The sequence below is a fragment of the Treponema sp. OMZ 788 genome, assembly GCF_024181245.1.
Classification (GTDB): Bacteria; Spirochaetota; Spirochaetia; order Treponematales; family Treponemataceae; genus Treponema_B.
This window is the reverse complement of record NZ_CP051199.1, coordinates 57,672-115,342: the sequence shown is the minus strand read 5'-3', so window position 1 is coordinate 115,342 and position 57,671 is coordinate 57,672. Positions and strand designations below refer to the sequence as shown.

Genomic DNA, 57,671 nt, shown 5'->3' with positions numbered 1-57,671 from the left:
GCTCTCCATACTCCTGAAACTCCGGCTGTTTTTTTAATCCTAAACATGGTATTTATGGGTGTCGGCATTTCGGCAAACAATCTGATTCCGCATCAGCTGCTTCCTTTCTTGGCCGACATAGATAAGCTTATGAGCGGAGAAAACCGTGCCGGAACTTATTCGGCAGCGATGACTCTTACCCGAAAACTGTTTTTAGGCTTGGTTATAATGACCACAATCGGATTTGTTTTAAGCGGTATCGGTTATAAAAATCCGGTGCCCTCGGTTTTGACTCAAAAGCAATTTAAAGAAGCCGAAGCCTTGGCCTTAAAAAATAGTGAAAACTTTGAAAATATAAACAAGTATTATTCTTTGCTGGAAGACGGAAATTTCCATCTAAAATACATGAGCCGAAATACGGATGAGATTATTACTTCAGTTTATAAAAAAGCAAAAAAGAATAACGAAAAAAATCTTTCTTCATTCTTTGAAGGGCGGAAAAACTTTGATGCTATCCCTCAAGATATGTTTGAAAACTTTTTACTTTCTTCCTTTGATAAAAAAGACTTTGATTCGATTGATGAAAAGTTTTTGGTCAAGTCTTCTTATATAAAATCGGGAGCTGTTTATAAAAAAATAGAACCGCAAGATTTTTATACTAAGGCCGATTTATATGATTTAAAAGTTTTGTTGGATAAAATAAATTTTAAATATTCAGGTATAGGACAGGTTCAAAAGCCGCAGCAAAAGGATTCTACTTTAAAAGGCGTTAAGATTTCATTTATAATAATGCCTCTCTTTATGATTCTTTTCGGCATCTTCTTCGGTCTTAAATTTAATGTAAGTCCCGAAAACCATAAAATCATTCTTGCAGAATTAAACAGATTGGAAGACGGAGGTAAAAAAGAAGATGCTGACGAAAAAACCAAGCAGGTTTGCGAGCTTTTGATAGGTGAACCTTACGGCAGAATTTAATCAAGCTTTCCTTTAAGAATACTACTAAAAATCAGCTAAAAAGAAAACCTCCGATTCCTTTAAGGAACCGGAGGTTTTTTGTTTGCTTTTATAAAAGGTTAATTCTTATTTAACCGAAAAATAGAGGTACTAAGAATGAGGCAAGCAAGATTATAAAGGCTCCTCCCAAGCGGGAAGATATCTGTGCAAAGGGCATGAGCTCCATTCTCTTTGCAGCTGTAAGAACGGCAACGTCTCCCGTTCCTCCCATGTTTGCCATACAAAGACCTGCAGTAATGGCAGATTCAATCGGGTAGAAACCTACAAGTTTTCCTATAATTCCTGCACCGATGATTGCACCGAGTACTACCAAGAATACGAGGACTATATATGAGAGGCTGAATGCTCCGATGATGTCTCCTAGGTTTGTGTATGCAATACCAATACCGACCAAGAGCGCTGCGGTAAAGTTCTTTGCAACAAATTTGTACCATAGAGCACAAGCATTTTCAAATGTCTTGGGTAAGAGGTTTGCAGCCTTTACGACAGCAACGCTGATAATCATCCAAGCATAGGTATGGATATTTACGCCTACAAGTTTCAATAAGTTGGATACTATATTTCCCCAAGTAAAAAAGGCTGTTGCAATTACTATTGCAATCCCGAAATCTTGTAAAGAAAAATTCTTTTGCATTGCTTCATCGCTTGGAACTTCAAATGTTCCGCTTGCAAGAAGCTGTCCATTTCCTGTCCAAGAAGGTCTAATCTTACCTACTTTATCAAGCATACCGCCTGCAACTATTGCAAGAGCATTGCCTAAAGCAACTGCCGGTACAAGTTTAGAAAGGATTTGTTCTGCAGGTATCTTTAATGCTGAGGCAAAAACTTGGGCTATAGGAACAGCTCCTGCTCCCATACCTCCGCCCATAATCGGGATTCCGATATATGCAATAGCTTCGGTTGCCTTCATTCCAAAAAGAGGTGCTCCTAATGCAACAAAGATCAATGCAAGTCCAACAGAACCGATAATACACGGGAAGTAGCGGATTGCGGCCTTAATCAAAAGTTTTCTGTCCATTCCTAAGATTGAACCGGTAATAAGAGCTGCAATGTAAAAGTCTAAAAAGCCGCCTCCCTTCATAAATGTCGAAATATTTTTCAATATGCCTTCAGGCAATACATGATAATAAGCAAGGGCACTCGATGCAAATATAATTACGATCGGCCCGCCTCCGAAGAATGTTTTTACTATGGGAGCATTATCTCCGACAATGTTTAATACTTCACCAAGTACCATCATTAAGAGCAAAGCTCCTATCATTCCTCCCGGCAGTTTGTTCCACCATGTTGCAGCAATTACTATAGCTGCAATAATCCCGAACAGTATGAGAGGCATACCTAGGATCTCATACTTTTTCTTTTCGTTTACCATAACATAAACTCCTTATTTTTTCTCCTCTTCAGAGATAACTATATTTGTTAAATCTGTCAATTTTAATAATCGAATAACATTATTGCTATCTTGTATCAGAAGCCCCCTATCGCTTACGGTTATAGGTGTATAGGGCAGTACTTCTACAGCCGACTTAGCTTGAAGTTCAAGCTTGTCGTTATAGCGTCCTATGATGTATTTGCCGTTATTATCTATTACTGCGTAATAATCTGCTTCATTTTTTACTAAAACGCTTTCGGCTGCGATATTCTCCTGACTCTGTTTAACAATTTCAAGGGATTTTGAATCTATAAGAACAAGGGCAATTACTGCATTTCCCGATTTTGTTCCGGCTATTGCCATTAAATTGCTGCCTACAATATACAGACTTCGTCCTCTGATTGTATTGATTCCGGAAGTTCTAAGTTCTTCTTCGGTTTTTAAATCCAAAAGGACAAGCTCAGAAAGCATCTTTGATTCGTCTACAACTTTCAAACCATAGCCGGGGATGGATGAAGCAATCGCAGCATCTCCTTCAGCTTTTTTCTCGGCTTTCTTTTCTTCTATGATTTTTTGTGTATCGGAAGCGATGTCTTTTCTGTCCGTCTGAGCTTCTTCAGTCTTTTTTTCGGCCATCTTTTCTTCTTCTTTTACTTCTTTTTTGGCCTCATCTGCTTTTTTTTGTTTTTCTTCGGCAACTTCCTTAGCCTTCTTAGCTTCTTCGGTTTTCTTTTCGGTTTCTTTTTGAGCTTTTACAACCTCTTTTTGTTTTTCTTCGGCAGCTTTTTTTATCTTCAGGTTTTCCTGTTGCGGCCGCCTTTTCTTCAGCTTTTTTAGCCTCTTTTTGTTTTTGTTCCGTTACTTTCTTTTGCTTTTCTGCCTCTTTTTGTTTTGTATCGGCCTCTTTTTTTTGCTTATCGGCTTCTTTTTGCTGTTTTACGGCTTCTTTTTTTGCTGCCTCAGCACGCTTGGCAGCTTCTTCGCTTTCTCTTTCTTTTAGGTCAACCATTTCTTTGCGTTTTTCAAGGTCTTTGCCTTCATCTTCACGCATTTTTTCGACAACCTTTTTATCGGAAATTGAAGTGGTGTCTACGGTGCTTATTGTTCCTGAATATTTTTGATCGGTTAGAGGAATAACCATTTGTGTTTGTCCGGCCCATTCATCGTAGCGTAAAGAAATACCGGCTTTTTCTTTTGTTAAATTCTTTGTAACGACTTGCTTGTATTTTTGATTAAAAAAATCCATCTGACCGCGGTAAACGGCATTATATATTGTAACAAAGTGTGCAAGAGTTGCGGCATCCTTATCGGAATATCCGTAAGCGGCTTTTAAATACCCTGCAATTATCAGCCTTACATTATTAATATGATCAACACCGGCATTTTTCCCGATAATGAAAATATCTGCATTGAGCCCTTCTTTTACTTCAGGGTCGACACAGTGAATAACCAAATATCTATTCATATCTCCTGCACGTCCGTTTTTTACAGCTCCTGCAAGATTTGATCCTATTCCTCGAATTGTGTCAGCACTATCTACCACATCATGAGGTCCGGTGTAGTTAATAAATTCTATAGTCTTATTTTTTACAGAATCAATTTCAGGCTTGTCAACCTCAATTGCAAATCCCGAAACAACTACCATAATTAAAAAAAACGAAAAAACTAATAGTCTTCTCATAAGTAAATCCTCCGTTCTTCCTATTTTACTATATTTTTTATTTTTTGTCTTGCATAATTTTGAATAATATTGGAATAAGGACCTCTAATAATGTAAAAAATATTTGAAATTGAGGCAGATGCAGTTTCGTGAGATCCGAATCTCATCAAAGCTATAAGGCAGTCGCATACTGCCGCCATAAGATTTATGTCATTGAATTTTGCCTTTCCCATTATAAAACGGATACCGTCCATTGTGCGGCCGTCCGGGTCATAGGCAAGGTGCTCAAGACCTCTTAAAATACCCGTGAGAACATCAGGGTTGTCTATTTTATATATTGCGTCCAATAGAATATCCCGATACTCATAGGAGCCTAGCCTTCCTAAAAGTTCTGCAGCCGAAGACCTGTCAAACGAATTAAAGTCTTGCGAAAAGTATGAGGCCTTCCTCCTGTTTTCCAATATTGTTTTTAATTGAAAGGCATAGCGGGGTTCCTTTTCTCCTACGCTGCCGTTTTCAATTTCTTTTTTTATAACATCCAAAAGTTCTGCCGCAGTAGAATATTCCACAAAAAAAGGTAAATCTTCCTTGCCCTTATCGTCTTTTTGTATTATAGAATAAAAATTTTCGGGAGCATTGCGTTTTGTGCCCTTGCGTAAAAGCTTGGTTTCAACCCTGTAGGCATTTAAAATCTCGTTTGTTATTCCGGCCAAAAGCCCGTTTTCGGTTATAATGGGGAAAAAGAGAGTCTCGGGTATCTTTTTTTCCCATTTGATGCGCCCTGTGTCGGTAATCAGACAGCCGAATCCTGTTGCTGTAATATTGAATTCATTGCCGATAGCATAACAATTTACTCCGGAAGAAAAGTTGCCAGAAGTTTTTTCTTCCCATATAAGTTCATTGGTTTTTAGATCTTTAAAAATCAGCTTGCCGCTTTCAAACATGTAAAGGACTTTTCCGTTTTTATAAAAAACATTTTTGCATATTTCGGGCTCGATTGTTTGCCAAAGAGCTTCGGAGCCGCTTCCCGTTTTATAGTACGAAATGGAGCCGTCAGTACATGCGAGTATATATCCGTCAGGGGCCTCTCCTATAGCCGAAACCGTTTTTTTAAGTCTGTGCTGCTCTACAACCGCACCGAAGATGGAAATACGCAAAAAATCTCCCGACTTTAAAATCAAAACTATATCTTTTGAACCTGTTTCTGCAGGCTGAAATATGGGAGGTGAAATAAGAGGCCTTTCCCATTTTAATTTGCCGGAAGAAGTGAGGCAGATTATATTATCTTCTTGAATTATAAAAATGCGTCCGTCCCGTGCGGTGTGTATAGGGAAGATCGGTTTTTTCTTTAGGGCGTAGGTCCAAAGGGGCATACCTTGGGAAGAAAAGGTTTCGATATTTCCCTTTGTGTTCACCATAAAAACTATTCCGGCTTGAGAAACCGATAAAAATTTGCTAGGGAAACCTTCGGTGTTTCTCCGCCATAAAAAGGTTCCTTGTGAGGTAATGCAGTTTAAGGCCTTATCGTCTCCGGCCGTGTAAATGTTTCCGTTCCAAAAAACAGGAGCCGTTATATTTTTTCCTGCAAAGACCAAGGTCCAATGAGCATCAAGGCTTTGAGATTCAACTTTAAAAGCGAGAAAAGAAAAAACGGTTAAAAAAAAGAAAAAAAACAGCCTTTTCATAATTTTGCACACATTCCGCTAAAATATAAAAGGAAAAATCCTCTTGGGTTTTAAAGCTGCAAATTCTTCAGGAAATTCTTCCCTGTATCTTTTATTTATGATATAGGCCCTCGGAACAAGATTGGCACAGGTCCAAAATGCAAATAGAAGACCTACAAAGCTCCATGACAGGAGGGCAAAGCCGAACCATTCCAAAATTTCACCGAAATAGTTTGCACTGGAAACATACTTGTACATCCGTTTATGAGGAAAATAGTGTGCACTATCGCCCGGTTTGCGAAGTGAGCGGATATACTTGTCCGAATCTATGTTTATGGCCATTCCGATTAAAAAGATAAGAGCCCCGATTATAAAACGCGGATCATAGAGCCAAGAGATGGGATACATGGTTTTGGGTGAAAGGTAAAAAAGCCATGCTCCGATTAAAAACGCATTTATGGTATTAAAGGTAATTCCCATTAAAACGATAAGGAGGGGCATCTTGCTTTTTCCTTTTAACAAAAACGGAAATATAAAAACCCTTTGTGCATAGTGAAGCAGAAAAAAAAGGCCGATTATAATTCTGACAAGGTTTTCAGGTTTAGCCCACAGGGACATTAAAATAATCATAGTAATCAGTGTAGGAACTTCCATCATAAACCAAGCAATTTTATTGTTAAAGGAAAAGCCCCATTTTTTATTTATAGTTTTACCGTATCCGGCCGGAACAAAAAACAATACTACAAAACAAATTAAACCGACTCCGAATAGGACAAGCTGTGCAATGTTAAAGGTAAATATCAGTCTTTCCATAGATATTAAGTATAGATTATCCGTGTATCAAGGTCAAGAGATGAGCTGAGGAAAACAATTTTGGAATAAAATGTATACTCTTACAAAATATGCTAACCTATGTTATAATACACCTAGTGAGAGGAATCAGTTATGAGTACTTCAAACAGAAAATACAAGGATTCAGTCTTCGTCGACCTTTTCAGTGAAGATGAAAAGGCAAAAGAAAACTTTCTATCCCTTTACAATGCCTTGCATGGAACTAATCTAAAGCTTTCATGCCCTGTAGAAAACATAAGGCTTGATAATGTTATGTACATGAACATAATTAACGATGTTTCTTGTCTTGTCGACAATAAAATTATAGTACTTGCAGAACATCAATCTACCATAAACGAAAACATGCCTTTACGTTTTTTACAGTACATAGCAAGACTCTATGAAAAACTACAAGCACCGACAGACAGGTATTTAAGAAAGCTTTCAAAAATACCGACACCGGAATTCTATGTTTTTTACAACGGCAAAGAAGATTATCCTGAAACTTCAACGCTAAGATTATCGGATGCCTATATTACAAAGCCTGAACGTATACCCTTAGAACTTGAAGTAAAGGTATTTAACATCAATAAAAATAAGAGAGCTGAAGTGCTCAACCGTTGTAAACCGCTTGAAGAATACAGCTTATTTGTAGAAGAGGTAAGAAAGCAAACACAACTTGATCCTGAAAACGGCTTTACCAATGCGGTAAAGATATGTATAGAAAAAGGAATCTTAAAAGAATATTTAACTAGAAAATCAAGGGAGGTAATAAACATGTTAGTAGCCGAATATGATTATGATACTGATATAGCTGTACAGCGTGATGAAGCAAGCAGAATAGCCTTTGCAGAAGGGATTGAACAAGGAATTGAACAAGGAATTGAGCAGGGAATTGAACAAGGCATAGAACAAGGGATTCAACGCGGCTTTGAGGACGGTTCTTACCAAAAAGCTCTTGAAACTGCTAAAATGATGAAGCTAAAGAACTTTGATATAGTTGTGATTAAAGAAATATCAGGCTTGTCTGAACTTGAAATCAAAAACCTTTAGAAATCTTTGATATTAAACATGTTAGTAGCCGAATATGATTATGATACTGATATAGCTGTACAGCGTGATGAAGCAAGCAGAATAGCCTTTGCAGAAGGGATTGAACAAGGCTTTGAGGACGGTTCTTACCAAACCAAGCTTGAAACAGCTAAAAACTTAACTGAAATGGGTTTTGCCGTAGAAGCCATCGCAAAAGCCGCAGGTTTAAGTATTGAAGAAATAGAAAAACTGTAAAAAACTCTGTCTTGAATTAACCGCAGGGCACTCAAAGAGTGCCAAGGTCAAATTAAAAAAATAATAAAAAATCCCCCGCCGTATAAATCGGCGAGGGGATTTTAATTACCGCTTACTTTTTCTGTGCGGTTTCGATATAGCCGTTCATCGCCTGCCGTATAGCATAGCCAAGCACGGGATTTGCGGTACCGTTGCCGTATATAGTACCATTGGTCTTATCGGAAGAACTTGTACCGATACTCGGCTGTGCACCCGGACTTGTCACAATTTTACTATCCTTTATAACACCTCCGGAAGTTTTCCATATGCCGACGTTGATATTGTCCTGCTGGACACGGCTGGCAGTCGGTACAACCGAAACCTCCCACTTACCCGTAAAGTAACCGTTTGAATCGGTACCCTGGGCCGAGCCGGATACGCCCGTTGCCGTATCTACAAGATAGGCAAGTTTGGAGCGTCCTGCAGAAGCCGAGTAGTAGCCTATATAGGGAACGGGCTTACCGGCTGCACCGGCCGCCGTATATGCGACATCCAAGGTAATATGAGTTCCCGTTATACCGTAGGAGTCAACCGTAGACCGCTTAAATGCCGTATCAGAATAGCTTGAAAGATACGCGTACTTCAAATCAGCCGTATCCGAGTCAAAGGCTGCAATGTGTATACCGCCCGCCTTATCGACGGCAATCTTGCAGTATTCGCCCACATTCATCTTATCGAACACATCAATGGGCTTTTTCCAGTTTCCGCTGCCGTTGCCGCTTTGAGAAGCGTGGCTTCCGTTTTGCGGATCGGTTTTATAGGTATATTTGAGCATACGGCTTGTTTCGTCAAACCAAATCAACACCGCCGTATCGTTTGCTGCATCGGTACCTGACACAACACCGAGGGACAAATAGGTTCCCGTAGTGTTACCGGTATCACCGGTTTTATACTTTCCTGCAACAATACCGACTTTTGATTGATTATATGCCTGTATTGTTCGTGCACTCGCTGAATCGGCAAAATGCCCGAAATCAGTTTTACTTGTTATAGTATCGGCAAGGGTGCCGTATTTAAACCGTATTTGTTCATTTAAGCTGTCATAATAAGCAAGGTAAAGTCGAGTTTCGCTGCCGTTACGTTTTGCCGCCGCAAGAGAAGGATGCTGTATACGGGTTTTATCAAGAATATTGCCACCTGTTGTACCGCTCATATCATTTACTTGACCGAGAGCTTCCATTCTCAACCCATTGGAGCCGCTATAGTTGTTATCAGTTCCAAGCTCCGGAATTCCCCACCTACTTGTCAAATAGGTAAATTTACCTGCTTCTTGACTATTTGAGTTTATATCTCTTCCTGCAACCACACCATGCGAATTACCGGCTGTATCATATACAAAATCTACATAGCCAAAATCGTCATAGTTTTGATGCCATCTCGTATACGAATTGTTTGTTCCGTCGCTCATACTGAAATAATCCGGACCGTTGGCAAAGGCAAAGCCTATCATACCGTTTGAAGGATTGATACGCATAACCGGTTCCGTTATAACACCGCGGTGAGGCTTAGCTGCCTGGCTGTTAAGCTGCCACACATCCAAATACAGGTCATCAGTCAGTTTGTCGTTGCTTGCGGTTTTCTTTGCCTTGTTATAGGGCTTCGCATTATCGGTTAAATTGTTGATAGCGGAAACGGTATTTGAGCCCGATCCGGCTGTAAGTTCAAGAGCACCGCTTTTTGCACCGGCATCAAGAGTCAAAGACCACGGAGATCCTGTATCGGTCAAAGTTCCGGAGGAAACACCGCCCACCGTTACGGCAGCACCGCTCAGGTTAAAGCCCTGTATCTCTATTTTTTCCTTATCCTGTACCGGATAGCGGCCCGTAGCTGTGCGGGCATACAAGTCGGGATCGTTTGTCCCGCCGAGCTTTGAAAGAGCTGTTTTTATGCCGGTTACATAGGGCACCACATTTACGCTCATCGCCGGTTTATTAAAGGAAGGTTCATCGCCCGCATAGCCGACAGGATAGAGGTAGTAGTACTTAAACATATCCTCGGGAGCGGAACCGCCGCCTTGAGCTGTTGGTAGTTCGGGAAGCAGTGTACCTTTCCACTCAACAACCGAGCCATTTACCGCACTTATCGTTAAAAGGTAGGAAGCATCGGCATCTGCTGAACCGGTTTTGCCCACAATACGGATAAACTGTCCGGGCACAGCCGTATCACCATCTGCAAGGGTAAGCGATTGCCTTGTTCTTGCCTGAGCAGTTTTCGCTGTTCCAAAATTGGCAGGAACCGCATCTGCGGTACCGCTTGCAACACTATCGCCGTGATACGCCTTTATCGAAACCGCTTTGGTTCCGACCGTATCCGTAACCCACTCATAAGACCAGTCTACCCAGTGACCGTTTACATCAAGCCGCTTATCTTTAACGGTTAAACCGTCTGATGATGTCCATGTTCCAGTACCGAAATTTGCAGTTTTGCCGACACCGGCCACAGTGAGTGTAAGCTTAGTCAGCTTTGTGGGGTGATAAGATGTACCGCGAAGAACTACCGAACCGGAAACATCGGATTCACCGGCTCCGGTAGAAACCTTCTTAATCTCAATATGCCCCTTTGTTCTGTCATTGGATGCAAGGCTGTTATCGTTTTCAGCATTCCAATAGAAGGGAGCCATAAAGACCGAGGGCTTACGGGTATCATTGGTTTTTACGTTAAGCGTTACATTAAGAGTTAATTTACGTCCGGGATCACCTGCAGCACCGTCCGTAAGAACAATAACAAATTTTCGGTTATCGCCGTCAGATATTTGACCGGCATCAAAATCCGCCGGCACAAAGTCGATTGCACCCGCGGTAAGACTTCCGCTTTTGACGGCAGTATCGAGAGCCCAAGGATCAGCCGAAGTAGCTGCAACTTTATACAGAGTAAAGTTTCTTGTCGTACCCTGTCCGCCTTCCAATGCAAACTTGATTTGAGACTTAGCCGCATTTTTAAACGTAAAATCATTTGCTATATCAAGTGTTTGCGTATAATTCTTCACTTCGTCCAGATATGATGCCTCGCCATCCCGTATTACCGTTTCAATCAAGCCGGAGGTTGTATCGTTTGAATAAGAATCACTGCCGTTTAAGTCGGTACTAAAGCTTACGTTTGTAATCTTTAAAGGTTTATTGCGTACAAAGACATCGCAAGAGTACTCGCTGCCCACATTGCCCGCATCATCGGTAGGAGTAAGCTTTAATATATGCTTACCGTCGGCAAGACCGCTTGTTTTTACCGCCTGTGTAAAGCTTACAAAGTTTCCGCTTTCGGGCTCGATTTTAAGAGGCTTGGGCTGAGCGTTTTCACCGTTAGGTATAACCGCGGCCGTATTGCCGAACTTAATCGCTATGCTCTTTGTTTTGGAGCCCGTATCGTAGGCAAAGCCCTGCACCTGATACTCTGAGGCTGCCGAACTGTCAAATACAACGGGCTTTTGCTCAAGCAGGATACAAAGGGCGGAAGCCGCAAATACATCGGTTTGTGCTTGAGTAAAGGTTACCCTCGCATGGCTTCCGTCAACTGCAATGTCGCTTATTCCGACAGCCTTCGCGGAACCGTCTACGGACTCGGCAAACAGTACAAGATTGTCCTTATGGGCTTTTAGACGATTAACAGCGTCTGTTATCGTTTCCGTTCCTTGCAGATTAATCGAAACCCCGAACGCACCGCTTGCAGAAAAGACCGCCTTTTTAAATTTACCTACAGCCCTGCCGAACACCGCCGCAGGTTTACTGTTATCGTACTTAAGCAGTATCTTGGAGCTGACCGTTGCAAAGTTCTGGTCACGCTTATCGGTTGCCGTAATATCGAATTCGATATAGCCCGATTTTTGCTGATAGTGACTTGTTTTTATAGGAACGGTAAACGAATACCCCTTTCCTTCCGAAGCCGGTAAATCGGTAAAACTCAAACCGCTCGGCGTGGAAGGAACTAAACCGGGAATAGGAGTTGTACCGCTCGTATCCAGACTTTGCGTACCGGCAGGTAAGGACGGTGCACTTGCAGCATGAATATCGTCCTTAATTCCCTGATTATGCTTGACCTTACCGGTTATAACCGAACCATCTCCCTTAACCCATGTATCATTCGGAGCATAGGTATTACTGCCAAGTTTAATTTCCGAAAACTGCGGAACATTCGTACTCAGCACAAATTTGCGCGGAGTAGTCCAGTCCCCCTCAAGGTCATCGTTATTTACGCCCTTGAGCCGGAAATACACATCCTTTGTTTCCGCACCGGCGAGGATTGCTTCCCGTACCGCCTGTGTCAAAGTATGGTTCCAATAAGTGATACCGATATTGTTTGATGCGATCTCCTTGCCGGTACCGTAATCTATGGCGTTGAGTGTCCATGCATTTCCGAAACTGCTTTCAGCCGGCGAAAGACTTAACTGCAAGGTTATTTTCTTTACAACCTTTCCCGAAGCGGGGTTTGCAACAGCAGCCGAACCGCTTATTAAAACCTCGCCTCCGATGGATTCGTCGACTTTCGGAGTCGCAATGCTTATGCTGGGCGTTCCTCCGTTGGGGTCGAATTTAATGTTATACGTCATTTCGGTACTGAGGTTACCCGCCTTGTCCTTTGCACGTATGGTAACCGGCAAAGTATAGCTGCTTCCGCTCTGAGTAACACCGGGTACATCCTTGTACTTGGAAATATCGGGAATCTTTACCTTCCACGAAGAAGAGGTTCTGTCAAGAGCACTTAACTCCTGCCCTCCGTGATCGTGATGCTGCCCGTAGGCGGAATTTGCAATCTTATACTCTATCGTATCCGTTTGTACGCCGGACGGGATACCGTTATTGGGAGCCGTATCCGTAATAATACCGGAAATATTTACCTCGTTAAAATACACTCCATCCAAAGCAGGGGCTTGATGTTCAATAACGGGGGCGGTAAAGTCGATTATAACTGGTACCGAAACCTCGTTTTCATAGTTGGCATTGTCCGTTACTTTTATCTTGATAATCGGGTTTCCTTCGGAAAGAGAAACATTATTGATATCGTAAGCGGCATACCCTGCTTCATCCGCACCGGTATTGCGTACACCCGTTTTCGGTTGTTCAGACCCCATGGTTAAGGTTACGCTCTTTATGCCGGAAATATCCTTTGCCCATACCCTAAAAGATGCCTTTCGGCTGTTTGTATTGCCCAAAACGGCATTTGAACTAAGGTTTGCCGTGGGGCCGGTAAAGGTATTTGCAAGGGCAAACTTATAACCTTCGGATTTGAATGAGGGCTGACTCATATCCAGCGTAAAACTGATATTTTCGTCGTTTGCATCCGAATCTCCGTCAAGATCGCCAAGCACTTTGGGACGATTTAAAGCTGCGGTATCGCCCGTAGTAAAGACCGTTCCGGATTCATCTTCTATCTGAAAGTTTATGGAAACAGTGCCGTCGCCGACCGTATCCGCAAGCGTGTATGACCACAGTGCCCCGCCTGCCGAGGAGTTTACATTTTGATACTGACCTCCGTTGATACTTACCTTTATCGGCTTTCTCGGATTTCCGTCATCATCGGTTACGGTTCCGGTCAAAGTTTTTGAACCGGTAAGACTTGCGGAAGCGATGTTTGTAAAGCTCTTTACCCGGATAACGGGACGGTCTGCATCCTGATTTATTTTTAAGGTAAATGGCCGCTCCGTTTTGTTTCCGGCCTTATCTTCTACAATAGCCTTTAGCTTTAGGTCTCCTGCGTTGACATGATGCTGCGTTGTATCAAGCTTAAACGACCATGTATAGGCATCAGGAACCGTAAATTCGGTATTACCGGTTACACCGGTCAATGCAGTATTGCTTCCGTCATCTTTGACTATCTTGATACCCTTAACAGCCCTCGTATCGCTTACAGAGCCGCTTATCGTAACCGTTTTATTTATACCGGAAGCGGTATAAGGATTACCGCTATCCCAATGCGGGGAACTGAATGTTACCTTAGGATCATCCGTATCAAGGATAAACTTGGCATCAAAGATACTTACCTTAGGTTTAGCAGAGTCGTCTTTAACAATAATCTTAACCTTTTTTTCGCCGTTATTTGTATTCCAGCCTGTAAGTTCGGCTAAGCTGCTTAAATCGGCAGTCCATGTACCGCTTGCATTTGCGGCAGGCGGAGAACTCGGCGGTGTTACAGTAAGGGTTGTAGAATCAACCTTAACCTCAACGGAAGAGACGCTTCTTCCCTGCAATACGGTTTTTGCAGTTATCTCAAGCTTTACCTTAGCCTTGTTTGACTTACCTAATACAGCCGAGTTATCCGCCTTTAGATCATGATTATAAGAGCTGTCATCTTTAATCTTTACGAGTACAGCTTCTATAAGAGGGGCATCGGTTTTTACCGTATAGGGGCCGAAACTCCTATAAGAAGAGTTTCCGGCTTCATCATAAACCCAGATATGCAGGTAATTATCGGTCTCATTGCTGAAAGAAACATTTGCTTCCCACACATAATCATTGCCGCTTCCCGTAGGAGCTGTAAGCTTTGCCTGAACATCACTAGGAATTGAAGGAATTACAGCACCGCCTGCCTCGTAGGTTACCTTGGATATTTTTGAGGAAATTCCATTTAAAGGATTGTCCGAAGCTGTTCCCTTAAAGGTATAAGACCATTCGCTTAACTCAACAGGAGTAGAGATAGTAGGCTGTACGGAAGGAGAAGTTAAAACTGCAAAATTAGGAACAGTCTTATCCAATTTAAAGGTAAATAATTCTTCAGCCTTATTTCCGTATATATCTTCGGCAACAGCCTTAAGTTTAAACAATCCGGTAGTATATTCTGTTCCGTCCGTATTAAGCTTAAAACTCCAGTTATAGGCCTTATTGCCTGTAAATACAGTCTTAGTAGTCTCATCTCCCGTAGACTCGCTTACACCGGTAAGAGCGGTACCGTTCTCCTTAGTAATAGTCAGCTTTGCTATTTCCCTGTTATCGCTTGCCGTACCCTTAAACAAAACCGTTTTATTTATAACCGAATTGGCTTCGGGTATTATAAACATTGTCGAGGGAGGAGTCTTATCGAGATAAAATTTAGCCGTAAAAGAAGCTTCTTTTTGAGGCGTTGATTTATTTTTTACGATAATCTTAACGTCTTTCGGAGAAGCTTCATCGGTTAAACCGCTCAAAGCAGTACCTAAGCTAGCAGTCCAAACACCGCCTGCTTCACTTGCAGGAATTAAAGAGGCAGAATCTCCAACCTTAACCTGAACGGAGGCAATACCGCTTTTGCTTTGAGCCTTTATTTTAAGCGTTACATTATTTTTTGCCGTATCATTAAGTACAATCGATGTAAGTGCTTTTAAGTCATAATCGGCATAATCATAACCCGATGTACCTGTTGTAGAAGCCTTGATTTCCGTAATTTCGGGAACAAGAGTATCTATTTCATATGTACCGAATTTGGTATGTGTTTTATTTCCGGCTCCGTCATATACCCATACGTGTAAGGCATATTGAGTATTTGAAGATGCAAAGTATGCGTTTGCTTCCCATGTATAATCATTTCCCGAAGCGGGCTCTGTGAGCTCCGCAGACAAAGCTCCGTCAGGGGCGGGATCGGGATCGCCGGAGGGGCTTACCTTATATGTTACCTTTGATATACCGGAACCGCGGGCATTGCTTCCTATAGCCTGATCGGAGGCCGTACCTTTAAACACGAAGGATGATTCTCCGAACAGGGTACTGCCTGTAGCCGGAACGGAGGCGGGATCGGGAGCCGTCAAAACGGCGGCGTTCGGTACGATATTATCAACCGTCAAGGTAAATGTTTCGACCGTTTCATTTCCCGCCTTATCTTGCACGGCTGCTTTAAGCTTGAGATCGCCGTTTGAGTAGCCGCTTGTGTCCAGCATAAAGCTCCAGTTATATGCCTTTATTCCGCTGAATACGGTTGAGCTTTCTGCATCACCCGAAGAACCGCTTACACCGGTAAGAGGGGCACCTGCCGAGGTTCCGTCATCATGGGTAATAGTCAGCTTTGCTATTTCTCTATTGTCGCTTGAAGACCCCTTTATAGTTACCGTATTGTTTACAACGGCACCGTTTGCGGGACTTATAAGACCGACTGCCGGCTTTGTTTTGTCAAGGAGGAATTTACCCTTAAAAGACGACACTTTTTGAGGAACGGGATTATCCCGAACGATAATCTCTATATCCTGAGCGGTACCTTCATCCGTCCACGTATCAAAAGTATCGGCGGGGATGGTAAGGTTCCATGTACCGCTGGCCTTGGGTACAGGAATGCCTCCGTCTACAGAGGCGGGCATAGGAATGCCCGTGCCGATTCTTACCTTTACCGATTTTATCGTTCTGCCGTCAACCTGAGTTTTTGCCGTTATTTTAAGTTTTACATTTTTCTTATTTACATCGTTGAGCATAAGAGACATTTTTTCTTTTAAATCGTAATCAACAATGGTATCTGCAGTTACCTTAATTGCTTCTATCAGAGGAGCATCGGTTTTTACCGTATAAGGACCGAATTTTTTATACGATATATTACCTGCACCGTCATAGACCCACAGGTGGAGATAGTTATTCTCTGCATTGTTAAAGAAAACATTCGCTTCCCACGTATAATCATTTGAACTTCCCGAAGGAGGGGTCAATCTTGCTTCGGCATCGCTCGGATTGCTTTCTTCATTTGTATCTTCTCCTGCTTTCCATGTTACCTTGGAGATGCCGGAGCCCTTGGTTATGCTGCCTATTGCCAGATCGGAAACGGTTCCCGTAAACATTGTTGACCATTCGCTTAATTCAACAGGATTTGTCGGTGTAGGAGAGCCTGCAGGCCGGGTTAGCACAGGAAAATTCGGCTTTGTTTTATCAAAGATAAAATATAATTCCCGTGAAGCTTCTTTTCCGGTTGAAGCATTTACAGCCTTTATGGTTATCTTATATTCCTTTTCATCCATGGAATCGTTCATATTTATTGTTGCAGTGTATTTCGGTTCTACCCACGTAGGATCGTTCATCGTAGGAGGATTTGTAGTGTTGTCATCCAGCCAATAGTAAACTTTTCCGTTAGAGTTGTCCAAATTCATTATTTCGGCTTTAATATACACAGCGCCGTTTTGATATTTTTCAATAGGATCCGGATAAATAATAGGAGCCTGTGCCGAAAGCTCGAATTTAAGTATCGATGCATAGCCCGTTCGTTCCGTATCGGAAAGCATAGGATCAAAACCGTCATTACCTGCCGCATCTTTTCCGGTTATATCTATACGATATACTCCGGATCTAAAACCGTTCGGCAGTTGACGCTCTATTTTTATAATTTCACCGATTGTAATACCTTTTTGATGTTCCGTATTGGTGGGATCAAACTGAACATCAGCGGGACCATCTCCGTCTCCCGACGCATTAAAAAGCACAACCTTTGTTATCTCAGGATTTGTTGTATAATTATCGGCTTTTAATGAAGCAAGCTGTTCCTCCTCGGTATTTCCCTTTCCCTTGTATAATACGATTTTTATTTTTTTATCTTTGATACCCTGAAAGGTATTATTCGAAAGAAGAGATATTTTATCTTTATTCTGGTATAATTCAACAGTTAAATTGCTCCCCTGTGCATATACTACTTTAGGTATGCCGGAAACCGAACTTATGTCCGAAGAAACAACGCTGGAACCTATAATTTTAAAGCCGGGGGTTTTATTAGGATCCAAATTAAAGGTTGTGTATTTAACAGTATTGTTTTCTCCCGAAACAAAAATACGGTTGTTCTTTAAAGCATCCAAAGCCGTAGTATCCTGTGAAAGCTTATAGATCAGCTTTTCATGCTCCGAACCAGAAGCATTTCCCTTCTTCCCTGCAAAATAATCGTGTATAACCTTTGCAGTATATCCCTTTGACAATACATCTTTTTCGATATTGTTTTTGATATAATAAAATTCGGATCTGTTTCCCGGAAAATCTTCGGAAGCGGTTGAAGACCCGTCGTATACGCGGGCATCATCGCTTAAAATCAGTTTGCCCTTAACAGGATTCACAACCGGATTGCCCTGTACTGCCTGTAAAGCGGTATAATCGGAACCGGTTTCAGGATTTTCATGTTCTGCCATTACGATATTTACACTGCTTTCTTTATTTCCCTTTACAATCTTTTTAATGGAAGCATATTCATCCGGAAAACTGAATCCGATTTTTTCGAGGGAGTGAATATCGCCTGCTTCGCCTACAATGCGGAGCTTTGAACCGTATTGTTCAACAGCTTGCCCTACGGCAGGGTCGTAAATAGTAGAAGGTCTTGAAACAATAAACACGGGCGGTGTATTGTCTATCTTGTAGGTTTTATCTAAAAAGGCCGGTTTACCCTGTTTATCGGTAATGGTTATTTTTGCCTCGTATTCGCCGTCGGGGATGGGATAGTCCTTTATAAGCCTTCTAGAATCTTTATAAACATCGGTATCATTATTTATTTCAATTTCCCAGTTTACCCCTCCGCCCCCAGTCGGTATCAGTTTTCCAGAAAAAGATCTTGTTGTTGCATTGGTTTCTTTATTTGTAAACACAACCGAAACAGATGTTACTTCTTCATCATCAGAAGCTGTTCCTTTAATAATAAAAGATCCTCTTATAGGGTTTTCTCCTGTTGGAGGATAAGTAATCACCCCTTTAGGAGGCAGAATATCTACCTGACCGCCTAAAGACGGTTTACATGTCAATAATGTTATAACCGTAAATAAACTTAATAATAATAACCTTAAATATTTTTTATTTTTTTTCATTTTTTACCCCCTAACTCTAAAATATATCAAACCTCGTACCAAACAATACGCCAAGCATCACAGACTTTATACCTAAAGGTCTTCCGCTCTGAGTTTCCGTAAACAGCTGCTTAATTTAAAACAAACATATCCTGTTTTAGATACAGGTTCTCTTTCTATAGCAAAAAAGCCTGCATTAAAGGCTTCAATTATTTTTATTCGCCTTTGTCTATTCTGCAATTTACCTAATCCATACATATCATAAATTGCTCCTGTAATCTTACAATTTAACCGATAGATTATCGGCTAAAAAATACATAATCTTTAATATATCCAACTTAAAATGAAAAATTTATAGATATAAATATGTTTGCAATACAATATACACACAAAATGTCTATAATATCAAGAGATTTTAATATTTTTGGGAAAGATTCTATAAAAAAGATTCGAATAATTTACCGAAAAGGAGACCCCAGCCGTCAACCATAACAAAAAGAATCAATTTAAACGGCATAGAAATCTGTACAGGGGGAAGCATGATCATACCCATCGACATAAGTATACTGGCTACAATCATATCTATAATAATAAACGGAAGGTATAAAAATATTCCGATTTGAAAAGCTATTGTAAGCTCATGCAGGATAAAGGCAGCAATTAAAATATGAGTCGGCACATCTGCAAGTGTATTGGGTTTAGGCAGTTTAGACATGGCCATAAATGTGCGGATATGTGCGGGATTTTTTTGCATTTGCTTGTACATAAAATACCGCATCGGCTTTTCTGCCTCCCTATAAGCCTCTTCTATTCCGATTTGTCCCTGACTCATAGGCTTATAAGAATTATTGTAGATCTGGGTAAAGGTCGGCCACATAATAAACAGGGTTAAAAAGAAGGCAATGCCGTTTAAAACCTGAGTCGGCGGCACTTGCTGAAGCGATAAGGCCCTTTTCACAAAGTCTAAAACAATACTCAACCGCAAAAAGCTCGTCATCAATAACAAGATGCTGGGAGCTATCGAAATAAGGGTAATAAAAACTAAAAGCTGAACGGAAAAGGCAACATCCTGATTTGTCGAAGGCTCTCTTATCGAAAAGTCGATAAAAGGAATTCTTCCGGCCTGCCTGTTAGGATCGGCATCAGTTCTTCCGGGAATAGTTCCATCGGGAAAAGATGCTTGCGAGAATACTTGAACCGGAATAAAAAGAATCATACCGAAAAAGATTAGAATTAAAAGCTTTCTTTTCATTCTGTTTCCTCCGGTACACGAGCCTTAGCTGCATTACTAAGCCTTTCTCTTTGTGCTTCAAAGAAACTTGCATCAATGCCCTTGTTTTTAGCACCCTTAAAAACAGATGACAGCATAGAAGCAAAATCTTGTCTGGGAGCAGAGCTTCGTCTTTCTGCATCCAAATTCATGGTATCGACAAGGGTTTTATCTTCAACTTCCCCTATCATGTTTATACAAGAATCCGTAACACCTACAATGTAGGCTTTTTCTCCCAAGGTAACCACATGAATACTTTTGCCTTGAGCAAGAGTAATTGAGGCAACGCTTTTTAAATACGGACTATCGGAAGAAAAAGAAAGTGAGGACTTTTTTAAAAATTTCAGCACAACATATGCCAAAATACATACTATAACTAAGGAAACAAGAACCTGTAACAGGTTTGAAACAGGCGATTGAGCTCTTTCTGCAACATTCAAATCAAAGGCATTTTCATTTCCGGCAGGGGCAGTATTTCCCTCATTTCTTTCGACATTTTCCTTTGTACCTGCATCCAATAAAATTCCCGATTCAGAAGGTAATGAATTATCGTTTTTAGAAACTCCGTCAGTTTCTGCAAACAACGACACCGACAACAAAAAGAAAAGAATAAAAGACAGCTTTTTCCCCAAGCTCATTAAAGGCCCCCACCCGATTTTTAGTTTTATATATCCGCAATACGCTCAGCCGGAGATAAAATCTCGGTTATACGGACACCGAAACTTTCTTCTATAACTACAACCTCTCCCTTGGCTATAGGCTTGTGGTTTACAAGAACATCTACAGGTTCACCGGCAAGTTTATCAAGCTCAATAATATGCCCTTCACCCATTCCAAGGATTTCTTTAATCATGCGTTTTGTTCGTCCCAATTCTACGGTCATTTCCATGTAAACATCCATGATAAGACCGATATTACCCTGCTCCTCCTGACTTACAAAACCCTGAAGGGGCGGAAATTGAACAGGCTGAACACTGGCGCCCATTCCCATTTGAGGCATCATGCCCATATTATTCATAGCCTGCATACTTCCTCCTTGCTGAGGCGATCCTTGGGGCATACCGGAACCGAACATTTGCTGTGCAGGGCCGCCTGCTTGCATAGCCCCCATCTGCATTCCGCCCATCATTCCGTTTTGCATTGCACCCATATTTTGCATACCTCCCATTGCAGCCATACCCTGCATTCCGGCATCACCGCCGGCACCTTGCATTGAAGGATCAGGGCCTGCAATTGTAGAGGCGATTTTATCGACAACATCCTCAGGAAGAATCTCCCACAGTTGATATGAAGAATCATCCAGTTTCACATTATAAGTTATGCTTACAAAGTTACGCTGAGGTAATCTCATCATCGCCTTAGGAACATGCGAAGATTCTGCCGGAGCAGATGAAACACCGGCAAGTCCGGCACGCTCAAGGTAGCTAAGCTCAGTTCCTACATATTGAGCTATTGTTTCACTTATGACCGAAAGGGCCATGTCATCTATTTCTACGCTGTCTTCATGGTTTACCAAGCTGACTATTTTTTTTGCCAGCTCAGGGCTCATCATAAAGGCGTGATCACCGCTCATTGATCCTGAAAAATCTATGAGGGTTGCAACAGTCATTTCGGATACTTTTCGTAAAAATGTCTCTCGATCGGAAAGCTCGATAACCGGTTCAGAAATACTGACATTTTTACCTGTCATAGACTCTAAATTAGAAGATAGACCCGGTATATTTTCTTTTGTAAATTGAAGCATGGCAGTTTTTTTAAAACTTGCCAAATCATCGCTTGCACCTGCAGCAGGGGCCGGTGAAATTCCGCCTCCGCCTACTCCGGATAACAAAGCATCTATTTCGTCTTGAGAAATTGAACCATCACTCATACAACTCATCTCCTTCCGATGTTAATTCTTCGAATTCATCACCGCTAATATCTTCTATTTTTTCCAAAATCTGAACTGCCAGTTTTTTACCCTTTACACCGGGCTGGCAGGAGAATTTAGGCCTGCTTCCTACGGTAAGTTTAAAGGGATCTCCAACTCTGACATTCGGTAGGCGCACAACATCTCCTGCCCTCAAGTTAAGGACATCCCTGATTGAAACGTCCAAGGAACCGACTTCGGCTACCATGTCAACTTCAACGGTAGAAAGCTTATCCTTAATGGCCGCCGCATATTGGCCTGTCGAGGCCCTCCTAACCGAAGAAAACCAAAACTGTGTCGATAATTTTGATATAATCGGCTCAAGGGTTATATAAGGAAGACAAATATTCATCATTCCTTCTTCTTCGCCGACCTTAGTTTCCAATGTTACCAAAAGTACCATTTCGGAGGGGGTTACAATCTGAACAAACTGAGGGTTGGTGTCTATGTTTCCCAAACGCGGGCGTAAATCTACTACAGTAGTCCATGCTTCCCTCATATTTGCAAGGATGCGTACTATAACGCCTTCCATAACAGAGCTTTCGATTTCGGTAAGTTCTCTTTGAACCTTTGAACCCTGCCCCTTACCGCCGAATAAGCGGTCTATAATCGAAAAGGTAACAGAAGGGTCTATTTCCAAAAGAGCACTAGCCCTTAAAGGATCCATGTTGATAATCGCCAAGGTTGTCGGCGTAGGTATTGATCTTATAAATTCTTCATATGTAAGCTGTTCTACAGTTGCTACGTGAACATGAGCCATGCTTCGCAGCTGAGCGGAAAGAGAAGTGGTTGTAAGACGGGCAAATGTTTCATGCATCATCTGTACCGTCCTCATCTGCTCCTTAGAAAATTTGTCGGGACGCTTAAAGTCGTAAATTTTTATTTTACGGGTGTCATTGACGGCACGAAAATCTTCTGTATCCGTATCTCCTGAGCTTATTGCGGTGAGAAGCTGATCTATTTCATCCTGTGAAAGAACTTCTGTCATGGCTCTCCTTTCCTTTATTGTTCAACAATATCGTATTGCGTGAATCGAACATCCTTTATTTTATTTTTTGTAAGTACATTATCGTTTATTTCGTGTTTTATTTCAATCTTTATTTTTTCTTCCTGCTTTAATTCTGCCGTAGTTTTATTTTTAAAATAGGAACGTAAAAAGTCTATGATTTCGACCTTCCTTGCGGAAAGCTCCTGAGGTGTCGACTTATCGTTGTTCGTATATCCCAAGGCAACATCAACTATCAAGGTTGCAGGAATTCTATCTGCCGTGTGCACCTTCAAAACACCTATTGCCTGATACCACTGCAAAACATCCCTTGTTTCACGGTATTCCTCGGAAACCGGAGATATTGAATGAGATGCACCTCTTTTATCTCTTATGTTCATTGTAATAACTACAACGGTAACAATGAAGATTAAAGCAACCAATACAATAGCAACCCATTTTATCAACATGGTTATAAGACCGCCGCCTCGTTTTTTGGTATCTACAGATGAGCCCATATTTTCCTGAATATCATCGTCATCCATTAAGTCATTATCAGCCATAATTTTCTCCTTACTATTATAATCGGCACATTTTTATTTTTACTAAAAGTGTGCATCATCAAGAATAATTATATCAACCCTTCTATTGTAAGCCCTTCCTTCTGCCGTATCGTTAGAAAAAATAGGCCGTGTATCTGCATAACCCGCTACAGAAAATCTGGATTCTTGAGCTCCGAAATCCGTTAGACTGTGCAGAATATTTATCGCCCTTGCAGATGAAAGCTCCCAATTACTTTTCCATAAGGCCGGATCCGTTACTCCGGAATCGGTATGCCCTTCAACCCTGAACCTATGAGCCGCCAAATCAGGTGCGGATAAAAATTGAGCAAGGTTTAAAAGAGTGTCTCTGGATTCGGCAATATTAAGCTCTGCACTTCCAGGGTAAAAAAATACATCGGATGCCAAACTGATTACAACTCCCCTTTCATCGCTTGTAACAGCAATCTTATTTGTTTTTATTTCGGGAGAAAAAAGAGAAACAGCCTTTTTTAAGGCGGTTGAGAGCATTTTTCCTTTTTCCATTGAGGGCATGGAGCTTATGGTGTTTCCGAGGTCTGAAAGTCTGCCTGCAGAAACGGAAAAACCTCCGCCTGTAGGATCACCGCTTATTGACGCAGAAAGAGCCAAGAGCTGAGTTACATCAACCTCAGACGGCTCAAAAAGCATTACGAAAAAGCAAAGCATGAGAGTAACCATATCTGCATAAGTAGTAAGCCAACCGCTTCCCGCGGCTCCTGCCCCTTTTTTCTTTTTCCTAGCCATTTTAATCCTTTAAGACTTCAGCTTCTATCGATTTTCTATCGGCAGGTGTCAGGTATGTTACAAGCCTTTGAGCAAGAATTCTAGGGTTGTCTCCGGCCTGAATTCCAAGTACACCTTCTATAATCATTTCTTTTGATTTTACTTCCATATTGTTTTGGTAGGTAAGTTTTGTCGATATAGGAACAAAGAGCCAGTTTTGCAGCAACGAGCCGTACAAGGTCGTAACAAGAGCCGTTGCCATATTAGGTCCGAGAGCACTTTTATCGTCCAAGTTTAACAACATACCAATAAGACCTATAACCGTTCCCAACATACCGAAACCGGGAGCAAGAGTCGCCCAAGCGTTTACAAGCGATATCCATGTATTGTGCCTCTCCTCCATTTGGTTAAGTTCGTTTTCCATAAGAGAGCGGATAGCCTCGCCGTCTATACCGTCAACAACATTACGTAAGCCGGAACGCATAAAAGGATCTTCAAAGTCTTCAATTTCTTCTTCCAAAGCAAGCAAACCTGCTCGGCGGCTTTTTTCTGAAAGGGCTACGAAACGCTGAACAAGGGCTTTTTCTCCGTAATCGGTAACCTTAAAAACCCGGCCCATAACCTTAAAAATTCCTATAGTATATGAAAGAGGATATGTCAAAAACAAACACATATAAGAACCGCCAAGGGTAATAAAAAGTGAAGCCACATCCACAAGACCTCCGGCAGAACCGCCGAGGATGGCACCGAATGCAACAACTCCTATACCTCCGAATACTCCTATAAATGACGCTATATCCATATCTACCCCTTTTTACTTCTACTACAACTCATTTTTAAATACGCCGATTTTACGGCGGTACGCGACTATTTTATCCAAAATTTCTTCAGGAGTTTCCTTAATGACATAGTACTTTCCTGAAAGCATTTGCAGCGTAACATCGGGATTACACTCAATAGTTTCAATTTGATGAGGATTAATCCAATATTTTGTTCCGTTTAGCCGCGTTACCTGTACCATAAATAATACCCTACATTATACCATACTATCGTTTCAAGTTCAAGACTGTTTCAAGCATTGTATCTGAAGTTTGTATTGTTTTAGCACCTGCCTGAAAGCCTTTTTGAGTTACGATCATATCTACAAATTGGTCGGTTAGATCTACGTTACTCATTTCGAGGGTTCCGCCTATCAGATAACCCTTTCCGACAGTTCCGGATGTAGAAATATTGGCTATGCCTGAGTTATTGGATTGAACATAGGTGTTCTGCCCTGCTTTTTCAAGACCGCCCTGGTTGGCAAAGCCTGCCATGGCTATCTGTCCAAGTTCCTGTCTTACACCGTTTGAATAAACACCGGTTATAACACCGCTTTGATCGATTCTAAAGTTTTCAAGATAGCCCATTCCGTAACCATCCTGCTGGTAAGCCTTTGTAGTACTCTTATCGGAAAATTGTGTTATGGTGTTTTTTGATGTACCTATTTCGCCTAAGTTTACATCCAAGGTCTGTCTGGCCGGAGCTCCGCCTTCTTCAGGGTTTGCTCCCACAACATTGAATGAAACTTGAACGGAAACCTTACCTGCCGGACCGCTTACATTTCCGGCCGTATCTGTAACGGAAGCCAGATGTCCGTTATTGTCAAAACGGACTATAAAGCTGTTTTCAACACCGTCGGTTGTTCCCATTCCGGCCCTTGTTGCTGAAGCTTCTGCATTTGCAGGATCGACATTTACTGTTGCCCTCCATGCGTTGACCTCTCCCGGAACCCTTGCAAAATCAATTTGAAGTTCATGGGCTTCACCGAAGCTATCATAAACTTTAAATTCGGTAGACCATGTAGATTCTAAAATCTGTGCTCTGTTCGCATCTGCGGGCAATTCCGGCAATCTCTTATCAAGGTTACAAGAATAATCTACGCTTGTAGTGGCCTTTGCATCTATTTTTTGGCCGATCGGAATACTCAAATCTTCTGTTTGACCTGAAGTATTGATAAGTCTAAGACCTTCAACTTCTTGTGCCATCCAGCCCTGCACCCTCATTCCGTTTGCGGGGTTTACCAAGGTTCCGTCTCTATCAAGTCCGAATGCTCCGGCCCTTGTATAAAAAGTTTTTTCTCCATCTTTAAGAACAAAAAAGCCGTTTCCCTGAATTGCAAGATCTGTGTTAACGCCCGTTGTCTGCAAGGCTCCCTGAGTAAAGATTGTGTCGATACTTGCTACCATCATTCCCAAACCGACTTCTTTGGGGTTTACGCCTCCAAGTTCTTCGGTGGGACGGGATGCTCCGCTTAACTGCTGAGAAATTAAGTCTTGAAAGTTTACCCTTCCTCTTTTAAAACCTGTTGTATTTACATTGGCAACGTTATTTCCGATAACGTCCATCCTTGTTTGGTGATTTTGCATTCCGCTAACGCCGGAAAATAGTGATCTCATCATAATTATTACCTCCTAATTGTTTTCTGCATAAACTGTTTTAACGGCAGACCAGTTGTACCAGTTTCCGTTTACCATAACTTCCGGGTTTATACCGCGTGTTGCGGCTGAAATATAACCGGAAACTTTAGAAGAACCTAAATCAAGGTCAACTTTTTTGCCGATGGCGTTTACAGCCGAGGAGCCTGTCATAAGCTCGTTTAAGGCGGCAAAGTTTTTGTTCATGTTGGTCATCTGTTCAAGGGATGAAAATTGAGCCATTTGCCCGATAAATTGAGTGTCTTCCATCGGGGATGTCGGATCCTGATGGGTTAGCTGAGCAATTAATAGCTGAAGAAAATCGTCTTTTCCAAGCTGCTGTTTCGGAACCCTTGTTTCAGCAAAATTTTGTTTGTTTAATGTGTCAACCTGTAGGCCTAAAAGAGCTTTTTCCTCAGGACTCATCTCGGACTTAAAGTCTTTCATCATCTCCGCCTGCTCACGAGCCGCGGTTATCATACTGTTATTAACATTGTTTACCTGCATAAATACCTCTTTAAGCTAAAATATCTACAGTCGGACCATAAACATAACTGTAGGTACTCAAATTATCGGCCGTTTTTTCAAGCTGCCTTAAATCTTGCTTCGAATTTTTATATGCAAATCCTGAAAAAGATTCAAAACTTTCGGCAAAACCTTCTTGGCTGGAAGCTCCCGACCAATCTAAATTAAATTCCGCAAATTCAAAGCCGTTTTCTTTAAATTCTTTAGCCAAATTATCCAAATTTTTTTCAAAGGCATCGTAGGCTTCTTTAGAGGCGACAGTTACTGTTCCGGTAACCCTTTTCCCCTCACTCAGCTCTAAATTGATTTTTACGGCTCCAAGATTTTCAGGTCTTAGATGAAGCCTGATTTCTCCTGCGTTATTGTCGCGAAGAACGATTTTTCCGGCTTGTACAAAGTCTGCTGCAGCATCCCTTATTTCTTGACTCAACATTGCAGAAAAAGTTTGACTCGTTTTTTGAGTTTCGCTTCCGCCTTGGGTGTTTTGCAAATCGGAGCCCTGAGCCGTATTTTGGGCCTTACCGCTAAAATCGATTACCATATCGACGGAGTTATCGGTTTCAACCCGCGATTCGGAAGCTGTGGTGTGAACAGCAGCATCTGCTTGAACAGAAGGCATTGAGCGTAAATCTTCTACAGAGATTTTAGGTTTAGATTTGGAAACCGATTTTTTGTTTAAAGTTTCCTGCACCGCTTCAGTTTGAGGAGAAATCTTTTTAGGTAAATCTTTTTTATCGGACTTGGATAAAAGACTCAATTTTCCGGCCTGTTCCGCCTTTTCTTCGTCAAAAGACTCAGTTTTTTTCTTTTCAGGTTTGCCAAGCTTTTTTAAAGCTTCATCGGAAATAAGAGTATGACTTTCATCTTTTCCCTCTTGAGGCAAAAAGTCCTTTATTTCGTCTTTAAAATCTTCATTAAGAATTTTAAGACTTAAATCAGGCATATCTTTTTGCAGCTTTTTGTCCTGAAAATGTTCTAAATGAGGCTTTTGAATTTCGTTTTTTGGCTTTTTTGTTAAGTCCTTAGACTCTTTTAAATAAGCTTCTTTGGAATTCGGCAGATTCTCGGTTTTGTCTGTCTTAAAAACTATGTCTTTATAGACAGGGTCTTTAACCGAAATTTCCGTGTTCTGCCTTCCTGCTTCCTTTTGAAGCGATGAATCCCTTATTTTGTCTTCCCTAAGACGGGCATCTTCAAATCGGGCATCATCAATCTCCTTGCTTCCATCCTTGGCGGCGGCAATCATCTTTTTGATCATTGCCAGGAATGAATCTCCATTTCGTACAGGTTCCGCATCAGCTCTTTTAATGTTCCTAGGATCATCTCTTTCCGGCTCTTGCACCGGCAAAGCCTGTATACGAACATCAAGTGCTTGCATATGAACCTCCTATGTGTTTCTTCTATTGTTACTTCAATAAATTTTCGGCTTATTTTTCAGGCAGGTTTAGGAAAAAAGAGCTTGCAGCTAAAGAAAAATACGAGAGGTATGTCGAATGTGAAAGGAATGAATTATCCTCTTGAAGATATTTATACAATCACAGGACTTTCTGAGGAAGAAGTAGGAAAATTATAGACTATAATTTTTACGTCCGATTTTAACTACCACTAATTGAAAAAAAACGGCAATAGGTGTAAACTCCTCATTGAGTAAAAAACTTTTTGGAGGTTTCTTTATGAAAAATATAAAGATTGATTTTGATGTTTTGGAAATGATGGTTTTCTTTTGGGAAAGTGTAGCCTCAAAGGATAAGATGGGTGATGATTACTTTGTAAGCATTGCCGAAAAGCCGCAGATGGAAGTTGTTTACAACGAGGATTTTTCTAAGGATTCCGTCCGCAGGGTTATGTCTGCAATTTCCAATAGGGAAAAACTTAACAACCGCACGATGAGCGAGAGCCGCTTTTGGAATAACAATATGTGGATTTTGGAAGACTTACAGACCATGCACAATATGATGGCTCCGATTAAGACCTTAAACCTTGCAGAGCTTACCGAAAAGTACAAGGCTTCAGCAAAATTCGATGAGATCGAGCTCATCTTTATTCCTGCCCACGCAGAAGAATTCTACATAAAGGGAAATAAGATATATATTAACTTTTTTAAACTTATTCCGAATTATGAAGACCCTAAAGATATTAAGATTTCGGGCCTTCCTTTAAAAGAATATGTAATTAAAAGGATTGAAGCCCTATTGAACTAAGGGCATGACAAAAAAGGGTTGCGGCTTGGGCGACATTTAAGCTTTCCACATTGCCGCTTCCCTTTATTTTTACAAGGTGGGAGCAAAGCTTTTTAGCTTCCTCGCTGATTCCCCTCTCTTCATTTCCTAGAACAATTACGCAAGCCTCATCCTTTTCGATCAATCTGGCCATGTCGGCTATTTCGTGGTGGGCTTTTAAGTCGGTTCCTATGCAGGTGAGCCTTCCGCGGCACTGGCGTAAAAACCAAGCAGTTGACGAGACCTTAAAGATGTTTACAAATTCCATTCCGCCTTGTGCTACCCTGTAAGCCGAGGTAGTAATTGAAGCCTGTTTATCTTCCTTTGTTAAAACTATGTTTTCAATACCGAAAAAGGCTGCACTCCTTATTATTGCACCTAGGTTATTTGCATTTCCTATTTCATCTAGCATCAAAACCTGAGCCCTATTTTGGGCCCAAAGGTTTATCGTTTCATGTTCCAGCACAGGGATTTCAGGCTCAAAAATCATCGCCGTTACCCCCTGATGATGCACCGATTCGGAGAGCCTTTCCAACTCATCATCGGCTACTATTCTATATAATCTCTTATTGGAAGCCAAATACTTACAAACCTCGCCGAACTGTTTTGCTCTTTTTTCCGAAAAAAACAGGCGTGAGATTTTTTCGGGATGATGTTTTGCCAAGGCAAGGCAGCTTTCAAAGCCGCAAACCGGCAATTCTTTTTCAAATTTTTTACCCATGTGCTCATCATACACCAAAAGCAGAATATATGGAAGCGGAGTAGGTAATTTAAACAGCTTGCGGTTTTAGCTTGAATAGATTTTTTATTTTTGTTAGAATAAGGATCTTATGAAAAAAGCATGTATTTTTGATTTGGACGGAACCTTAACCAATTCCCTTTACTCGATAGCTCATTTTTTAAATGCTGAAACGGCCAAGTACGGCATATCGGCTGTCGATCCGGAAGAATTTAAAATTTTAACCGGCAACGGAGCAAGAAAGCTCGTACAAAGAGTGCTTGAATGCTCAGGAAAAAGCGGCAAAGAATTGGAAGAAAAAATCCTTAAAGGTTATAATGCAGCCTATGATGCAAACCCTGTTTATCTTTGTGAAGCCTACCCCGGAATCAAAGAGCTTTTAGCCGGCCTAATCAAAAACGGAATTTCGGTAAATGTGCTTTCGAATAAACCTCACTCGACAACCGAAAAGGTTGTTAAGACCATCTTCGGCGAAAACACCTTTTCGTGCATCTTGGGAGCCCGGGATTCGGTACCCCTGAAACCTGACCCCGCAGGCGTTTATGAAATTTTAAAAATGCTCAATCTCGAAAAAGAAGATTTTCTTTACATAGGAGACACGGCAACGGATGTTCAAACCGGAAAAAATGCAGGGCTTTTTACAATAGGCGTTTTATGGGGTTTTAGAAAGCGTCCCGAATTGGAAAACGCAGGAGCTGATGCAATAATTTCAAGCCCTGAAGAAATCCTAAAGATTGCCTTAGCGTAAACCTGTAATCTGCCGTCAATTTCTATAGGCTAGACTCTGCTTACACTCCCAATATAAGAGCTGCTCCGGCACAAATAAGAGGAATCAGTATATTATCAAAATCTTTTAGAGGCAGGGCTTCCGTTCCTGCAGCGATGCCGGCAATAAACAAGCTTTTTACAAGACTCAGACTTATTACGAAGGTAGAAATAAAAACCGCCATAAAACAGGCTATGCTTCCTGCTATGGTTTTATCTTTGGAAATATTTAGGTGATGCCTTCCCCAAAATTTTCCGACAAGGCTTGCAAGGCCGTCGCCTAGGGCCAAAGCCATAATTCCTATACTTGCATCCTTAAACGGAAAGATAAGAAGAGTGCTGATAACCCCAACCGAAAGGGTTACGGGACCTAAGACAAATTTTCCCTTATCCCTTTCTCTTGCTGCAAAGCCTGTAATACTTGAAATCATAAAAATTTTATAGCCCCTTAATCTTAAAATTTCAAAAACTATATAAAGGCATGTTATTACGGACAAGGCTAAAACCGTGGGATAAAAAAAGTATCTTGCAAAGAGGGGAACAAGGGCCGTGCAAAGGTGAATAGCTTTACGGAAAGCTTCCTTTACCAGATCTTCAACCCTTGCATTTTGAGAAAGCTTTTTATACCGTAGATCTCTTAAAAACCTCATAGGCTAGAACATTCCTGCACACAAAACTGCAGCAATCTTAAAATAGATAATCAAACTCACAGTATCTACAATGGTTGTAATAAGAGGGCCTGCCATAATCGCAGGGTCAAGTTTAAACTTTTTTGCCATAATGGGTAGAAGGCCTCCCGTAATCTTTGCAATAGTTACGGTTGCAACAAGGGTAACACCTACAGTGAGGGCTACCATAGGATTCTTCCCTCCGAGGAAAACCGATTTTAAAAAACTAAAAAGGCCTAAGATAAGACCTACCAAAACGGCAATGCCCAGCTCCTTAAAAAATACCTTTTTCCAATCCTTTAAGTCGATTTCTCCTGTGGCTAAACCGCGGATGATAAGAGTTGAAGACTGATTTCCCGAATTTCCTCCCGTGTCCATCAGCATGGGAATAAAGGCTGTTAAAATAGTCATAGAAGCAAGCAAGTGGGTATAACGCTCGATTATAGTTCCCGTAAATGTTTCTGATACCATGAGCAAAAGAAGCCAGCCTATTCTGTGCTTCGCAAGTTTAAAAATTCCGGTTTCAAGGTAGGTTTCTTCGTTGGGCTGCATACCGGCCATCCTCTGAAAGTCCTCGGTAGCCTCCTGTTCCATAACATCCATTATGTCGTCAACGGTAATAATACCAATGAGGCGGTTTTCGTTATCGACAACGGGGAGGGCCAAAAAGCCGTACTTCTTAAAAGTGAAGGCAACCTTTTCTTGATCATCATGGGTGTTCACGCAGATATACTCTTTATTAAAAATCTGCTCAATCTTTTTATCCCCATCGGCAAGCACCAATTCTTTTAAAGAAATAAAACCTTCAAGAATGCGGTTTCGGTCGGTAACATAGCAGGTGTAAATGGTTTCGCTTTCCAAGCCTATCTTGCGGATATAGGCAAGAGCCTGCTCGACGGTCATTCCTTTTTTTAAGCCTACGTACTCGATGGTCATAAGGCTTCCCGCCGAATCTTTTGGATATTTTAAAAACTGATTTATGAGCATCCGCTCTTCTCTGCCCGTATTTTTTAGGATTTTTTTTACGACATTTGCAGGCATCTCTTCAACAATATCTACCATATCGTCCAAGAAGATTTCATCCAAGATGGAAACCAGCTCCCTGTCTGTAGCGGCAGCTATAAATTTACTTTGCTGTTCTGTAGGAAGGAGGGTAAAAACTTCGGCTGCCATGCTCTTAGGCAGCATTCTGAACATAAGAATGGCATTTTGTGCCGATTCGGCCTCAAGAAATTCGGCTATATCTACCTCGTTTAAATCGGCCAAAAGCCTTTGTACTTCAATATACCGTTTTTCGGATAATAAATATTCGATTTGTTCAAACTTATTTTCTTCCAATTCCATAAGATACCCTCCGAACGATATAATTCTTGAGAGTATATCACATTTTTAAGAAAAAATATAGGGGAGGAAAAAAAGCTTATACAGCTATTCGAGTTTTTTATATTAAATTAGTCAACAATTTTTAAATTTTACCATTTATTACAAACTTTTTATACAATAATTATGAAAGGGGAAAATTTTTCTTCTTTTAAAAAACTATTAGAGAGATTAAACATGGAAAAACTATTTAAAATCACTCTCCGTAACGACTATGCCTTTAAACGAGTGTTCGGAGTAGAGGAAAACAAAGACATTCTTCAAGATTTTCTGGAATGTATTTTGGACATTCCACCTGAAACCATCGCAGGCTTGGAACTTCTGGATAAGGAGTTTCATAGGGATTCGATAACCGATAAAACGGGTGTTTTAGATGTAAAACTACGCCTAAAAAACAATACCATTATCGATATAGAAATTCAAAACAGGTGGAACAGTGAGTTTGCTCAAAGAACTATCTTTTATTGGGCTAAAATGTATACGGAAAACTTAAAAACAGGTGAAGTGTATACAAAATTGCCTAAATGTATTACAATAAACATAGTGGGTGAAGGTTTTAATTTGAACAATCTGATTCACAGTGAGTATAATGTAGTAGAGAAGCACTTGAACGACAAACTTTCTGATAAACTTGAAATCCACTTTTTAAACTTAGCCAAGATTGAAGAACAAGAAAATATTGAACAGGATGAAAAGAAAAAAAAACTTTATAACTGGTTGAAGTTTATTGAAACCGATGATAGGGAGGTCCGTAATATGTTAGCCCAAGAATCACCGATGATGGCAAAAGCAAATACAACTATTGAAATAATGGAAATGAGCCCGAAAGAAAAATGGCTTTATGAAAGCCGAATGAAATACGAACATGACAAGGCTTCTTGGAAACATGTTGGTTATCAAGAGGGGATTGAACAAGGAGCCTACCAAAAAGCTCTTGAAACAGCGGCTGCTTTTAAAAAACTTGGAATTGATATTGATAAAATAGCCCAAGGAACAGGTTTAAGCATTCAGGAAATCCAAGCCCTATAAAAATCGGCGTTTTTAAAATGAACTTATATGGCAGGTTTAAGCCCAATGGCCCTATCCCCAAAAGCCGTTGTTTGCAAGGAGAACGGCTAAGGCGGAGGTAAGGGCAGTTTCGGTGCGGAGGATGCGTTTCCCCATTGAGTAAGAAACAAAGCCTTCAGCTAAAAAGGCTTCCCGCTCGTTTTGAGTCCAGCCCCTCTCGCTTCCGATTGCTATAGTTAAATCTTCCCCTTCCTGCATCTTAAACGTAGAAAGTGATGGAAAGGCTCCTATGTCGAGAAGAACCTTGCTCCCTTTGAACGAGGAGTCTTTTAAATCTTTTAAAGCTTCTTTTACCGAATTGCAAAAAGAAAATTTAGGCATTAGGGTTTGGCCTGCTTGAGAGATTCCGTCGATAATGTATTTTTTTATTTCTTCGGGGCTTGAAAGGTTTGACTTTAAATAGGACTGCTCTCCCAATTCCGTTCCGCATAATATGATTTCTAAAAAGCCCAAACTAGCCGCATCCCGCAGGATACGCCTCAACTGAATGGGTCGTGGAAAGCCCAAGATTATTTTTATCGGAGGAAGAGTGAGCGGCTTTCTTTCAATTTTACCGGTTCTATTCGGAGAAAAAGAAAAAACTATTTTTTCTTCGGAAAGGTGAGAGATAAGAGCCTTTCCTATGTTTCCGTTTATAAGACCGGCCTTAAAAACATCGCCTTCCTTTAGGTGCAAGACCTTTTTTATGTGCTGATAGCGTTCATCGTTTTTATAAAAAACGCAGCACCTATCTTCGGTATTTTGAAAAAATCTTTCTTCAATTAAATCGGATAAATCGGAGTTTACGCAATAAGATTGTACGCAATCATCGTTTAAAAAATCATCGGCTGAAAACAAAACAATATTCATATATGGTTTCCTAAATTAAGATGAGCTTCCGGCACAATCATCCAGTTCGGCTTCGGTTAGAATCGAATAGTCATAGCCCTGTTCGGCCAAAAACTTTTGACGCTTTTCGGCAAAGCCCTCTTCTATGGTTTGGCGAGTTACGATGCTGTAAAAATGAGAATCGCATTCCTTAGGGCGCAAGATTCTGCCCAAACGCTGAGCCTCCTCTTGGCGGCTCCCGAACACACCCGAAACCTGAATAGCAACCGAGGCATCGGGCAAGTCGATGGCAAAATTTGCAACCTTAGAGACCACCAAAACCTTTATCTCCCCCTTTCTAAAGGCATCATACAAAACCTCCCTTTCGGCATTTGTATTTTTTCCGGTGATTAGGGGAGCGGCTATTTCTTTTGCAATTGTCTCAAGTTGGGAAAGGTACTGCCCGATTATAAGGGTCTGATTTTCCTTGTGCTTGGCCAAAAGTTTTTTTACTATTTCGATCTTTGCAGGATTTTCACTTGCAATGCGGTGCTTTTCGCGTGTTGTGCCTACGGCATACTCTATCTCTTTTGAGGGCGCAATGTTTACGCGGATTTCGGTACAATAGGCCCTTGCTATCCAGCCCTTTTGTTCAAGGTCCTTCCACGGCACATCAAAGCGTTTTGGCCCGACAAGGCTGAATACATCTCCCTCGCAGCCGTCTTCCCTCACAAGGGTCGCAGTAAGCCCAAGCCTTCTTATAACTTGAAGCTCGGCCGTAATTCTAAAAACGGGAGCAGGCAATAGGTGAACCTCGTCGTAGATTATAAGACCCCAAGCCCTTTCCCTAAAAATCTTAAAATGAGGAAAGGCCGCCTCGGTGTTAGGCCTCCAAGTGAGCACCTGATAGGTAGCTATCGTAATAGGCCTTATCTCCTTTACCTCGCCTGTGTATAAGCCTATATCTTCTTCGCTTATATTTGTCTTATCCAAAAGCTCCCGTCTCCACTGGTAAACGGCAGCCACATTGGGAGTAAGAATAAGGGTGCTTGTTTTAAGAAGGCTCATCGTGAGCATTCCGACTATAGTTTTTCCTGAACCGCAGGGAAGAACAATAGTGCCGAAGCCCGTTCCTGCCGACTTATCTCCAACAAAGGAAGAGGCCGCATCCCTTTGATAATCTCTGATTTCAAATTCGGCCCCGCTCGAAGTTTTTTCTTTTAGAGAAATGTCCAAGGGCTCGCCGTCGCGGAGGGGAACCTCATCTTTAACTGGCCAGCCCTGTTTTAAAAGAGCCTGCTTTACCGTTCCCCTGTTTAAAAGAGAAATCAAAAAGAAGTTTTCTTCATTAGGGTCTTCTATTAGATATTTTGAAAGAAGCTTACTGCTTTTTAGTTCTTTAAAGATAAGAGCATTTTCAGCCTTTAGCCGCAAGAATTCCGCCTCAACAGTTTCGAGATTTGCAGCGCCGGTTTCTTTTTCTTCGATAACATCATTATTGTTCTCTTGAGGTTTTTCGAGAGGGAGAAGCTTTATCTTCCCGTAACGGCCCATAGTTTCTTTCATCCAAACCAAGATCGATTCGGGAACCTTAAAGCGGGAAAAGCCCGTGAGAGTTTTCATGATAGAATCGGCTGAAAGCCCGACACCTGCCGCATTCCAAAGCGAGAGGGGAGTCAGCCTGTAAGTGTGAAGATGCTCAGGCGACTTTTCAAGCTCTGCAAAGGGTATAAGGGCAAAGCGGGCCTCATCTGCCTCGGGGTCGTGAATGTCCAAAAGAATGGAGCGGTCTCCTTGAATTATAAGCGGTTTTGATTCTTGCATAGCCTGATATTATACACGTTTAAAGGGGGCAGTTCAAGTTAGGGGAAATGACAAAGAGCGAAGGACAAATGTCGAATGACGGTTTTATAATGCAAATACGAGATAAATTTATTTATATAAAATATAATAAATTTGACAATAATTATATTTATATGTATAATAATCTTGCGGAGGCTTTGTATGAATGCATTAAGAACTGTAGATTTATTGGATTCAATTATTCCCATCAGCAGATTTAACAAGGGAGAAGCAAATAAGATTTTTTCTGAAGTAAAAAAAACGGGGTGAAGATTGTTGTAAAAAACAATGTACCCGAATGTGTTTTAATAAGTCCTGAAGATTATCAATACATGGTCGAGGAATATGAAAATGCCGTTCTTTTATCCGAAGCAGAAAAAAGAATGAACGAAAAAACAAAACCTATCTCTCACCAAGAACTTATGAAACGATTAGAGCTTACAAATGAAGACCTGGATGATTTGGCAGGAAAGAGAAAGTTTTAATACAGCTACCAAGCTATCCCATCAGCGGCTTCGCTTATTGATGCATAGGTTTTAAGAGAAGTAAAAACTATTGCGGCGTTGCCCAAGAGCTCGGCGTCGGCTATTTGCAGCACCTTAAATTCTCTGCCCGTAATTTCGGCCTTTAGTTCCCGCCAAAGTTTGTTATTGGCCTGCCCGCCCGAGATTGTATACACGGGGCGGAAGCCTGCGGCCTTTTCAAGCAAATCCATTCCTTCCTTTACCTTAAAGGCAAGAGCCTCGATGATAGCCCTTCCTTCCGCCTCATTTTGTTTATGGGGAGAGATAGTATTTATACTGTGCACAAATGCATCAAAGTCCATAAAACTCCCCCCCTGCTTCTTTATATATTCATAAAAAAGACTGCCCGAATTTTCGATTATGTACGAAAGATTCCAAAGGTCAGGAATGGGAGAAGGAAGAAGGCGTAAGCCTTTCAGTTTGGAGCTTTCAGGAGGAGCTTCGATACAGATATTTATTCCCTCGCTTGAACCGGCCCTGTCGCAGGCCCTTCCCGGCTTCAAGGTGTTTGTCCCGATGAGGGCCGCTATAAAATCGGGAGGCCCTGCAAACACAGGGATGTTACGGTAAAGGCCGCAATGCTCTCCTAGGAGAACAAAGGGCGGAATCTTTTTTTTAGGTATTGATAAGGCCTTTAGCTCTTCATCCGACCAATAAGCGGATACATATCTCTTTTCTGGTAAAACCGTTACTGCATTTTTTGTAAGCTTATAAATTAAATATTCAGGGCCCGATAAAATATATTTTGCATTATCAAATATTTCGGGATAAGAACTTCGGAAAAAATCCAAGCGGGGCAAAAAGATGGATTTACCGTAAAGAGGATTTTTCTCCTTGGAGTTTCCGTTCAAAGTGACGGAAGATGTCTTGTTCCACAAAAGCAAAAAATCCCTGCTTTCGTTTTTTTCGGATACGGCGACCAAGCTCGGCCCGTTCCCCGAAATGCAGATACCGCAGATCTTAATACTATTGCTTTCCGCAAAATCGGATAAATATTTAAAGAGATTTTCAAAAGAAACAAGCCATGTTTCGGCTTCAAGGTTTTGAGGAAAAAACAAACGGCCTTGTTTATAGACCTTGCCGTCTTCGGCTATAAGGGCACCCTTTAGGGAAGATGTACCTATGTCAAAGACGGCTGAGCAAAAAATCATTTTTTAGGAACGGCAGGATTTTTTAGCAATTTTTCGATAATATCCCTGTTATCGAGGAGGCTCGAAAGGGAGAGGTTTTCATGAAGCCGCGTAATAACTTGAGCAAAGAGGCCTGATACATCGGTTTCAATATACCATTCCTTTTGTCTCAACTCATTATGGTGCACGGCGTTTGTACCTATGACCCTGTAAAAAAGCCCCTTGGAATAAGCCTCATCAAATTGCTGGATGGCATCTCCCGTAAAGAAGGGAAGACTTACTGCAGCTATAACCTTTTTTGCTCCCTTGCTCTTCAAGAATTCCATAGCCTTTAAAAGAGTGCCTCCCGTACCCAACATATCGTCTGCGAGGAAGGCGTTTTTTCCTTCTACATCGCCCAAAAGCTTAATGCTTATTATATTCGACTGTTTGGCATTTTGGGTAACGACGGAATAATCCCTTTCCTTATATATCATGGCGAGGGGTTTTTGCAAGCCGGAAGAATAGAATTTATTTCGGTCGACAGCCCCGGAGTCCGGAGAAACGACTACAAATTGTTCTTCCGAATCTGCACTTAAATCTACTATTCTTGTAAGCTCTCTAATAATCTGATAACTTGCATGAAGGTTTTGTAAGCGTGCGGAATGGAAAGAATTTTCAATTTCGCGGGAGTGGATATCGAGGGTTATAATCTGCTCTACATCCAGGTCTTCATAAATATGACCGAGTAAGCTGGCCGTCAAACCTTCCCTTCCCTTCTTTTTATGCTGGCGGCTGTAAGGATAAACCGGAAGAACCAAGGATATTCTTCCAGCACCTGCATGGCGAACTGCATCTATGGTTACGATGAGGGACATAAGGTGATCGTTTACCGAAAAGACAACCTTATTTTTTCCTTCGTTGATGGTAATTTCCTGCTTGTTTTCAACATCCTGAAAAATATAAACATCTTTTCCGCGGACTGTTTCAAGGAGTTCCGTTTTAAATTCCCCGTTCATAAAGTATGTAAAGCGGGCATCTACCTTAAATTTCGGTACATGGATTTTATTTGTATCCTTATTTACAGACATCCTGCCTGCAAACAAATCGCTATAAAAGTTAAACTTTTGAATCATATCCTCAGCGGAGGTATTGTACCTCTTTGCAAGTTTTTCGCTTTGCTGGTACAACTTACGGGCATAGATATGCTTCAAATTCCTAATCGTTAAATTTGCAAACTCTTCTCCTCCCGGACAAGCAATAATTGCGAGGTTATTCGATTCAAGATAATTCATTTTGCCTCCAAAAAGAATGTAAAAAAATTTTACTGACCTTAATCTATCACTTGTTGAGGAAAATTACAATAGGGGGAAGAAAAAAGCTGTTTTACTAAACTTACAAGCTATTTACTTTTTATAAACGGCAACCCTGTTTCTTCCGGCTTCCTTGGCGGCATAAAGGGCCGTGTCGGCAAATTTTAAGAGTTCAGGTGCCGTAATCTTTTCGTCATATACGGCAAGGCCTATCGAACAAGAAACTCTTAATGACGGATGCTCTTGAAATGTCAAGGCATTAACCTCGGTACATACTTTTTTGCAATGATACTCGGCTCTTTCCAATATTCCCCTTATAATAAAAGAAAACTCATCGCCTCCGTAACGGATTAAAATATCGTCCGTATCAAAATTACGCTTAAAAACTTCGACAATAGCTAATAGAACCTTGTCGCAAAAAACGGCTCCGTAGTCCCTGTTAAGCTTACCAAAGTGATCGATATCCACCATGGCAAAGTTTACCCCGATGTGCTGGCGGACACAGCGCTTCAATAGGCTTTCAAAGGACTCATCTAAATATCTTCTATTGTAGAGTCCTGTAAACTCGTCCGTAATCGCTCTTTTTTTGGCATCATCGCCCCATCGGATAATCTGCGATAAAAGCCCGTCCGTCTTGCCTAATCGGCTTCCGGTGATTTTAAGCATATTGTACAAAACCATAGAAGCTATCTTAGGCTGATCAAAAATTAACGAAGAAAAATCTTGTGATTTTAAAACAAGACAAGAGGTAGATTCTACAGCCTTGCAGGTTGCCGACCTATGCTCCTGTTCAAGCATAGCCATTTCGCCGAAAAAAGTCTCCGGCTCCGAGGCGGACAAGTTCAATTTCCTTTCCTTCAGATTTTACCGAAACGGAAATAGTACCCTTGACTATGATAAAAAGCTCGTTGCCCGATTCGCCTTCATAGACGAGGGCCTGCCCCGCTTCAAATTCGGAATAGAACATGGCCTCAGCTAAAACTTGAATCTCACTCAGAGAAAGATGAGCAAAGAGCCGTGCCGTCTGTAAAATTTCAAGCCATTTTTGTTTTGAGCTATTCATTTATATCCTCCTCAAAGAGAATCTTGGAGCCGCCGCGGGCCCGTCCGATAAGAGGCATTTCAGAGCATTGTTTTATAAAGTCAGCCTTTTCAATTTTTGTATCCGGATAGAGCAAGATGCCTAAACTCATGCTTAATTTAAAAGGATTGTTTAAGACAGGGGATATATCCAAATTTTCAAGCTCAGCCTTTATCTTTTCGGCTAAACTTGCAGCCCCGGAACGGTCCAATTTTGGAGTTAAAACGGCAAACTCGTTTCCCTGATAACGCATTAAAACAGAATCGGTATCCAAAAAACGGCTTAAATGATTGCCTATAAAGGTAAGACAGGCATCTCCTTTTTCGTGGCCGTAAGTGTCGTTGATAGCCTTAAAATTATCGGGCTTCATCATAATAAGAGAAAAAGAGCTTTTCATAAACTCTGCAATGTTTTCTTCAAGATAGGCCTTGTTTAAAAGGCCCGTAAGCTTATCCCCGTAAACCTGCTTTTGTAATTCCTGCATAATGGGAGAGTTTTCTTTTATTAAAGAGTTTGCCTTTCGGGTTCTTCTTGAAACCATAACCAAGAAAGACTTTAACAGTTGGGCATAGGTTACGGGATTATCCTTAAAGACATTTTCCATAGGTATTCCGTCTTTCGGAAAAGACAGGATGATGGTGTCCTCATTGGCAGAAGCTATGGCCTTTTGTTCATCCTGGGTAAGCATAGCTGTTTCACCGAACATTTCACCTGCTACGAATTCGGCAAGGACCGACTTATCTTCAGGAGATAAAATGATAACATTTCCTTCTACAATAATATAAAAGCGGTCACCTTTTGTATCCTGTTTAAAAATAATATCGCCTTTTTGGTAACTGTCTATCCCTGCATTATCGGCTATGTCCTTTAAGTAAACCTCATCCCATCCTGCAAAAAGAGGAGTATTACTTAAAGCCTCTATCTTTTGTCTATCTCTAATCATCTATACCACCTAAGGTCATTATAACATATTTTCGGTAAAAAAAAAGTGAGTATTGAAAAAAATCATGGAAAGAAATAAAAAAACTTATTCATAAAGCAGCTCCTCCAAATCTTTTTTAAAGGTTTGGTTTATGTTTTTCTTTTCTTTAAAGCGCCTTTTTGCCGACTTGGATTTTTTCTTCCTTCTTTATTAAGAATTTTTCCTGCCGTTTTTCCCGTCTTATTTTTCTTCTATCCTCTTTTAATAATTGCAGGTAGAGTTCATACCTGTTTTTATCCAGTAAGCCTGTTTTAAGAGCCTCTAAAACGGCACAGCCTTTTTCGCATGTATGCGTACAGTCGCTAAAAAGACACTTGGATTTTAGCTCGGTAATATCGGCAAAAGAATTTTCCCCGCTGTCCGAATCCCAGATACCCAGAACCTTCATGCCCGGAGTATCCATTATAACGCCCGAATCTTCTCCTAAAGAAATTATCTGACGGTTCGTTGTAGTATGAACGCCCTTATCTATTTTTTTATTTGTTTCGCTTGTGCGTAAAATTTCTTTTCCGGTTAAGCTGTTTACAAGGCTCGATTTTCCGACACCGGAAGAACCGATCAGCACCGAAGTCTTTCCCTTTTTAAAATAATGCTTTATATTTTTTAAGCTTTCGGGTTCATAAATACTTATGCAGTAGACTTTTAAATGAGGATAAATCTTTTTTATTAAATTTTCGGCATCTTCCCTTGCTTCGGATAAGTCCGCCTTAGTTAAAAGCAAAACGGTTTCGATGTTTTGCAATGCAAAAACATATCTGCCCAACCGGTTTAAATTAAAATCTTTGTTTAAGGACATACATATAAAAGCCGTATCGATATTAGCCGCAATAATTTGTTCAAGCTCAATCCCTGACCTAGGATCCGTCCTCGAAATTTTATTTTTACGCTCGTATAAAAAATCTATAAGTGCAATCGAAGAATTTTCTTGAGACTCAAAGCCTATCCAGTCTCCTACCGTAGGATAAGTACCGGATACCTCGCATTCTTTTTTAAAAGAGCCTTTTAAACGGGCTTCTTTTTCACCGTCTTTACATATTATTTTATAAGTATTCCCGGCAAAAAAAATAATACGTCCAACCTCTTTTTCGATTTTTTTATCCTTAAAAAAATCTTCAAACCCGAAATTTAAAATTGTTTCCATAATGTTTCCTTATACATAGAGAATTATTTTCTCCCGGGATCTACATCACAAAAAATTCGGATTTAAAAATCGGCAAACTTGAATACGAATAAAACCAAGCAAGTGAATTTAAGGTGAGAATCTTAATAAATAAAATTGATTTGATAAAATGCAGTTTATAAAGAGCTTCCGGGAGTAAGATCTTTGCCGCTTGTTAAAAGTAATACTATAGTCATAGAGCACCTCCCATAAATTTTAAAATTTGATATTCGGATACTAGCGTAAAATAGAAATTTTGTCAAGTAGATGTTTGCAGTACAAAAATTAAGCGGCAACGGAGAAGACTCTTAACCGCTGCCGCTTTGATTTCTTAAAGGCCCTTATTAAGCCTTAGGCCCCTATAATTCCTATGGCACCTAATACGATTAAAAGTTGGGCAAGAATATAGGTTTTCATGATTATAAAACGCATTCCGGCCTTGCCTCCTAAAAAGTATTGTGCAGACACAAGGGCATCAGATATGATAAACAAAACGCTTCCTACAGCAGCCAATATAAGCCCAATTGAAGGATTTGCAAAGGCAAAAACTATAAAGAGCCAGCTCATCGATGCGAGTATAAGCCCGTAAGTTATGACGATAGGCTTAAGTCCTTTTAAGTGTTTTTTTGTTCTCATTATGCTGTAAATAATTACGGCTAAAAAAATCACGGCAATGATAACTGCGGGAATGACAGGAATATATTCAACCTTGGCACCGAGTATAGCAAAAACTATATAACAGATTTGAGCAATTGCAAAAAATAAAACCCCAAGAGCAAAGTTTTGTTTTTCGCTGTCAAAAAGAAGGGCAACATCTCCCAAAAAACTGAAAATCAAGGCAATAATTATTAAAAGATTTAGAATCGAAAATGTTTGGATACTTACAAAACTGAAAGCCAAAAAGAATAAAAGAAGAGACGGCATCAACATAAACTTTGTAATATCAGCCCATTTTTGTTTTTGCCTAAAACACTTGATTAAATGAATGACCGAAATAACTGCAAACAAGACTAGAGCCGCTATACACCAAGGATCGAAACATTGAGCATACATATATACCTCCAAAAATATACCTACATCATAATGATATACCTAAATCGTCAAAAAAGCAAGATATTTTTTAAATTTAAGTTGACGATTAGGCTTTTCTATGTTATTCTGTACAAGACGGTAATGTTACCTTAGTTAATAGGTAAAAATTTATAACATCAGTTTATATGGAAGAATAATATGCAGATTTTTGATACTCATGCTCATCTCGGCTTGATCTATTCTGATCCGATTGAGCAGTTGCGGGTTGTACAGGAAGCCAGACAAGGCTCTGTAACAAGGATAATAAGTATATGTAACAGCCTCCACGACTTTTCAAAGGTGTACGAGACTCTCAGGTTTTCACCTGCAGTATACCATGCCGTAGGCGTATCTCCTTCCGAAGTTACATCCCCGGGAAAGGACTGGCAAAAAATTATAGAAGAAAGCTTAAAATTGCCCAATGTAGTGGCTGTAGGAGAAATAGGTCTTGATTATTGCAAAAAATACGGAGACAAGCGTTCTCAGATTGAACTTTTTATAGCCCAGCTTGACATTGCTTCAAAAGCGGGATTTCCTGTAATTATCCATAACAGGGAAGCAGGCAAGGACCTTCTTGACATATTAAAAGAAAGAATTCCTAAAGAGGGCGGCGTTTTACATTGCTACTCAGAAGACGATATTTATGCAAAAGAAGCCTTAAAGCTTCCCCTATACTTCTCCTTTGCAGGAAATTTGACTTACCGCAATGCAAGAAACTTGCACGATACGGTATTGGCGCTTCCTCTTGACCGAATCGTAGTCGAATCCGAAAGCCCCTTTATGCCTCCTTCGGTATACCGAGGCCAAAGGAACATGCCGGCCAATACAATCGAGACTGTAAAGTTTATGGCTGAAATGTTAAAGATGGATATTGAAGAACTTGCCGATCAGCTTTGGAAAAACAGCTGCAAACTCTTCAGGCTGCCGGAATAAGATGGCAAAAACACCGCTTTACAAGCCCGTCTCAATAGGCGGGCTTCTTTTATCGGGAAACATATTTTTGGCCCCTGTTGCAGGCTATTCCGACAAGGCCTTCCGCTCAATCTGTGCGGATTGCGGTGCAGATTTTACATACACCGAAATGGTCTCCTCTGAAGCCCTCGTGAGGGATTCCAATAAAACTGAAACCTTAATCGGAAGAGCTCCTAACGAAAAGGCCTATGCCGTGCAGATTTTCGGCTCAAATCCCGAATATATGGCAAAAACAGCCGTAATAATCGCCGAAAAATATTCTCCCGAATGTATCGACATAAATTCAGGCTGTCCTATGGCAAAGATTACCAAAAATGGAGCAGGTTCGGCCCTGATGACGGACATTCCGCTCTTATACAAAATTGTAAAGGCAGTAAACGATGCAATGGCTCCATATAAGATACCCGTAACCCTTAAAATAAGATCGGGCTTTACCGCTGATAAACTCAACTGGAAAGAAGCAGCCTCAGCCGCAATCGATGCCGGTGTTAAAATGCTCACCCTACATCCGCGCACCCGTGCACAGGTGTATTCGGGGAAGGCCGATTGGAACATTCTTGCAGAGCTTGTTCAATTTGCAAAGCCTTATCAAATTCCTATTTTCGGATCGGGAGATCTTTTTTCGCCTGAGGATGCCAAAAAAATGCTTGAAGAAACCGGCTGCACCGGCATAATGTTTGCCCGCGGGGCTATGGGAAACCCCTTTATCTTTACCCAAACGCGGGAGCTTTTAACCAAGGGGGCATACGGAGAAATAAGCACCGAACAAAAAATCCGCACCGGCTTTAAAGAGCTTGTCTTTTTATGCGATGAAAAGGGAGAAGAAAAAGGCTGCCGCGAAATGCGTAAACGCTTTGCTGCCTACACCAAGGGGATACCTGACGGCTCAAAACTCCGCCAAGAATTGGTACAAGCCTCAACAATCGAGGAGTACAAAGCTATAATTCAAAGTGCTTTTAATATTTCTTGCTTTTAAATAAAAATGTCTGAAACACTTAAACCCTCACAAGGACAGGATCTTCCATTTTTCAGCAGATAACCAAAGTTCTTTTTTGGTAACCTTGGTTCTTTTTACCCGTACAAGCTCTTTTTTATGGATAATATACTAAAATTGTAATATTATGATGGATAATTATTAATTGGGTAATTGGACAATTCGATTAAAATTGAAAAACAAACAACTTTTTATGGAGGTTTTCAAAATGAAAACAAACAATTCAAAAACTAAGGCAAAAGCCTTTTTGGGAGCCGCTTTTATGCTGCTCATCGCACTTATCTTTACAGCCTGCCCGCAAAAGGTAAAACCTAAGGCAGAGGAACCGCCGGCACCGCCTAAACACGCCGTAAACTTCAGCGTGGCAGGCACAGGTGGCACGCTCAAAGCGGAAGGGGACGGTATCACCCAGCCAGCAACCAGCCCAATCACTGTGGAACACGGCAAGGAGGTAATCTTCACGGCAAAGGCTAACGACGGCTACAGAGTGAAAGGCTGGACGCTCGACGGCAACGCCGTAAACGGCACAGCTGAGACCTACACACTGGCTGTAACCCAGCCTGCAACAGTCAAAGTGAGCTTTGAGCTTATACCTCAAGCCATTCTCACGCTCGCCCCCAACAATCTCACCATCGAAGTCAAGGCTAAGACGGAGGACGGCTCTGACATAACAGTGGAAGGTTGCACCGAGACAACGCTTGCAAGCGAGGCAAAAACCAAACTAACCGCAAAAGGCGCAACCGTCATTCTCAAAGGCAAAATCACCGAGCTTTCCTGCTACAACAATCAGCTCACTGCCCTCGACGTTCAAGGCTTAACCTCTTTGCAAAAGCTTGACTGCGGAAACAACAAGCTACCTGAGCTTAACGTGCAGGGCTTAACCTCTTTGCAAAGCCTTTCCTGCAGAAGAAATCAGCTCACCGCCCTTGACGTGCAGGGCTTAACCGCTTTGCAATATCTTGACTGCAGCAACAATAAGCTACCTGAGCTTAACGTGCAGGGCTTAACCGCTTTACAAAAACTTTACTGTATTGGCAATCAGCTTAGCGTGCTCAACGTGCAAGGCTTAACCGCTTTGAAAAAGCTTGAATGCTACATCAACCAGCTTAACGCCCAAGCGATGACAGAGATATTGAAGGCATTGCCGGCTCGAGAGGCAGGCGATAATGCAGAGGCTATTCTTTACACTGAGGAAACAAACGAACCCGAAGGCAACTGCAAAGACTACACCCAACCCGAAGACTTGAAGAAAGCCTTCGACGATGCAAAGGGTAGGAACTGGAAGCTACAGAAACTGAGCGAAAGCTGGGAACATGTAGACATTTAAGATTACACCCTAGCAACCGACGGGGTTCTTAGGGGCAGAAGCCCCTAAGCCGCATTTTTCTTTTTTCGGGGTCATAGGGGTGCTTCTTTCTTTTGTCGGAAAAAAGAAAAAAGCACCCCTAACCCGGGGGATTTTTAAGGGGGAACACCCCCTTAAATAAAACAAAACAACTTTTTATGGAGGTTTTCAAAATGAAAACAAACAATTCAAAAACTAAGACAAAAGCCTTTTTGGGAGCGGCTTTTGTGCTGCTCATCGCACTGCTGTTTACCGGCTGTCCTAATAGCGCGGGCGCCGAGAAGCCAGCCCCGCCTGCACCGCCCAAACACGCCGTCACTTTCAGCGTAGAAGGCACGCCGCCTAACGGCACGCTGAAAGCGATACTCGGCACAAGCGAAATCACTTCAGGCGACAAGGTTGAAGAGGGCAAATGGGTAATATTTACTGCCAAAGCCGATGCTGGCTACAGGGTAAAAGAGTGGAAAGTGGACGGCAACGTCATTAAAGGACACAAGTCAAACACCTACCCCCACAAGGTAACAAAACCTTGCGCCATTACCGTAAGCTTTGAGCCAAAAAAAGCCCTCCTCACCCTTGCGGCAGGCAAGAACACCGTGAAGGTGAAGGCAAAGACAGCTGACGGCAAGCCCATAACTGTGGAAGGCTGCACCGTAACAGAGCTTACAAGCGATGTGGAAACCACACTGACCGTAACAAACCCAGAGAGAAAGCTTGCCCTCATAGGAGACATCATCGAGCTTAACTGTAGCGGTGAAGAAACGCCAGGTGGTAACAGACCGCTTATCGCCCTTGACGCCTCAGGCTTAACCGCCTTGCAAAAGCTTGACTGTGCCAAAAACCAGCTTACCGCCCTTAACGTGCAAGGCTTAACTGCATTGCAAGAGCTTTACTGCAGAACCAATCAGATACCTGAGCTTAACGTGCAGGGCTTAACCAAATTGCAAAATCTTGAATGCTACAGCAATAAGCTCACCAGCCTTAACGTGCAAGGCTGTACCGCATTGCAAAAGCTGGACTGCACAGGCAATCAACTTACCGCCCTTAACGTGCAAGGCTTAAATGCTTTGCAAGAGTTGTACTGCCGACAAAATAAGCTCACTGCCCTTAACGTGCAAGGCTGTACCGCATTGCAAAGGCTGGACTGCATAGGCAATCAGCTTAGCACCCTTAACGTGCAAGGCTTAACTGCATTGCAAACTCTGAAGTGCGGAGGTAATAAGCTTACCACCCTTAACGTGCAGGGCTGCACCGCATTGCAACATCTTTACTGCGAAAACAATCAGCTTGCCACCCTTAACGTGCAAGGGTGCACCTCTTTGAAAACCCTGCTATGCTATAAAAATAAGCTTAATGCCGATGCCTTCACAAAGCTCTTTAACGATTTACCGACCCGTGAGGTAAGCGACAAGGCAAAGGCTCTGCTTTATGCCGACCAAACAGCTTCCGAAGAGAACTGCAAAAACTTCAGCACTCCCGAAAGCCTTAAAAAAGCCTTTGAGAACGCAAAAAACGTAAAGCACTGGAAGCTGCGAAAAATGAAGGGCTATATTGAGGAAGACATTTAAGATAATGGGGAATTGATTTAATGGGTAATGGGTAATAAGCAAGGGAAGGAAAGCCCTTTTCTCGGATAAAAGTTTCTTTCCTTCCCTTAAAACAAACACACAACTTTTTATGGAGGTTTTCAAAATGAAAACAAACAACTCAAAAACTAAGACAAAAGCCTTTTTGGGAGCCGCTTTTATGCTGCTTGTCGCACTTATCTTTACAGCCTGCCCGCAAAAGGCAAAGCCTAAGGCAGAGGAACCGCCGGCACCGTCTGAGTACACACCCGTTGCCTACGACAAACTTAAAGACTACCTGCAAAAACTGCCTCCAGGCGATACCGAACAAAAAATCCGCACCGGCTTTAAAGAGCTTGTCTTTTTATGCGATGAAAAGGGAGAAGAAAAAGGCTGCCGCGAAATGCGTAAACGCTTCGCCGCATACACCAAGGGCATACCTGACGGCTCAAAACTCCGCCAAGAATTGGTACAAGCCTCAACAATCGAGGAGTACAAAAATATAATTCAAAATTATTTTCAATTGACATAAGAGGATTTCTTCTATATACTTATTTTTGTAAAAAATTCGGAAACTTCTGTTTCCTCAATATCTTAGGAGTACTTATGTCAGACACATGCACAGTAAAAACTCTGCCTTTGGTTCCGTTTAAGGAAATGCCTTATACGCGGCCGGATATGAAGGCGATTGAAAAGGGCTTTGCCGATGCCCTATCTAAATTTAAGGCGGCAGCTTCGGTAAAAGAACAGATCGAAGCTATCGATATGGTACAGGCCATAAACCGCGAGTACAGCACTATGGCTTCTTTGGCCTCGGTCAGGCACACCATCGATACAAGGGACGAATTCTACGATAAAGAAAACGATTTTTATGATGAGGCAGGCCCTCTTTTTAGTAAGCTTTCAAACGAATTCGGTGCAGAAATGGTAAAATCGAAATTTAGAGCCGAGCTTGAAAAGGAATTCGGTCATCAAGTTTTTGATTTAACCGACCTATCCTTAAAGGTGTTCAGCCCCGAAATTATGGACGACCTCATGGCGGAAAACAAGCTTACCAGTAAATACAGTAAGCTCATCGCCTCTGCCCAGATCGAATTCCAAGGTGAAAAAAGAACCCTTTCCCAGCTAACCCCCTTTATGCAGGACATGGACAGGGAGGTAAGAAAGGCAGCAGCAAAAGCCTATTACGGTTTTTTTGAAGAAAACGAAGCCGCGTTTGATTCAATCTATGATGAGCTTGTAAAGATACGCACAAAGATAGCCAAAAAACTCGGCTACAAAAACTTTGTTCAGCTTGCCTATGACCGCCTCGGAAGAACCGAGTACAATGCCGAAATGGTTGCAAACTACCGCAAGCAGATTTATGAGCTTGTTGTTCCGATTGCTCAGGCCTTAAAAAAACGCCAAAGCAAGAGATTAAAGCTCGATAAGGTCTATTATTACGATACCGGCCTCAAATACCTTACGGGAAATGCCGTTCCGCAAGGCGAGCCTGATTGGATTGTTGAGCAGGCAAAGAAGATGTACAACGAGCTTTCACCCGAAACAAAGGAATTCTTCGGCATTATGACCGATTACGGACTAATGGACCTACTTTCAACAAAGGGAAAGGCAGGCGGAGGTTATTGCACGGGCTTCCCCATGTACAAGGTTCCCTTTATCTTTGCAAACTTTAACAAGACCCAGCACGATGTCGAGGTTATGACCCACGAAGCAGGCCATGCCTTCCAAGCCTATCAAAGCAGGGATGCCCGTCTTCTCGAATACGGATGGCCCACCCTTGAAGCTTGCGAAATTCACTCGATGAGTATGGAATTTTTTACATGGCCCTGGATGGAGCTTTTCTTTAAGCACCAGACAGAAAAGTTTAAGTTTACCCATCTTTCAGGCGCCTTCGAATTCCTCCCCTACGGAGCCACAGTAGACGAATTCCAGCACTGGGTATATGAAAACCCCGAAACAACTCCTGCCGAAAGAAAGGCGGAATGGCATAAGATAGAATTAAAGTACAATCCCTCAATCGATTATGCCGATAACGACTACCTTAACCGCGGCGGTTTTTGGGTAAAACAGGGGCACATCTTTGCTTCTCCTTTCTATTATATAGATTACACCTTGGCCCAAGTTTGCGCCCTACAGTTTTGGGTAAAGGCCAATGCCGACCGCAAAACGGCATGGGAAGATTATTTACGTCTCTGCAAGGCAGGCGGAAGCCTCCCCTTCTTGGAGCTTTTAAAACTTGCAAACCTAAAAAATCCCTTTGAAGAAGACTGCATCGCTTCGGTAACCCCCGAATGCGAAAAATGGCTCAATTCGATAGACGATTCAAAACTGTAGCAGTACAAATGAAGCCCCAGCCTTTCGCCGCATTTGATGTTAAGTAACACAGCTTTCAAAGCAACGGTTGAAACTAAAGTGCACCGGAACAAATGGGAAAGGAGTAAAATGCTTTTGTTGACATAAGACAATGAAAATATTATCCTATTTATGCAGCTTTTTGAATTGGAGGCAGTAAAATGGTGTGGGTGATTTTTGCATTTTTATCCGCTGTTTTTGCGGCCCTTACTTCTATTTTGGCAAAAGTCGGGATTGAAGGAGTAAACTCAAATCTGGCAACAGCGGTAAGAACGGCCGTGGTATTAGCAATGGCGTGGGGCATGGTTTTTATTACCAATGCACAACACGGAATAATGGATATCAGCAAGAAAAGCTGGGTATTTTTGGTTCTTTCGGGGCTGGCGACAGGTGCTTCCTGGCTGTGTTATTACAAGGCATTGCAAACCGGTGAAGCATCCAAAGTCGTTCCTATCGATAAATTAAGCGTAGTTATTACATTGATATTAGCGGTAATTTTTCTACACGAGAATATCAATGTGAAATCTATAATCGGTGCGCTGCTGATTACGGCAGGCACACTTTGCATGGTTTTGTAAGACGAGCCCTGTACCGAAACGAATATGACATAATTGTTATTATGAGAAGTTCGAGGGAAAAAATGATGTTTGTATTGATAATGAGATTCCTTTTGAACTACCGGAAAACTGGCAGTGGACAAAATTAGGACGAATTTGCGATAAGCTTGTAGATGGAGATCATAACCCACCTAAAGGTATCGAAGAAAAAACAGAATATATAATGATTTCTTCAAGAAATATTAATCATAACACAGTAGAAGATTTAGAAAATGTCAGATATTTAACGAAAGAGATGTTTGATGCAGAAAATTTGAGGACCAATGCTACAACGGGTGATATACTTTTCACATCCGTAGGTTCATTAGGAAGAAGTTGCATTTACGACGGCCGAATGAATATCTGCTTTCAACGGAGTGTTTCCATTCTTAACACCAAGGTTTACAACAAGTATGTAAAATTTTTTTTTGATAGTAATTTTTATCAAAATTATGTAGCTGAACATGCTACCGGTACTGCTCAAATGGGATTTTATTTACACGAAATGGCAGAATCTTTTATTGCTATTCCTCCAATTTCAGAGCAAAAAAGAATTGTTGCTAGAATTGAAGAAATATTTTATGTTTTAGATAATATTCAAAGAAATCTTGTCTAATTGGCTAAAAAGTTCATCAATTTTATCTAAAATCCGTTTTTGTGCAGCTAATGGCGGTAATGGAAATAAGATACGCTGAATACTTGTTTTGGTTAAACTCGGCAATGTTGTACTGCTGTCCAATGATGTAAAGTCAAATGATTTACAGAAATAAAATAGATATCGAGGCAGAACAATTGATGATGGTGCAAGGCCAAAAGCAGTGTCGACATTCCAGAGCTTTTCTTCCACAAATATAGGATTGTTTATTGAACCTTTGCGTCCGATTATTGTGCAATTTTCCGGGCAAATATAGTCATTAGCGTATCCCATAATACCGCCGCTTCCATAAATTGGATATTCACCAGTGTCATCTTCTACCTGTGATTGATTTTTTCCGTTTATTACATCAGCAACATCGCCAAAATGCCTCCATGTCCACGATTCAGGAATAGCAGAGAGCATTTCTGTAGCTTTTTCGGTTCCATCACCAAACTTCTCATAATAACAAGAAATCACATTACAAGTATACTCTCTGGTAAGCGAGAGATCGCTAATCTTGTTTATTGGGAGGTCGTTATGGAAAACGGCACAAGTTTTGAAGAGTATTTGAAGAAAAGCAATCTTTCTCAGAATACTCTTACATCGTATTTATGGACAGTTAAATACTACACAGAACATTATGATTCTGTCAGTAAGGAAAATCTGCTTGCATACAAAGGCTATCTGATTGAGTTTTTTAAACCGAAAACGGTGAATTTAAGGATTCAGGGAATTAACAAGTATTTGCAGTTTATACATAAAGATCAGCTGCAGTTAAAATTTGTAAAAGTTCAGCAGAAGAACTTCCTTGAAAATGTTATAAGTAATGCTGACTATCAATTTTTGAAATCAAGCCTTAAAAGAGACGGAAATCGAGAATGGTATTTTGTCGTGTGGTTCCTCGCAGCTACAGGGGCTCGTGTCAGCGAACTTATTCAGATAAAAGTTGAGCATGTTAAGTTGGGATATTTTGATCTATATTCAAAGGGTGGAAAACTCAGGCGGCTCTATATTCCAAAAATTTTGAAGGAAGAAGCCATGCAATGGCTGGAGTCAATCGGACGCGACTCCGGCTATCTGTTCCTAAATCGCTTTGAAAAGCACATTACTACCCGCGGAATTGCTCAGCAGTTAAAGAATTATGCCAGAAAGTACGGGATAAGTGAAAAGGTTGTGTATCCGCATTCATTCCGGCACCGATATGCAAAGAATTTTCTTGAAAAGTTCAATGATATTTCTCTGCTTGCCGATTTAATGGGACATGAAAGTATCGAAACAACGCGTATTTACTTACGTCGAACCGCAAGCGAACAGCGGGAACTGGTTGACAGCATTGTAACGTGGTAAAAATTGAAACTGTCCGGAAACTTCAGTTTTTGGACAGTTTTCTTACTTTAAACGGCCCATTTTTTGAAAAACCATATCGGCAATTCCAAGTAATAATTCTTATAGCAAACACCTTACTGCAACTGAATTTGCCTCTGTTGTCAGCTTGAAGCGAATGTTATTCATCGCTTATCTCTTTTAGTTTTTTAATAGTATCTTGATCTTTTAGCCATACATCCATAGAACCAAAACTATTTTGTTAGTGTAGTTGTGATAAAATCAAACTGAGCAAATAGCTCTTCAATTTTGGTAACAATTCTTTGTTGCTCAGCAAGTGGGGGGAGAGGAATGAGAAAATCATTTATTTGAGCAAGAATAATACGTTTTAACGCAGAACCTTTTGCATCCTTTTTCATTTTGTTTTGTAATAAATCAGATATTAAAATATATGCTAGAAACCAAGATAAAATTTCATTTGAAGGTTTGATAAGAGCAACACTCGATAACATGCTAAAAGGGTAATTTAACTTATTAACAGCAACTTCTCCAATAGTTCCGTCTTTAGTTAATAAGATATCATTCAACTCAGGTGAACATCTACTATAAATAGACTCATGTATTTCTTTAGAAATATACGTTGCATCATCTAAACAAATGTCTAGATTTTTTATATTCTTTGCTGTGATATAAAGAAAGTCCCCTGAAGCGCTATTCGATGGTGAATTATGCGTACCATCAGTAATTGGTTTTCTGCATACTTCGGGCAATCTACACCATGCCCACCCTTCCGGTACATCAAATGGAATTTCATCAGAGATATTTTCCTTGCCGCCATCGGTATATTTTTGATAATAACAATTATCAGTAGAATTTTTATAAATATACGAATCATTCTTGCCGCGTTTTATCTCTCCGGAAGCGATTTTAGCTTCTTTTTCAGCATGGAGTTTTTCCAGCATAACACTTGCAGGTTCATCGTCAGGATCTTGCGGAACAAGCTTCCCTCGGATTGCAAGATCGAGGATTTTTGACTTTGCCTGTTTGACGGCTGTCTGTAAGTCGGCTTTATTTTGTTCCAGCAGGTCGATTTGTGCAAAGATTGCTTCTATATTTGTAGTTATACGCTTCTGCTCTAAGAGTGGAGGAAGGGGAAATAAAACTTGCTTTACCGTATCAGCCTTTAAATTTTTGACAGTTGAACCTGCGGCAACCAAAGAAAATGAGTTGTAAATATACTTAGAACTTAGAGCATAATACAAGAAATCTTTTAGAAGATACTTTATTATATCAGCAAAAACAAGCCAGCCGTCATGTATGCAGCCATCTATTTTTAAAATATAAGGCCGACCGAAACTCATAGAATTTGTTAGTAGGAAGTCCCCTGCATGAACAAAACGAGAATGTTTTTTACCTTCGGGTTTGATTTTTTCTTTTGCAGAAATTATATATTTACTTTCCGGAACCGTATCACCTATCTTTATCCAATTTATACCATTTTTTTTGTCAGTAATGAAGTCTTCAATAGGTCGCGGTGAGCCACCTCTCGCAATATCTGCCACTACCCCCAACCTACACCACGCCCAGCCCTCCGGCACGGCAAACGGGATTTCGTCCTCGATATCCTTTACTCTGCCGTCTGCGAACTTCTCATAGTGTCTGTTATCATCACCGAAAAAAATATACGAATCATTTTTACCGCGTTTTATCTCTCCGGAAGCGATTTTTTTCTCTTTTTCTGCACGGATTTTTTCAAGGAGTATGGCTGCACTCTCATCGGTCGGATCTTGCTTTACCAGCTTTCCGTGAATTGCGAGGTCTAAAATTTTTTGACGTAATGCATTTGTGTTCACGTTATAATCTCCCTGTAACAGCCATTATCAGCTGCCGCTCATTTCAAGCGAAGTTTTATATTCTTCTATCTGCTCACTCAAATTCCGTATATGGTAGAACCTTCTATTGCGGTTGAATGTGTGATAATCGAATATAAATAGAATTTATCATAATCAAGCTGCTGAGAAATTTGCAGCTTGTTGTATTCCGTTATAACTTCTGAGAGTTTATTAAAGTTTTGTTCTTCGTTCCGATTTATCATTCTTCAATTCCTTCAATCAGTTTTGAAAGTTCAGTAACGGCAGCGGCAATATTTGCACTTTTGACTTGAATAGTTTGCATAAGCTCGGCAAGGGAACAGTCTACTGTATCGGAACCATCTTTTATCCAAGAAATATCCAGACCTGTTTTATCCCGCGCAAGCAATTCATTGACGTGATATTTACGCCATCTGCCGTTCGGATTTTCGGGCGACCACGTTTCTTTGCGGTCTTCAAAATGTCCTGCACAGTAGCAGTTTACAAAGTCTTCAAGGTCGGAACTTTTAAGCGGTTTCGTTGCAAGTGTGTGTTTAATCCCTGTCCGGTAATCGTAATACCATGTCTCTTGTGTCGGGCTACCTTTTTCAAAGAACAGTACATTTGCTTTTACGCCGTTTGCGTAGAAAATACCGGTCGGCAAACGAAGAATCGTATGAAGATTAAAATCTTTTAGCAGTTTTTTGCGGAGAATTTCTCCGGCACCGTCTGCAAAAAGCACATTATCGGGAAGAACGATTCCGGCTCTTCCGCCGTCCTTTAACATGACCATCATGTGCTGTAAAAAATTTAACTGGTTGTTGCTTGTTGTTACAATCAAATCGGAACGCATTGTCGAAATATCGACGCTTCCTGCAGGCCGAGCACCGAAAGGCGGATTTGCAAGAATTACATCTACAAGATATTCGGGTTCATGTTCCAAACTATCTTCACATTTAATCGGTGTGGTGTCCGCTCCAATGTCGTGAAGATAAAGGTTCATAGAAGCCAACGTTACGACAAGAGGCGTAATGTCATTTCCCCTAAGAGCCTTAGTTTGTAAGAAATCCACTTTACTCTGTTCGTCGCTTTGTTTGCGCATATAGTCATAGGCAGCGAGCAAGAATCCTCCGGTTCCGCATGCCGGGTCGGCAACGGTCTCCGTAATTTTCGGCTGAACAACATCAACCATAGCATTAATCAAGGGGCGCGGCGTAAAGTACTGCCCTGCTCCGGATTTTTTATCCTGCCCGTTTTTTTCAAGAATACTTTCGTAAATTGCGCCTTTTAGATCTCCGTCCATACTGAACCAGTTTTCTTCATCAATCATTCCGATCAGTTTTTTAAGAAGTGCCGGTTTTGCAATTTTATTTTGCGCTTCCGTAAAAATTGCGCCGATAAGTCCGTCTGCTGCCTGTAAAACTTCCAGAATCTTTTCATATTTTGCAAGCTGATCTGGCCCATCCAGTTGAACGATATCTTTCCACTTACTTCCGTCAGGAAGTGCACTGCCTAAACCGTATGATTCTTTTTCAAAATCCATTTTTAGAAATAAGAGATATGTCAGCTGAATAATATAATCAGTAAATCCGATACCGGCTGCCGCAAGAACGTCTGCCATGTTCCAAACTTTTTTCGTAAGAGCCTGTTCCGGTTTTGTTTGTGTTGCTTCTTTTTTTGCCATTTTTATGCTGCCTTTCCGTAGAATAAGTATTTTGAAATTGTCTGCATTTCCGCATTTAGTTTGTCGGCTCCGAAGATTGGAACGGCTTTTACAAACAAATCATGCTTTGCATTGTTTAATTCAATGTTCGTGATACAGCCGTTTTGAACGATATATTCTGCAATCTGCCGCACGATTTCAATTTGTTCCGGCGTGAATTTACGCCAAGCCTGTCCGCAATAAAGGTTGAAATAGCTGCCGAATCGCCTTTTAAGGGACACAAGTTCATCATCCAACTTATATCCGTATCTTACCAGTTGAATAAGATTGGTAAAAACGCCCAGTTCCGTTTCTCTGTTTAAGGGCTTTACTTTTCCGCTTTCTCCATCCAGCGTTTGATAGCACGTCCATAAGAATTCCGGCTTGAACTGGTTATTATACGCAATCAGCTTCTTTTCCAAATCTTTAAGCATTGTATACGTGATGGCGATTTTTTCCTGATTATAAAGAATCCGTAACGCTTCAATTTCATCTTTATTGTCATCAAGATAGGTTTCAAATGTCGCAATATATTCTTTTGCCTGCTCTTTTGAAAATCCTGCATAAATTAACGTATCCTGTTTTTCAAGGGCAATTTTAATAAATCCGGCATTGATTTCCAA

45 protein-coding genes and 4 pseudogenes (2 of these 49 cut by a window edge) are annotated in these 57,671 nt (G+C 41.2%); 17 read left to right on the top strand and 32 right to left on the bottom strand.

Annotated elements, in window-relative coordinates:
* Window positions 1-954 carry the 3' portion of an MFS transporter gene (locus E4O00_RS00480; RefSeq protein ID WP_253678028.1) on the top strand. It extends 945 nt beyond the left edge of the window, so the window shows 954 of its 1,899 coding nt (coding positions 946-1,899); its start codon lies beyond the left edge, outside the window; it ends in the stop codon at window positions 952-954.
* A 109-nt stretch (window positions 955-1,063) separates the two neighbouring features.
* Here E4O00_RS00480 and E4O00_RS00475 read toward each other — a convergent pair whose 3' ends face one another.
* The 4 genes and pseudogenes from E4O00_RS00475 to E4O00_RS00455 form a co-directional block, all read right to left on the bottom strand.
* Window positions 1,064-2,365, bottom strand: a complete 1,302-nt coding sequence (locus E4O00_RS00475; protein ID WP_253678027.1) for a 2-hydroxycarboxylate transporter family protein — start codon at window positions 2,363-2,365, stop codon at window positions 1,064-1,066.
* Between the two features lie 12 nt (window positions 2,366-2,377).
* Window positions 2,378-4,046: pseudogene (locus E4O00_RS14060) on the bottom strand (P83/100 family protein).
* Between the two features lie 20 nt (window positions 4,047-4,066).
* The gene (locus E4O00_RS00460; protein WP_253678025.1) at window positions 4,067-5,710 is read right to left on the bottom strand and encodes a PQQ-binding-like beta-propeller repeat protein; all 1,644 of its coding nucleotides are present in this window, start codon (window positions 5,708-5,710) and stop codon (window positions 4,067-4,069) included.
* A gap of 18 nt (window positions 5,711-5,728) precedes the next feature.
* The gene (locus E4O00_RS00455) at window positions 5,729-6,502 is read right to left on the bottom strand and encodes a DUF1295 domain-containing protein (RefSeq protein WP_253678024.1); all 774 of its coding nucleotides are present in this window, start codon (window positions 6,500-6,502) and stop codon (window positions 5,729-5,731) included.
* Window positions 6,503-6,634: 132 nt separating this feature from the next.
* Here E4O00_RS00455 and E4O00_RS00450 point away from each other — a divergent pair, with 132 nt between their 5' ends.
* Together E4O00_RS00450 and E4O00_RS00445 are read left to right on the top strand one after the other, a co-directional pair.
* A complete protein-coding gene (locus tag E4O00_RS00450; RefSeq protein ID WP_253678023.1) occupies window positions 6,635-7,573 on the top strand; it encodes an Rpn family recombination-promoting nuclease/putative transposase in 939 nt (312 codons plus the stop codon).
* Window positions 7,574-7,591: 18 nt separating this feature from the next.
* Window positions 7,592-7,807, top strand: a complete 216-nt coding sequence (locus E4O00_RS00445; RefSeq protein WP_253678022.1) for a hypothetical protein — start codon at window positions 7,592-7,594, stop codon at window positions 7,805-7,807.
* A gap of 112 nt (window positions 7,808-7,919) precedes the next feature.
* Here the strand turns inward: E4O00_RS00445 and E4O00_RS00440 are convergent, their stop codons facing one another.
* The 12 genes from E4O00_RS00440 to E4O00_RS00385 all read right to left on the bottom strand — a co-directional run bounded on the left by E4O00_RS00440 (window position 7,920) and on the right by E4O00_RS00385 (window position 28,360).
* Window positions 7,920-18,557 (bottom strand): Ig-like domain-containing protein, encoded by a 10,638-nt coding sequence (locus E4O00_RS00440; protein ID WP_253678021.1) that lies wholly within the window; start codon window positions 18,555-18,557, stop codon window positions 7,920-7,922.
* Window positions 18,558-18,972: 415 nt separating this feature from the next.
* Window positions 18,973-19,788 carry a flagellar type III secretion system pore protein FliP gene (gene fliP, locus E4O00_RS00435; protein ID WP_253678020.1) on the bottom strand — a complete coding sequence of 272 codons (816 nt, stop codon included), beginning with the start codon at window positions 19,786-19,788 and terminating at the stop codon, window positions 18,973-18,975.
* Window positions 19,785-20,444 carry a flagellar biosynthetic protein FliO gene (fliO, locus tag E4O00_RS00430; protein WP_253678019.1) on the bottom strand — a complete coding sequence of 220 codons (660 nt, stop codon included), beginning with the start codon at window positions 20,442-20,444 and terminating at the stop codon, window positions 19,785-19,787. Before fliO ends, fliP begins: the two co-directional genes overlap by 4 nt.
* 26 nt (window positions 20,445-20,470) lie before the next feature.
* Window positions 20,471-21,676: a flagellar motor switch protein FliN gene (gene fliN, locus E4O00_RS00425; RefSeq protein ID WP_253678018.1), complete on the bottom strand. Its 1,206-nt coding sequence runs from the start codon at window positions 21,674-21,676 to the stop codon at window positions 20,471-20,473.
* On the bottom strand, window positions 21,669-22,703 hold the full coding sequence (gene fliM / locus E4O00_RS00420; protein ID WP_002666990.1) for a flagellar motor switch protein FliM: 1,035 nt from the start codon (window positions 22,701-22,703) through the stop codon (window positions 21,669-21,671). Before fliM ends, fliN begins: the two co-directional genes overlap by 8 nt.
* 14 nt (window positions 22,704-22,717) lie before the next feature.
* Window positions 22,718-23,263, bottom strand: coding sequence for a flagellar basal body-associated FliL family protein (locus E4O00_RS00415; RefSeq protein ID WP_253678017.1), 546 nt, complete (start codon window positions 23,261-23,263; stop codon window positions 22,718-22,720).
* Between the two features lie 42 nt (window positions 23,264-23,305).
* Complete coding sequence (gene motB / locus E4O00_RS00410; protein ID WP_253678016.1) at window positions 23,306-24,025, bottom strand: flagellar motor protein MotB; 720 nt, start codon at window positions 24,023-24,025, stop codon at window positions 23,306-23,308.
* A 1-nt stretch (window position 24,026) separates the two neighbouring features.
* Window positions 24,027-24,806 (bottom strand): motility protein A, encoded by a 780-nt coding sequence (locus tag E4O00_RS00405; protein ID WP_253678015.1) that lies wholly within the window; start codon window positions 24,804-24,806, stop codon window positions 24,027-24,029.
* 21 nt (window positions 24,807-24,827) lie between these two features.
* Window positions 24,828-25,025, bottom strand: a complete 198-nt coding sequence (locus tag E4O00_RS00400) for a flagellar FlbD family protein (RefSeq protein WP_253678014.1) — start codon at window positions 25,023-25,025, stop codon at window positions 24,828-24,830.
* A gap of 25 nt (window positions 25,026-25,050) precedes the next feature.
* Window positions 25,051-26,442, bottom strand: coding sequence for a flagellar hook protein FlgE (gene flgE / locus E4O00_RS00395; protein WP_253678013.1), 1,392 nt, complete (start codon window positions 26,440-26,442; stop codon window positions 25,051-25,053).
* A gap of 12 nt (window positions 26,443-26,454) precedes the next feature.
* Window positions 26,455-26,964 carry a flagellar hook assembly protein FlgD gene (flgD, locus tag E4O00_RS00390; protein ID WP_253678012.1) on the bottom strand — a complete coding sequence of 170 codons (510 nt, stop codon included), beginning with the start codon at window positions 26,962-26,964 and terminating at the stop codon, window positions 26,455-26,457.
* Between the two features lie 10 nt (window positions 26,965-26,974).
* On the bottom strand, window positions 26,975-28,360 hold the full coding sequence (locus tag E4O00_RS00385) for a flagellar hook-length control protein FliK (RefSeq protein ID WP_253678011.1): 1,386 nt from the start codon (window positions 28,358-28,360) through the stop codon (window positions 26,975-26,977).
* On the opposite strand from E4O00_RS00385, the gene E4O00_RS00380 reads away from it, so the two are divergent.
* Complete coding sequence (locus tag E4O00_RS00380; protein ID WP_253678010.1) at window positions 28,361-28,555, top strand: hypothetical protein; 195 nt, start codon at window positions 28,361-28,363, stop codon at window positions 28,553-28,555.
* Window positions 28,556-28,655: 100 nt separating this feature from the next.
* On the top strand, window positions 28,656-29,183 hold the full coding sequence (locus tag E4O00_RS00375; protein WP_253678009.1) for a TDE2712 family protein: 528 nt from the start codon (window positions 28,656-28,658) through the stop codon (window positions 29,181-29,183).
* On the opposite strand, the gene E4O00_RS00370 is transcribed toward E4O00_RS00375, so the two are convergent.
* Window positions 29,155-29,922, bottom strand: coding sequence for a TrmH family RNA methyltransferase (locus E4O00_RS00370; RefSeq protein WP_253678008.1), 768 nt, complete (start codon window positions 29,920-29,922; stop codon window positions 29,155-29,157). The two genes, E4O00_RS00375 and E4O00_RS00370, sit on opposite strands and share 29 nt — an antisense overlap.
* Before the next feature lie 109 nt (window positions 29,923-30,031).
* Here E4O00_RS00370 and E4O00_RS00365 point away from each other — a divergent pair, with 109 nt between their 5' ends.
* Window positions 30,032-30,688, top strand: coding sequence for an HAD family hydrolase (locus tag E4O00_RS00365; RefSeq protein WP_253678007.1), 657 nt, complete (start codon window positions 30,032-30,034; stop codon window positions 30,686-30,688).
* Window positions 30,689-30,728: 40 nt separating this feature from the next.
* On the opposite strand, the gene E4O00_RS00360 is transcribed toward E4O00_RS00365, so the two are convergent.
* Window positions 30,729-31,355: a diacylglycerol/polyprenol kinase family protein gene (locus E4O00_RS00360; RefSeq protein WP_253678006.1), complete on the bottom strand. Its 627-nt coding sequence runs from the start codon at window positions 31,353-31,355 to the stop codon at window positions 30,729-30,731.
* A gap of 3 nt (window positions 31,356-31,358) precedes the next feature.
* The gene (gene mgtE / locus E4O00_RS00355) at window positions 31,359-32,717 is read right to left on the bottom strand and encodes a magnesium transporter (protein WP_253678005.1); all 1,359 of its coding nucleotides are present in this window, start codon (window positions 32,715-32,717) and stop codon (window positions 31,359-31,361) included.
* 213 nt (window positions 32,718-32,930) lie between these two features.
* Between mgtE and E4O00_RS00350 the strand changes: the two genes are divergently transcribed.
* Window positions 32,931-33,782 (top strand): Rpn family recombination-promoting nuclease/putative transposase, encoded by an 852-nt coding sequence (locus E4O00_RS00350; protein ID WP_253678004.1) that lies wholly within the window; start codon window positions 32,931-32,933, stop codon window positions 33,780-33,782.
* 51 nt (window positions 33,783-33,833) lie between these two features.
* On the opposite strand, the gene E4O00_RS00345 is transcribed toward E4O00_RS00350, so the two are convergent.
* Window positions 33,834-34,670 carry a 16S rRNA (uracil(1498)-N(3))-methyltransferase gene (locus E4O00_RS00345; RefSeq protein WP_253678003.1) on the bottom strand — a complete coding sequence of 279 codons (837 nt, stop codon included), beginning with the start codon at window positions 34,668-34,670 and terminating at the stop codon, window positions 33,834-33,836.
* A 15-nt stretch (window positions 34,671-34,685) separates the two neighbouring features.
* On the bottom strand, window positions 34,686-36,452 hold the full coding sequence (locus E4O00_RS00340) for a DNA repair helicase XPB (RefSeq protein ID WP_253678002.1): 1,767 nt from the start codon (window positions 36,450-36,452) through the stop codon (window positions 34,686-34,688).
* 284 nt (window positions 36,453-36,736) lie between these two features.
* On the opposite strand from E4O00_RS00340, the gene E4O00_RS00335 reads away from it, so the two are divergent.
* Complete coding sequence (locus tag E4O00_RS00335) at window positions 36,737-36,955, top strand: hypothetical protein (RefSeq protein WP_253678001.1); 219 nt, start codon at window positions 36,737-36,739, stop codon at window positions 36,953-36,955.
* A gap of 5 nt (window positions 36,956-36,960) precedes the next feature.
* Here E4O00_RS00335 and E4O00_RS00330 read toward each other — a convergent pair whose 3' ends face one another.
* The 6 genes and pseudogenes from E4O00_RS00330 to E4O00_RS00305 form a co-directional block, all read right to left on the bottom strand.
* Window positions 36,961-38,145 carry an FGGY-family carbohydrate kinase gene (locus E4O00_RS00330; RefSeq protein ID WP_253678000.1) on the bottom strand — a complete coding sequence of 395 codons (1,185 nt, stop codon included), beginning with the start codon at window positions 38,143-38,145 and terminating at the stop codon, window positions 36,961-36,963.
* Window positions 38,142-39,398, bottom strand: coding sequence for a ribose-phosphate pyrophosphokinase (locus tag E4O00_RS00325; RefSeq protein WP_253677999.1), 1,257 nt, complete (start codon window positions 39,396-39,398; stop codon window positions 38,142-38,144). The genes E4O00_RS00330 and E4O00_RS00325 overlap by 4 nt, the downstream gene beginning before the upstream one ends.
* Window positions 39,399-39,509: 111 nt before the next feature.
* A pseudogene (locus E4O00_RS00320) lies at window positions 39,510-40,479 on the bottom strand (GGDEF domain-containing protein).
* Window positions 40,472-41,440 carry a GGDEF domain-containing protein gene (locus E4O00_RS00315; RefSeq protein ID WP_253677998.1) on the bottom strand — a complete coding sequence of 323 codons (969 nt, stop codon included), beginning with the start codon at window positions 41,438-41,440 and terminating at the stop codon, window positions 40,472-40,474. Before E4O00_RS00315 ends, E4O00_RS00320 begins: the two are co-directional and overlap by 8 nt.
* 145 nt (window positions 41,441-41,585) lie before the next feature.
* A complete protein-coding gene (gene rsgA, locus E4O00_RS00310; RefSeq protein WP_253677997.1) occupies window positions 41,586-42,620 on the bottom strand; it encodes a ribosome small subunit-dependent GTPase A in 1,035 nt (344 codons plus the stop codon).
* A gap of 369 nt (window positions 42,621-42,989) precedes the next feature.
* Entirely contained in the window at window positions 42,990-43,691 is a 702-nt protein-coding gene (locus E4O00_RS00305) for a lysoplasmalogenase (RefSeq protein WP_253677996.1), read from the bottom strand.
* Window positions 43,692-43,868: 177 nt separating this feature from the next.
* On the opposite strand from E4O00_RS00305, the gene E4O00_RS00300 reads away from it, so the two are divergent.
* From E4O00_RS00300 to E4O00_RS00265, 8 genes and pseudogenes are all read left to right on the top strand, one after another.
* On the top strand, window positions 43,869-44,642 hold the full coding sequence (locus tag E4O00_RS00300) for a TatD family hydrolase (protein ID WP_253677995.1): 774 nt from the start codon (window positions 43,869-43,871) through the stop codon (window positions 44,640-44,642).
* Between the two features lies 1 nt (window position 44,643).
* Entirely contained in the window at window positions 44,644-45,657 is a 1,014-nt protein-coding gene (gene dusB, locus E4O00_RS00295) for a tRNA dihydrouridine synthase DusB (protein WP_253679758.1), read from the top strand.
* Between the two features lie 226 nt (window positions 45,658-45,883).
* Window positions 45,884-47,002 carry a leucine-rich repeat domain-containing protein gene (locus E4O00_RS00290; RefSeq protein WP_253677994.1) on the top strand — a complete coding sequence of 373 codons (1,119 nt, stop codon included), beginning with the start codon at window positions 45,884-45,886 and terminating at the stop codon, window positions 47,000-47,002.
* Between the two features lie 191 nt (window positions 47,003-47,193).
* Window positions 47,194-48,588, top strand: coding sequence for a leucine-rich repeat domain-containing protein (locus E4O00_RS00285; protein WP_253677993.1), 1,395 nt, complete (start codon window positions 47,194-47,196; stop codon window positions 48,586-48,588).
* A gap of 319 nt (window positions 48,589-48,907) precedes the next feature.
* Window positions 48,908-49,117: pseudogene (locus E4O00_RS14055) on the top strand (tRNA-dihydrouridine synthase); the annotation flags it as partial.
* Window positions 49,118-49,191: 74 nt separating this feature from the next.
* The gene (locus tag E4O00_RS00275) at window positions 49,192-50,922 is read left to right on the top strand and encodes a M3 family oligoendopeptidase (RefSeq protein ID WP_253677991.1); all 1,731 of its coding nucleotides are present in this window, start codon (window positions 49,192-49,194) and stop codon (window positions 50,920-50,922) included.
* Between the two features lie 179 nt (window positions 50,923-51,101).
* Window positions 51,102-51,518 carry an EamA family transporter gene (locus tag E4O00_RS00270; protein ID WP_253677990.1) on the top strand — a complete coding sequence of 139 codons (417 nt, stop codon included), beginning with the start codon at window positions 51,102-51,104 and terminating at the stop codon, window positions 51,516-51,518.
* Window positions 51,519-51,591: 73 nt separating this feature from the next.
* Window positions 51,592-52,152, top strand: a complete 561-nt coding sequence (locus E4O00_RS00265; protein ID WP_371922736.1) for a restriction endonuclease subunit S — start codon at window positions 51,592-51,594, stop codon at window positions 52,150-52,152.
* Here E4O00_RS00265 and E4O00_RS00260 read toward each other — a convergent pair.
* Complete coding sequence (locus E4O00_RS00260) at window positions 52,123-52,650, bottom strand: restriction endonuclease subunit S (protein ID WP_253677989.1); 528 nt, start codon at window positions 52,648-52,650, stop codon at window positions 52,123-52,125. The two genes, E4O00_RS00265 and E4O00_RS00260, sit on opposite strands and share 30 nt — an antisense overlap.
* A gap of 60 nt (window positions 52,651-52,710) precedes the next feature.
* Between E4O00_RS00260 and E4O00_RS00255 the strand changes: the two genes are divergently transcribed.
* Entirely contained in the window at window positions 52,711-53,520 is an 810-nt protein-coding gene (locus E4O00_RS00255) for a tyrosine-type recombinase/integrase (protein WP_253677988.1), read from the top strand.
* 230 nt (window positions 53,521-53,750) lie between these two features.
* Here E4O00_RS00255 and E4O00_RS00250 read toward each other — a convergent pair whose 3' ends face one another.
* The 4 genes and pseudogenes from E4O00_RS00250 to E4O00_RS00235 all read right to left on the bottom strand — a co-directional run.
* Window positions 53,751-55,349, bottom strand: coding sequence for a restriction endonuclease subunit S (locus E4O00_RS00250; protein WP_253677987.1), 1,599 nt, complete (start codon window positions 55,347-55,349; stop codon window positions 53,751-53,753).
* Between the two features lie 89 nt (window positions 55,350-55,438).
* A pseudogene (locus E4O00_RS00245) lies at window positions 55,439-55,591 on the bottom strand (cell filamentation protein Fic); the annotation flags it as partial.
* Entirely contained in the window at window positions 55,588-57,030 is a 1,443-nt protein-coding gene (locus E4O00_RS00240) for a type I restriction-modification system subunit M (RefSeq protein WP_253677985.1), read from the bottom strand. The gene E4O00_RS00240 and the pseudogene E4O00_RS00245, both read right to left, overlap by 4 nt.
* Before the next feature lie 2 nt (window positions 57,031-57,032).
* Window positions 57,033-57,671 carry the end of a type I restriction endonuclease subunit R gene (locus E4O00_RS00235; protein ID WP_253677984.1) on the bottom strand. Its footprint extends 2,166 nt past the window's final position, so the window shows 639 of its 2,805 coding nt (coding positions 2,167-2,805); its start codon lies beyond the right edge, outside the window; the stop codon is at window positions 57,033-57,035.

Excerpts from the sequence above, each read along its gene's own strand:
- fliM (WP_002666990.1), bottom strand. The coding sequence starts at position 22,703 with ATGACAGAAGTTCTTTCACAGGATGAAATAGATCAGCTTCTCACCGCA.
- E4O00_RS00400 (WP_253678014.1), bottom strand. The coding sequence starts at position 25,025 with ATGGTACAGGTAACGCGGCTAAACGGAACAAAATATTGGATTAATCCT.
- E4O00_RS00440 (WP_253678021.1), bottom strand. The coding sequence starts at position 18,557 with ATGAAAAAAAATAAAAAATATTTAAGGTTATTATTATTAAGTTTATTT.
- E4O00_RS00240 (WP_253677985.1), bottom strand. The coding sequence starts at position 57,030 with ATGGCAAAAAAAGAAGCAACACAAACAAAACCGGAACAGGCTCTTACG.
- E4O00_RS00275 (WP_253677991.1), top strand. The coding sequence starts at position 49,192 with ATGTCAGACACATGCACAGTAAAAACTCTGCCTTTGGTTCCGTTTAAG.
- E4O00_RS00270 (WP_253677990.1), top strand. The coding sequence starts at position 51,102 with ATGGTGTGGGTGATTTTTGCATTTTTATCCGCTGTTTTTGCGGCCCTT.
- E4O00_RS00325 (WP_253677999.1), bottom strand. The coding sequence starts at position 39,398 with ATGAATTATCTTGAATCGAATAACCTCGCAATTATTGCTTGTCCGGGA.
- E4O00_RS00360 (WP_253678006.1), bottom strand. The coding sequence starts at position 31,355 with ATGAGGTTTTTAAGAGATCTACGGTATAAAAAGCTTTCTCAAAATGCA.
- E4O00_RS00375 (WP_253678009.1), top strand. The coding sequence starts at position 28,656 with ATGAAAAATATAAAGATTGATTTTGATGTTTTGGAAATGATGGTTTTC.
- rsgA (WP_253677997.1), bottom strand. The coding sequence starts at position 42,620 with ATGGAAACAATTTTAAATTTCGGGTTTGAAGATTTTTTTAAGGATAAA.
- E4O00_RS00455 (WP_253678024.1), bottom strand. The coding sequence starts at position 6,502 with ATGGAAAGACTGATATTTACCTTTAACATTGCACAGCTTGTCCTATTC.
- E4O00_RS00350 (WP_253678004.1), top strand. The coding sequence starts at position 32,931 with ATGGAAAAACTATTTAAAATCACTCTCCGTAACGACTATGCCTTTAAA.
- fliP (WP_253678020.1), bottom strand. The coding sequence starts at position 19,788 with ATGAAAAGAAAGCTTTTAATTCTAATCTTTTTCGGTATGATTCTTTTT.
- fliO (WP_253678019.1), bottom strand. The coding sequence starts at position 20,444 with ATGAGCTTGGGGAAAAAGCTGTCTTTTATTCTTTTCTTTTTGTTGTCG.
- E4O00_RS00330 (WP_253678000.1), bottom strand. The coding sequence starts at position 38,145 with ATGATTTTTTGCTCAGCCGTCTTTGACATAGGTACATCTTCCCTAAAG.
- mgtE (WP_253678005.1), bottom strand. The coding sequence starts at position 32,717 with ATGGAATTGGAAGAAAATAAGTTTGAACAAATCGAATATTTATTATCC.
- E4O00_RS00385 (WP_253678011.1), bottom strand. The coding sequence starts at position 28,360 with ATGCAAGCACTTGATGTTCGTATACAGGCTTTGCCGGTGCAAGAGCCG.
- E4O00_RS00475 (WP_253678027.1), bottom strand. The coding sequence starts at position 2,365 with ATGGTAAACGAAAAGAAAAAGTATGAGATCCTAGGTATGCCTCTCATA.
- E4O00_RS00365 (WP_253678007.1), top strand. The coding sequence starts at position 30,032 with ATGAAAAAAGCATGTATTTTTGATTTGGACGGAACCTTAACCAATTCC.
- E4O00_RS00450 (WP_253678023.1), top strand. The coding sequence starts at position 6,635 with ATGAGTACTTCAAACAGAAAATACAAGGATTCAGTCTTCGTCGACCTT.
- E4O00_RS00380 (WP_253678010.1), top strand. The coding sequence starts at position 28,361 with ATGAACCTCCTATGTGTTTCTTCTATTGTTACTTCAATAAATTTTCGG.
- E4O00_RS00255 (WP_253677988.1), top strand. The coding sequence starts at position 52,711 with ATGGAAAACGGCACAAGTTTTGAAGAGTATTTGAAGAAAAGCAATCTT.
- flgE (WP_253678013.1), bottom strand. The coding sequence starts at position 26,442 with ATGATGAGATCACTATTTTCCGGCGTTAGCGGAATGCAAAATCACCAA.
- E4O00_RS00290 (WP_253677994.1), top strand. The coding sequence starts at position 45,884 with ATGAAAACAAACAATTCAAAAACTAAGGCAAAAGCCTTTTTGGGAGCC.
- E4O00_RS00445 (WP_253678022.1), top strand. The coding sequence starts at position 7,592 with ATGTTAGTAGCCGAATATGATTATGATACTGATATAGCTGTACAGCGT.
- E4O00_RS00460 (WP_253678025.1), bottom strand. The coding sequence starts at position 5,710 with ATGAAAAGGCTGTTTTTTTTCTTTTTTTTAACCGTTTTTTCTTTTCTC.
- E4O00_RS00370 (WP_253678008.1), bottom strand. The coding sequence starts at position 29,922 with ATGGGTAAAAAATTTGAAAAAGAATTGCCGGTTTGCGGCTTTGAAAGC.
- E4O00_RS00340 (WP_253678002.1), bottom strand. The coding sequence starts at position 36,452 with ATGCAAGAATCAAAACCGCTTATAATTCAAGGAGACCGCTCCATTCTT.
- E4O00_RS00415 (WP_253678017.1), bottom strand. The coding sequence starts at position 23,263 with ATGGCTGATAATGACTTAATGGATGACGATGATATTCAGGAAAATATG.
- motB (WP_253678016.1), bottom strand. The coding sequence starts at position 24,025 with ATGGCTAGGAAAAAGAAAAAAGGGGCAGGAGCCGCGGGAAGCGGTTGG.
- E4O00_RS00405 (WP_253678015.1), bottom strand. The coding sequence starts at position 24,806 with ATGGATATAGCGTCATTTATAGGAGTATTCGGAGGTATAGGAGTTGTT.
- dusB (WP_253679758.1), top strand. The coding sequence starts at position 44,644 with ATGGCAAAAACACCGCTTTACAAGCCCGTCTCAATAGGCGGGCTTCTT.
- E4O00_RS00315 (WP_253677998.1), bottom strand. The coding sequence starts at position 41,440 with ATGATTAGAGATAGACAAAAGATAGAGGCTTTAAGTAATACTCCTCTT.
- E4O00_RS00305 (WP_253677996.1), bottom strand. The coding sequence starts at position 43,691 with ATGTATGCTCAATGTTTCGATCCTTGGTGTATAGCGGCTCTAGTCTTG.
- E4O00_RS00300 (WP_253677995.1), top strand. The coding sequence starts at position 43,869 with ATGCAGATTTTTGATACTCATGCTCATCTCGGCTTGATCTATTCTGAT.
- flgD (WP_253678012.1), bottom strand. The coding sequence starts at position 26,964 with ATGCAGGTAAACAATGTTAATAACAGTATGATAACCGCGGCTCGTGAG.
- E4O00_RS00345 (WP_253678003.1), bottom strand. The coding sequence starts at position 34,670 with ATGAATATTGTTTTGTTTTCAGCCGATGATTTTTTAAACGATGATTGC.
- E4O00_RS00285 (WP_253677993.1), top strand. The coding sequence starts at position 47,194 with ATGAAAACAAACAATTCAAAAACTAAGACAAAAGCCTTTTTGGGAGCG.
- fliN (WP_253678018.1), bottom strand. The coding sequence starts at position 21,676 with ATGAGTGATGGTTCAATTTCTCAAGACGAAATAGATGCTTTGTTATCC.